Source organism: Mesorhizobium sp. M0189 (assembly GCF_040322135.1).
Lineage (GTDB): Bacteria > Pseudomonadota > Alphaproteobacteria > Rhizobiales > Rhizobiaceae > Mesorhizobium.
Genome location: NZ_JAMYSW010000010.1, coordinates 1 through 57,671 on the forward strand (window position 1 = coordinate 1; position 57,671 = coordinate 57,671).

Genomic DNA, 57,671 nt, shown 5'->3' on the forward strand with positions numbered 1-57,671 from the left:
TCGACGGCCTCAGGATTTCCAAAACCGGCCTCGCCGCACTCGATCTGAAGAGCCATCATTCAATCCGCGTCCGTATCGGCGTCAAGGACGACGCCAAGCGCCCCGGCGGGATCAACATTTTCGGCAAGGGCTTTGGAAATTACGATCAGGACATCCTGCTCCGGATCAAAACTGGTTGATATCATGAAACCGGGTTCTGTAGATAACGCAGCAATTTCAATGAACTGGCTTTCTGCTGAGCCAAAACCTTCGTCTAATTGTCCTACTTTTGGCTATTTTGGCTTGACGAAGAGCTGCCAATTCCTCTTTGATATCGGGCAAGATGATTTAAATCATCGTTTGTGATATCGATGGGAGGAATGCATGAAGGCAGCCGTTACGGCACATCCGCATTATGTTGTCTCGGAAATCGATCCGAGGCTCTACGGATCCTTCATCGAGCATCTCGGGCGGGCAGTTTATACCGGCATCTACGAGCCAGGCCATCCGACGGCGGATGCCAATGGCATGCGTCAGGACGTCATCGATCTCGTCAGAGAACTTAATGTTCCGATCGTCCGCTATCCCGGCGGCAATTTCGTCTCCGCCTACAATTGGGAAGACGGCATCGGCCCCAAGGAAGAGCGCCCGGTGCGGCTCGACCTCGCCTGGCATACGTCGGAAAGCAACGAAGTCGGCCTGCACGAATTTGCCGATTGGTGCACCTCCGCCAACACCGAGATGATGCTTGCCGTCAATCTCGGCTCGCGCGGCCTTGACGAAGCCCGCAACCTTCTGGAGTACGCCAACCATCCCGGCGGCAGTAAATGGAGCGACAAACGCATCGCCAATGGCCGCAAGGAGCCCTTCGACGTCAAGCTCTGGTGCCTCGGCAATGAAATGGACGGCCCCTGGCAGATCGGCCACAAGACCGCGGACGAGTATGGCCGCTTAGCGCATGAGACGGCCAAGGCAATGCGCGCCTTCTCCAAGTCGCTCGAGTTGGTGGTCTGCGGCTCTTCGAATGCCAAGATGCCGACCTACCCTGAATGGGAAGCGACGGTTCTCGACCATACCTACAACGAGGTCGACTACATCTCGCTGCACATGTATTTCGACAACGAAGCCAACGACGCTTCGAACTATCTCGCCATGAGCGAAAAGCTCGACGACTACATTGTCTCGGTCGCCGGCGTCATCGACTATATCAAGGCCAAGAAGCGCTCCAACAAGCAGGTCTACATCTCGTTCGACGAATGGAACGTCTGGTACCATTCCAAGGAGCAGGACAAGAAAATCCTCGGCGGCAGCGACGGCTGGCCATTCGCCCCGCCGTTGCTCGAAGACATCTATAATTTCGAGGATGTGCTGCAGGTCGGCCTGATCCTCAACACCTTCATCCGCCGTTCCGATGTCGTCAAGATCGCCTGCCTGGCACAACTGGTCAACGTCATCGCGCCGATCATGACCGTTCCGAATGGCCCGGCATGGCGGCAGACGATTTTTTATCCCTATCTGTTTGCTTCTAACTACGGCCGCGGCAATGCGCTAGATCTCAAGGTGGAAAGCCCGACCTATAAATCCACCGTTGCGGGCGACGTCGCCTACGTCGACATTGCCGGCGTGCACGACACGAAGACCGGCCACGTCACCTTCTTCGCCGTCAACCGCCATTCGAGCGAGGCAATCGAAACAGTGGTCGACCTCACCGGCTTCGGCGCAGCGGAAATCGTCGATCACCGGGTCGTGGCGCACGCCGATCTGAAAGCCGTCAATTCGGCCGAGAACCCAGGCAATGTCGGCCCAAGGAAGGGTGAGGGCGCCTCACTCGCCGGCGGCAAGCTGAGCCTGTCGCTGCCGGCCTATTCCTACCAGGTCATTCGCCTGAGGCTCTGAGTTCAGGCGGATCATCGAGACAAGCGCAAGCGCTGAGGAGGAGCGTCGACGTGACGGCCGATATCGAGATCAGAAACGTGAGCAAGCAGTTCGGTGCCATGACGGTGCTGGATCATCTGTCGCTCTCCATAAGGGCACGCGAATTCATCGTGTTCCTGGGGCCGTCCGGTTGCGGAAAATCGACGCTTCTTCGAATGATTGCCGGTCTCGAAGCTGTCGATAGCGGCGAGATTGCCATCAACAATGAGCGCATCGATCATCTGCCGCCGGGCAAGCGCGGCATTGCCATGGTGTTCCAGTCCTATGCGCTTTATCCGCATATGACGGTGCGCGACAACATGGCCTTCGGGCTTGCGAATATCGGCGTTCCAGGCAAGGTCATCGAGGCGCGCATCAACGAAGCCGCCCGCATCCTCGAAATGCCGCATTTGCTCGATCGCAAGCCGGGCCAGCTCTCCGGCGGTCAGCGCCAGCGCGTCGCCATCGGCCGTGCGATCGTCAAGGAGCCGAAGGCGTTCCTGTTCGACGAGCCGCTCTCCAATCTCGATGCGGCGTTGCGCACCCGCACCCGCATCGAACTTGCCCAGCTTCATCAGCGCCTGCAGTCGACGATGATCTTCGTCACCCACGACCAGGTCGAGGCAATGACGCTCGCCGACCGCATCGTCGTCATGAACAATCGCAAGATCGATCAGATCGGCACTCCGATGGAGATCTACGAGCGTCCGGCGACCAAATTCGTCGCAGGGTTCGTCGGTGCGCCGGCGATGAACTTCGTTGATGCGACGCTCAACAAATCCGGCGAGAACGCCACGGCCAGGTTTGCGGACGGCATCTCGGTGCAGACCGAGATCGCCTCCAGCCAATTGACCGATGGCAAGTACACTTTCGGCATCCGTTCGGAAGACGTCCGTATCGTTGCCGCCGGACAGGGCAATGCCGATGGCGTGGTCGATGTGCTCGAGCGGCTCGGCGAACGCACCCTGATCTACGCGCGGCTGGGCGATGGCCAGCAGATAGTCGGTTCCGATGCCGGCAACAGTCGCGTCGCCGTCGGCGACAGGATCGGGCTCGCCTTCGACGGCCAGAAATCGCATCTGTTCAATGAGACCGGCCGCGCCTGGCATGCGAGGGAGGCCTGAGATGGTTGACCGGCTGGCGATGTCCCCGACCGCGACGCTTGCTGTCGGCGCCAGAACGCCGACCGCCGACATCTATGCGCCGCAATGGCGAAACTTCATTTTCGTTGCGCCATTCTTGTTCTTCTTCACGACGCTGCTGCTCTTCCCGCTGCTCTGGGGGATGTGGCTGAGTTTCCACAAGGCCGACACGTTCTCGTCCGGAAATTTTGTCGGTTTCGGCAATTACGTCAGGCTGTATCACGACAAGGTCTTCCTGCAATCGATCTGGAACACCTTCTACTTCGTGCTGCTGACGGTGCCGACGCTGGCGCTGATCGGTCTTTTCCTGGCGCTTTGCCTCAATCGCCGGACGCGCACTGCTGCGGTTTTGCGGACGCTGTTCTTTTCCTCGTCGGTGCTGTCGGTCACCATCGTCACGCTGATCTGGCGCATCGTCTTCATTCCGAATGTCGGCCTGTTGTCGACGATCTACGGATGGTTCGGCGCGACCGCGCCGGCTTTCATTTCCGATCCCAACCTGGCGATGGTCGGCATCGCCATTGCCACCATCTGGTGGTGCATCGGCCTGCCGATGATGCTCTTTCTCTCGGCGCTCCAGCAGATTCCGCAGGATATCTACGAGGCGGCGGCGCTGGACAATGCCAATCGCTGGCAGACGCTACGCTCGATCACGCTGCCGTCGATCAAGCGGACCTTCATCCTGGTGATCATTATCCAGATCGTGCTGCAATTCCAGCTGTTCGGCCAGGCTTGGCTGATGACGCGGGGCGGTCCGAACAACCTGACCAAGCCGATCGTGCTCTACATCTACGACACCGCATTCCGCCGCTGGGATCTCGGCCTGGGCGCCGCTGCATCGGAAATCCTGTTCATCCTCATCCTGATCGCGGCCATGGCCCAGTACCTGGTGACACGCAGCAGGGGAGACCAGGCATGAGCGCTCCAGCCGCTTCCATCAAGGGACGGGCATTTGGCGACCATTTGTTATTGGCCCTGGTCCTCCTGCTTTCGATCGTCATGATCGCGCCGGTTCTGTGGGTCATCGGCCTGTCACTCAAGGACAATGCGGAGCTGATGGCAGATCCGAATTCGGTGTTTCACGCGCCCTATACGCTGAAGAACTACATCAACACGGTCGGCACCTCGTCGGTGTTCATCTGGGTGCGCAACAGCATCATCGTCTCGGGCGGATTGACGCTCGGCACCTTGATCCTGTCGTCGCTCGCCGGCTACGGCTTTGCACGGCTGAATTTCCCCGGCCGAGACGTGCTGTTCGTGATCGTGCTGTTCGGCCTGGCGGTCCCGGAGCAGGCCGTGCTCGTCGCCCGTCACCAGATCTTCAGCATGCTGAAGTTCCACAACACCTATCAAGGGCTCATTCTGCCGGGCCTTTCGGCTCCGTTCGGCGTCTTCCTGATGACCCAGTATTTCAAAGCCATCCCGAAGGAGTTGGACGAAGCCGCCATGCTCGATAACGCCAGCCGGCTCAGGATTTTCTGGAAGGTGCTTCTGCCGCTCACGCTGCCTGCGCAGGCAACGCTCGGCATCTTTACCTTTCTCGGCGCGTGGAACGATTATTTCTGGCCGCTGATTTCGGCAACGAGGAAGGACATGTTCACGCTGACGGTCGGCATGGCCTCGACGCAGACCAACTTCGCCCAGTCCGAAGGCATCGGCTTCCTGATGGCGCAGGCGGTGTTTGCCGGTGCACCGATCCTGATCGTCTACCTGTTTTTCCAGAAATACATCGTCACGGCGGTCTCCGGCGCTGCGGTGAGATAACGAAGATTGCCTGACGGCCGGGGGGAATGCGCAGCGATTGAAGCACGAAGGCCAATCCAGGGTGGAGCGGCGGAAACTCAGTAGGAGGAACTGATATGAAACTGAAGAAAATGCTGTTTGCCGCAGTCTCTGCGGGCGCAATGATGCTCGCAAATCCAAGCTTCGCGGCCACGGAACTGAGCGTGCAGCGCTTTTTCGGCGCCTGCGATGCCGATTTCGGCACCAACACCGATCCCACCAAAGCCGTTGGCGAATGCGGAATCATCACCTCGCTGATCAACAAGTTCAACGCCGACAATCCCGATGTCCACGTCAACGTCACCACCGTGGAATGGCCCGGCTACGATCAGCTGACCGCGCAGTTCGCTTCAGGCGACGCTCCGGACATCGTCACGATCCATGAATCCGTACTGTCGGATTATCAGTCGAAGGGCCTGTTGATGCCGCTCGACGATCTCTTGAAGTCAGTCGGCGTGACACCCGACGCCTTCACCGACGCGGCGCGCAATGGCGCCACCAAAGACAGCAAGATCTATGGCCTGCCGATCGACAGCTGGACGATGCTCTATCATGTCAACATGGATCTTTTCAAACAAGCCGGCCTCGTCAGTGCCGACGGCACGCCGATTTTTCCAAAGTCGCCCGAGGAACTGCTCGCCCAGGCCGAACAGTTCAAGCAGAAGACGGGCAAGCCTTATTTCGTCCAGAACCTGACCAATGAGACTGCGCTCTACACACGCAATCTCTACACTTATCTTTTCCAGCAGGATTCCGATTTCTTTGCCGATCCGAAGCATGTGAAGTTGAATACGCCGGAAGCCAAGAAGGTCGTCGAGATGTACAAGGCGATCTTCGAGAAGGGCTACACCACCAAGGACCTCGATTATGGCGGCTCGATCAATGCCTTCCTTGCCGGCGAGGGTGGCGTCCACCTCAACGGCACCTGGGTGGTCGGCGATTACAACGCCCAGTCCGAAACCAAGGGTACGGCGCTCAACAAGGGCGGCTATGCGGTTTATCCGTATCCGCAGCTGTTTGGCGGCACCCACGCGCAATATGCCGACGGCCACACCTGGGCCGTGTCGCAGAAAGACCGCACGCCTGAACAGATCGCGGCCATCGGCAAATTCCTGAAGTTCTTCGCCGACAACGACTTTGAGTGGTCGCGCACCGGTCACCTGCCCGCCTACAAGGCCGTCATCACCTCGGACGCCTTCAAGGCCCTGCCGCATCGCAACACGATCTCTGCGGTCGCCGACCTCGGCAAGCCGCTGCCGTCGGCCGTACAGCGCCAGTTTGCGATCCAGGACATTATCGGCGAAGAGATGAGTGCAGCAATCAGTGGCCAGAAGGACGTCGACACCGCCCTTGCCGACATGGAAAGCCGCGTCAACGAATTGCTCGCCAACATTTGACCACGGGTTTCGAAAGGCCCTCCCAAGGCGCCCCCGCGGCTGGAAACGGCCGCGGGGTTTTGGTGAGGCGGTGGTTGCAGTGGTTATTGCGTGACTTGCCCGTGGCGACCGGGTCGAACACGCCAATCACGGCGCCGCAACCTCGGCAGCAGCCGACGCGAGCCCTGACTGGAGGATTCCGCTAGAACGCCGCGGCCATGGGCATTGCGATCTTGTTGGGGATCTGGATGTCGATCTCCAATCTCGACGTCGTTTCGCCGTGATCCATGCTCACCTGCAGGAAATCCTGGTCGACCTGAACATGCCGGGCGATCACCGCCATGATCTCCTCGCGCAACACGGAGACGAGATCGGGCTGGTTGCGGCTTCGACGCTCGTAAGCCAACAGCAGTTGCAAGCGCTCGCGCGCCACGGGCGCGCTGCCGCGGCGCTTGAAGATATCGAGCAGGTTCATGCTGCCCTCCTTCCCAACAGCCGGTCGAGGAGGCCCCTCCGCTCGAAAGGCAGAACGACCGGCAGGTCCTCGCCCTCGAGTCTTCTTGCCGCGTCGATATAGGCGCGTGCGGCGGGGTTGGTGTTTTCGCTGAGCGTAACCGGCGCGCCCACATTGGATGCGCGCAGCACGTCCTGGCTCTCGGGAATTATTCCCAGCAGAGGCGTGGACAGGATCTCGAGAACGTCATCAATGCTGAGCATCTCGCCGCGGGCAGCGCGGGCAGCGTCATAGCGCGTGACGAGGACGTGTTTGGCAATCGATTCACCTTGCTCGGCTTTCATCGTCCTGGAGTCGAGCAGGCCGATAATGCGATCGGAATCGCGGACCGAGCTCACTTCCGGGTTGGTCACGATTACCGCCTCGTCGGCAAAGCGCATGGCAAGTTGCGCGCCGCGCTCTATGCCGGCGGGGCTGTCGCAGAAGACGTAGTCGAAAACCGATCGCAGCTTGTCGATGACATCGGCGACGCCTTCCTCGGTGAGGGCATCCTTGTCGCGCGTTTGCGAGGCCGGCAGCAGGAACAGCGTGTCGAGTCGCTTGTCACGGATCAGCGCCTGCGAAAGCTTGGCAGTTCCCTGAATGACGTTGACGATATCGAAAACCACGCGCCGCTCGGCGCCCATGATCAGATCGAGATTGCGCAGGCCGACATCGAAGTCGACGAGGGCCACCCGCTTGCCGGTTTTCGCGACCGCCGCGCCGAGAGCGGCCGTCGAGGTCGTCTTGCCGACACCCCCTTTGCCGGATGTGACAACCACTACCTTGCCCATATTTGTGCCTCCAATGTTGTTAGTTGAGCGGTGCGACGCAAAGTGCGCCGTCCTCGAGAAAGGCCTGTACCGGCCTTCCTCGCGAGGAGGCGTCCATCTCCTCGGCGGTGCGGTACCAGCCGTCTACCGCCAGAAGTTCGGCTTCATTTTTCCGGCAAAAGATACGAGCCGCAGAATTTCCCGTGGCGCCGGCGAACGCACGCCCACGCAGCGTGCCGTAGACGTGGATCGACCCCCCGGCGATGATTTCGGAACCGGAACTGACGGAGCCGACAATGACCACATCGCCATCGGGGTGAAAGATCGACTGGCCGGAGCGGATCGGTGCCTTGATCATCAATGAGTTCGGCGCCTCCGGCTCTTCCGTCTTGGCCTCAGCGGCGGCTTTTGGGTCCGGCTGCACGTAAAGCGCGTCAGCGGTGGCCTCCTTGGCGCCAACGAGGAGCGGCGGCAGATCAGCATCGAGACCAACATTGCCGTCCGCCTCGATCGCGTAGATGCGAATCCCGCGCTCCGCGAGCTGTGAGACCAGATCTTCGATCTCGCCCGCCTCGGGCTTGAGCATATTCAGGTCGAGCACGACCGGGCGACCGGCAAAGAAGCCGGGAGAGTTTTCGGTCCAGTGATCCAGGCTTTGCAGCCATTCCCCCAACGGGGCCTCAGGGGTGAGGGTGAAGGCTACAAACGAGCGCGCTCGAAAGCGTATGGACTTGTTTTGGATGGGAGCGACGCAGGTCACAGAGGCGACTCCTTACTGATTGGTTAAGGCTAGCCCGGCATGGTTAACGAACAGTTAATGGCGGCCTTCCGAGGCTTCCATTCTTGCTGTTTCGGAGCGCACCGACGGTCGATCTGATTGGACCCTGGAGACCCTCGCCGTTGCCGAAGATCGGCCGATGGGCGGAAATGAGGCGTTGCGACGGTGCGGAGGTGCCATTCGACCTCCGCACCGCAATCGCCATGGCACTTTTGTCAGTTACCCATCATCTGCTTGGCGTTTTCCGGCGTGATCGCCGTCGTTGCAACTGTGACCGTCGGCTCGACGGATGTGGCGCAATTGAGAAGAACCGACTTTGCCATATCGATCGCCTCCTTGGCGCCCGTCGGATAAGTGAAGGTTGCAGCCCATTCGCCTTCGGCAACGGCCCGGATGCCGCCGGCAGGACCTGGCAATCCGTCGGTGCCGATGATCTTGATCTGCCCTTCCTTGCCGGCGCCCTTGGCGGCAAGGCGCGCTCCGGCGGCCATCATGTCGTTGCTGGCGTAGACCATCTTGATATCGGGATTGGCCTGAAGCATGGCTGCGAACGCCGTCTGTGCCTTGTCCGGCAGCCAGTCCGCCGCCTGCTCGGCGACGACCTTGATCTTGTCGTTCTCCTTGACGCCGTCCTTGAAGCCGTTGAGCCGTTCCACGGCAGGGGTCGAACTGGGCAGCCCTTCCAGAACGGCAACTTCACCGCCGTCAGGAAGCAGTTTCGTGGCGGTATATTTGCCGGCTTCGAAGGCGATCTTGTAATTGTCGCCGCCAATAAAAGCCGTGTAGTCCTTGCCCGGATCGCCAACCGTCTTGCGGTCGAGCTCGATGACGGGGATGCCGGCCTCCATGGCCCGCTTCACCGCCGGCGTCAGCGGCGATGCTTCGAAGGGCGATATCAGCAGCAGGTCGACCTTCTGGGTGATGAAATTGTCGACCTGTGAGGTCTGGGTGTTCACGCTGCCGGCGCCATCGGCGATCTGCAAGGTGAACTGGGACACTGCCTTGGCGGCGGCGGTGAGTTCGTCATTGACGTGCTGGCGATACGGCTCGGCATTGTTGGCCTGAGAAAAGCCGATTACGAATTCGCCGGTCTTGGAGCAAGCCTTGACCAATGGTTCCGCAGCTTGAGCCCCTCCGGCGGCTGCGAGAAAGGTCCCGGCAAGCAGACACGTTTGCCAGGCCCTTTGTCTGCTATTGCGTGTGCTCCTGATAACCATGGTTGTTTCCTTCCTGTCGATGCCCTTGGCTCGACTGTTGGTTTGCTGAGCTTCACTCTCCCGACGCCGGGTAAGCTGGCGTTCAGGGGTCTTCCAATGTCGCCCACTTAACGGACCAGACCTTCGCGGCGACGGACGAGGGACTGAAGAACCGCCGCCAGGATGATGATCGCGGCTGACGCGAGCAATTGCAGGGCGGGTGTGATGTTGTTGAGTTGCAGGACGTTGGCGAGCGCGCCGAGCATGATCGTGCCGGCGACCGTGCCGACCATCGATCCGGCTCCACCGAACAGGCTGGTACCGCCGATGACGACCGCGGCGATGGCGGTAAGTTCGTAACCGGCGCCGTCATTGGCACTGCCGAAGTTGAACTGCCCTGCATGGACGATGCCGGCGAGAGCGGCCGCGAAGCCGGTGATCGCATAGACGGTGATCTTGACGGCGGACACCGGAACGCCCGAGAGGCGCGCCGCCCGCTCATTGCCGCCGACGGCAAAGACATAGCGGCCAAAGCGGGTCGTGTTGAGAACCACTGTGGCGATCGCCGCAAAAGCGATGAAGACGATGGTTGCCACCGGCACCACATTGTTGAACAAGCGCTCGCCCAGAATGGCAAATACCGGAGGGGCAAGCCCGGGTCCGTCGCCATAGGAGATGTTGATGTACTCGTTGCCCGAGACGACCAGGGCCAGACCGCGCGCGGCCTGAAGGCCCGCGAGGGTGACGATGAAGGGCTCAAGGCGGAAGCGCGTCGAGATCGAGCCCTGAACGGCACCGAAGACCACGCCGGCAAGAAGCACGGCAAGGATCGTCGGCACGAGGCCAACGCCACCATTGATCATCATCGTGGCCGTGACGACACTGGCCAGGCCAAGCAAAGCGCCAACCGAGAGGTCGATCCCCGCAGTGATGATGACGAAGGTCATGCCGATCGCGATGATGCCGGTCTCGGACACGGCGCGTACGATGTTGGCGATGTTGTCCGGGGCGATGAACAGTATCTGTCCGTGCCGGCGCGGCGAGAAGATGATGCCGCCGATCACGACGACCACCAAGCCGATCAGGCTCTGGAAGCGGACGATGAGTGCAAGCGGATCGCGCCGCTTCTGAGCTGTCTTGCCGCTCGGCAGTTCGGTATCCGCCGTGCTGGTGTCGGACATCAGGAGGCCTTTCCGGTTGCGGCGGCAAGCACCGTGTGTTCATCGACGCCGCGCTCGAATTCCGCCACGTTGCGGCCCTCCCGAAGAACCACGATGCGATCGCATAGGCCAATCAGCTCAGGCATTTCGCTCGAGGCGACGAGTATGCCGAGGCCTTGCGATGCCAGATCGCGAAGCCTGGCATAGATTTCCGCCTTCGCGCCGACGTCGACGCCACGCGTCGGTTCATCCAGCAACAGCAGCCGCGGATTGCCGAGGATCTCCTTGGCGAGCACCACCTTCTGCTGGTTGCCGCCCGACAGCGCGCCGACCGGGATGGCCGCATTGCGCGGTCGTATGTCGAATTGGCCGAACGAGCGCGCCACAGCGGCTGCTTCGCGTGCAATCGACATGAAGCCGCGCGGCGAGATTCGTCGCAGCACCGACATGACCAGGTTGCGGCCGACCGCTGTACGCAGCATCAGCCCGCTTCCTCGCCTGTCGTCGGTGACGAGGGCGACGCCGGCCCTGCGCGCAGCTCTGATGGACTCGAGGCGCACCGGGCGATCGTCGACCTCGACGGTGCCGGCCCAACGGCCGGCCAGGCCGGTGCCATAGAGCGCGCTGAGCAACTCGGTACGGCCGGCACCCATGACGCCCGCCAGGCCGACAATTTCGCCCTCATGCACGTCGAGCGAAACGTTTTGGGGAACCTGCCAGCCGGCGCTGGCTCGAGCGGGATGGAAACGGGCGTCCTTGAGATGAAGGAGCCGGCGACCTGCGGTGCGTGTGCGTTTCGGGTAAAGGTCCTCCAGAGGCCGGCCGACGAGAAGGCTGACCAGTTCGGCCTGTGGTGCGTCCGGGGCTGTCGTCCCGGCCACGCGGCCATCGCGCATCACCGTTACCCGGTCCGCAACTTGGGGAACCTCCTCAAGCCGATGCGAGATGTAGATGATGCCCACGCCGGTGGCACTGAGCTTGCGCATGATGGTGAAGAGCCTGTCCACCTCGCTGACCGTCAGGGCCGCCGTCGGCTCGTCCATGATCAGGACACGCGATGCATAGGACAGTGCCTTGACGATCGCCACGACCTGACGATGCCCGATCGACAGTTCGCCGACGGGCCGTTCGACATCGATGTCCAACTCGATGGCGGTCAGCCGGGTGCGGGCTTCTTCGCGCATCCTTGCGACATCGAGAAAACCGCCGGGCTTCACCAACTCGCGACCGAGGAAAAGATTGGCCGCGACATCGAGGCCAGGCACGAGATCGAGTTCCTGGAAGATCGTGGCGATGCCGGCGGCCTGCGCTTCGCGCGGATTGGCAAAATGCACCGGTGCGCCATCGATCGTGATCGTTCCTTCGTCAGGGGCGTGCACACCGGACAGGATGTTCATCAATGTCGACTTGCCAGCGCCGTTCTCGCCCAGCAGGGCATGGATCTCGCCCACGCGCAGTTCGAAATCGACGCCGCGCAAAGCGTGAACGCCACCGAAACGTTTAACGACGCCATTCATGGTCAGAAGCGGCGAAGTCATGCCGGTCTTCCGCAGGATGCGCGCAGGCGCAGCGTTGGCTCAAGGCGAACCGTGCGTCGTTGGCCATCTGGAAGTCCAATCCGCTCAATCAGCAACGCGGCTGCCTGCCGGCCCAAATCCTCGCAGGGCTGTTCGACCAGCGTCAGTCGCGGCTCGAAGTAATCGGCCCATTCGAAATCGTCGAAGCCGACCACCGATATGTCCCTGGGGACAGCGAGCCCTCGCTCACGGACCGCGCGCATCACGCCTATCGTCGACAGATTGTTGCCGGTCACCAGGGCAGTCGGAGGCACCAGCAGCGACAACAGCGCATGGGCGGCGGTGCTCGCACTGGCGGTGGTCGCGTTTCCCGTCACGACGTAGTCCGGCACAAACTCCAGGCCGTTGGCCTCCAGTGCCGCGCGAAATCCGTTCATGCGCTCCAGCGTGGTGGCAAATCCCCGCTGTCCGGCAACAAAACCGATGCGGCGATGTCCGAAGGACACGACGTGGTCGATCAGCGCGCGGATGGCCTCGAAATTCTCGACACCGACCTGATCAAAGCGATCGTCAGGTAGTCGGTCGATCAAGACGCAGGGCAGGGACCGTTCCGAGAGATATCGCAATGCAGCTTGCGGCGCGGCAGAGGGCGCCAGGATGATCCCGTCGACGCGTCGCTGGTGCAGTGCCTGGACGACAGCCAGTTCCTTGTCGGAATCGTCCTGCGTATCCGACAGGAACACCATGAGGCCAAGGCGCGCGCACTCGGTCTCGACGGCGCAGATGATGTCGCTGAAATAGGGGTTTGAGATCGCCGAAATCGCCAGGCCGACACTGCTCGTCGAGGCCAGCTTTAGCGAGCGTGCGACACTGTTGGGCATATAGCCGAGAGCAGCGATCGCCTCGCTCACCGATCTGGCAGTGGCCGGGGAGACATAGCGGGTTTGATTGACGACGTGTGAAACGGTCGACACCGACACGCCTGCCCTGCGAGCGACCTCGACGATCGTCGTCATCGCGGAGCTGTCGCGCTCGACGTGGTGACGGGCAAGCGCACGCACGCTCCTCCTCGAATCTTGCGTTTCCCAGTCTCACAATCTTTGAATCCGCCTGGGCGGCCGTTGTGACTTTCCGAAAGCTAGCGCCATCGAAACGTTTGCGCAACCGGTTTTCTGGCTTGATGTGACTTGCTTGCGCCGAAATCAGCCAGGACTTCCGTGCCGGCCATCAGCTGCGGCTGGATGCCACCGCGATCTGTTGGCCGGGCGCGACAACTAGAGCAAGGCTTCGTACCGATCGCCAATCTTGTCGACTGCGAAATCCGCCGCCCGGCTTTTCAGGACGGCAGCAGGGGTGGGGTGGTCCAGCATCTCGGCCATCGCCTTCGCCAGGGCTGCGGCGTCACCGACCGGCACCAAGGTGCCGAAACGGCCGTCACCGAGTATCTCGCGCGGGCCATACGGAGCATCGGTGGAGATTACCGGGACACCGGCAGCCATGGCCTCGACCAACACGTTGCCAAAGCCTTCGCTGGTGGATGTAAGGACGAACAGATCGGCTGCGGCATAACAGGCTGCCGGATCGTTGACGTAGCCGGCAAAGAGCACTTCCCCGCCTATGCCGGTTTCTTCGGCATAGGCGTGCAATTCGGCAGCCAGCGGACCTTCGCCGAAGATGACAAGCCGGGCAGGGCGGCCGGCGCGCAGGGCAGCGAAGGCCCGCAGCAAAGTCCGGTGGTCCTTGACCGGCACCAGGCGCCCGGCCGTGGCGATGACCGGGCCATATCCCATCGCTGCCAATTTTGCCTGCCAGGCATAGGAAGTCCCCTGCGGTGCTTCAGCCGGCGGCAGCGGGTTGCTGATGACCACGACCTTGGATTCGGGGAAGCCGCGGGCGATGATGTCACGGCCGACACCCGCCGAAACGGCGATGGCTTTGGTCGCGCGCGCTGCAACCAGCGCGGAAAGCCAGATCGCCAGCCTCGCGCCGAGGCCGCTCGCAGGCAGCGAGGCGGCGGCGTGGAAGCTTGGAAAGAATTTTGCGCGGCTTCTGGCCAACATGAGTGACAGCGCCATGACCAGATTGGCGAATTCCGGGGCACTATAGACCGCATCAGGATCAAGGCGGCGGAACAAATTTGCGCTTCGCACGATGCCTTTTAGCGTCGCCGACTTGGCGTAACCCTCGCCGCGCAAGAGAAGGCCGAAGTCGACCAGATGCACGGCGGCGGAGCGCAGCGCCGCGTTAGGCCCTTGCGCGTTCCAGGTAAAAAGCGTGACCTCGTGGCCACGCGACGCCATTTCATTTGCCATCAGGACGAAGACACGCTCGGCGCCGCCGCCTCGCAGGCTGGCGATGTGGAAAACGATGCGCTTCGCCATGCCTTGCTTCAGGCTCGGCTGGCAGCAAGGTCTGATCTGTTCGGCGGCCGGCGCATGTCGCGGATAATGCCCATGCCAATGGCCAGCAGCATGCCCAGGGCAAAGCCTGCGAACGCTCCTGCGCCTGCCACCAGGGCAGTGCGCGGGGGCCATGAGCGCCCTGGCGGGGGCACCGCGGTCGAAATCACCTGTACGTTTGTGGTGTCGATCTGCTCGCGCTCGCTGATTTGGCGCGCACGTGACAGAAAGCTCTCATAGACCGCTCTCTTCGAGGCCGCATCGCGTTCAAGCTCACGCAGGGCGACTTCGGATTCGCTGTCGGTGAAAACGTTGCTCTTCAGATCGTTCATCCTGGCGTTGAGAGAGGCCAACGAGGCCCTGGCCTTGTCCAGGCTGGACTTTGCCGTTCCGACGGTGCGGGAGAACTCGGCTCGGAGTTGCGAGTTGACGGTCTCGAGCTCCGTCCTCAGCCTGACAATCGTCGGGTGGCGCGGACCGAAGGTCATCGACTGTGAGTCGATCTGCTGTCGCAGGCTGTTTGACCTCTCGCGCAGCGCCGCGAGCGCTTCCGAAACCGTGGGGTCGGGATTGGCCCCATTTATACCGGAGGCAACCAGGGCGTCGTAGCTTGCCTGCGCGGCGATCACGCGCGATTGCGCATCGACGATTTCGCCGTTGAGCTGCGTCATCGTCTGCGAACTGACGAGCTGGCCATTGCTGGAGGACAGGTTGTGGCTGCGCCTGTAGCTCTCGACCTTCTCTTCGGCTGCCTGGACGTCGCTCTTGAGTTGGCCAAGCCGGCTGTCGAGGGCAGCCGCGGCACGGCCGGCACCGGCAGCTTCGGCCTTGGCCAGTTCTTCCTGGAAGTTTTTGACTATGGCCTGCGAGATCAGGATCGCTTTGGCAGTGGTTTCCGCGGATACCGAGAGGGTTGTGACAAACGAGGTTGGGTCCGCAGCGGCGTTTACCCGGTCCGCCAGGTTCTTCAAGGCGATAAGCTTCGGGTCGGGCTTCGCCACCGCGCCAGACGTAGACGTGCTCCGGTCTGGATCGAAAAACTCTGGATCGTGAGTCAGATTCAGTTCGTCCACCACACGGGAAAGCACGTTGCCCGAGGTCAAGATGCGCTGCTTGCTGCGTGTGTTGAGCAGCTGGCTATCGACCTGGCCCGGTTGTGAGTAGAGGTCGTTTTCCACAACCTGCAAATTGGAGGGGTTGATGAGTACCTCTGTCGTGACGGTGTAACGCTGCTTGCTCAGCAATGCATAGGCGCCGCCGACAATGCCGCCGATTACCGCCAGCATGAACGCCAGGGCGAGACCGGCCCGCAGCCAGATGAACAGGCGTCGAAAATCGAGCTCGAGGAAATCGCCGATCTTGTCCAGGGTCACCGTCGCGACAGGCTCGGATGGTTGCGGCGTCACCGGTGCGGAGCTGCGCGCCGCGACTGGGTCATGCTGTTGCAGCATCGCCCTGCGCCGCGCATTGGCGATACGCGCGAACGCACTGTTATTGGAAGCCGTCGCGGAGATGGGGGGTGTGCCGGAACCGGCAGACATGGTGACAACCCTTGTTAAATCGTTACGCTTGGCCTGCTCTACAGAAACATCGTTAATATCTTATTTTCCAAGCTGGCCCATTTTGCCGTTCATCCCCCCTTCCGTCCGGCGGACGTTGAAGGGATTCGTTGCCCAGAATTTGGCGCGCATTCTTGCCGTCGCCCGATTTGCGTCCGCAACCGGTGAGTGATTTTCATGAAATCGGTAACGCGCACTTAACGGCGCGGTTGTATTGAAAAGATGGCAATGCCTTTTGAATGACATCTGAAGCACTGACCGCGACCTGCAGGATGGCGTCAGTCGCCTGCAATTGCAGGAGAGGAACGTGACGAAATTCTATTCGGTCCAGTATCTTCGCGCCTGCGCCGCTTTGTTGGTTCTGTTCGCGCACGCTTTTTCCTACCAGATCGGCATAGATAATCCGATTATCGTGACTGCGGGCCGCCTTGGTGTCATTCTGTTCTTCGTCATTAGCGGATTCATAATGGTCTATATTACGGGGAGCGGTCCCTTCTCTGCTCCAACCTTCCTGAAACGCCGAGCGATCCGGATCATCCCCCTCTACTGGCTTTTCACAAGCGTCGCCGCACTTCTGGCAGCTCTTGCACCAAGTCTCTTCCAGAAGACCGTCTTTACGTGGCCCCATTATCTCCAGTCGCTGTTCTTCGTTGTCCACCAAGCGCCGGAACGAGATGGCGTCAGCCCAATTTTGTCACTCGGCTGGACGCTCAATTATGAGGCCTATTTCTATATCGCATTCGCGGTGCTCGCATTCCTATCGGTGACCGCGCGCGCATTTGTGTTGACGGTCTTTTTCATTGCGATGTGGCTGGCCGGGCTGTTGATAGCTCCCACCAACCCTGTTCTCCAGTTCTATCTGAACGCTTCGCCGGTGGCCTTCGTCGTCGGCATGTGGATAGGCCGGCGCTATCTGGACGGCGGCTTTGCTTCCGACACACGCCATGTCTGGCTACTCGGCCCTATGGCCGCTGCAGGCGTGTTGCTTGCATTCGTCGATGACGGCACGCCGCTGATGAGCCAGATCAGCTTCGCGGGGCAGGTAATGTGGGCCGCCAGCCTGCTTCACCTTGGCCTCATTCTGGAACCGAAACTGAAGCACTGGAGCCTGCTCGAAGAGCTCGGCAACGCCTCCTACGCGCTTTACCTGTCGCATATCTTCGTGATCGGCGCCGTAGCCTACCTGGCCAGGCGCACCATCGGCTACGACCATCCGGCAACAGTGTTGCTGGTCTCGGTGGTCAGCATCGTGACTGCCTGCATAGCCAGCCTGGTGATCCACCAGATGATCGAGAAGCCGATTCTTCTCATTCTGAACGGCAGAAGGAAGGTTAGAGCCACATCGCTTCCTTACGCTGCCACGGGGAACAAATAAGGAGACCGTGCAAACGTCCGGGCATCGAACTTAACGGTTGTGGCAAACGCATGGCCCGGCATATTTTGACAACACACACGCCGCATCCGTTCGGCAGTCTCTTGAATGGATCTCGTGGCCGGAATGCCGTTTGAATACCTTCACTTGGAGGGGCCATGAGCTATCCTGCTGCCGCATCGGAACGATTGTTGTCCAGCCAGGCGCGCCGTCAAAACGCGTTGTCGCTGCTGTTTTTCCTATGCGCCGCATTCGCGTTCCTGCTGCGCTTTACGGTGTCGCCGCAGGTGATGAACATGGTCGTCGACTATACGGCCCAGGGAGGCTCGTTCTACGAGAAGCTGCATTTCGGCACTTACGCGATCTTCCTGCTGCTTGCTGTCGTTCTTTTCAGCCGACCGTTTCTGCTGCAGGGCGACGAAATTGGAATATTCAAGGCGTTGATGCGCTATTCGGTGCTGATGTTCGCGCTGGTGCCTTATCTGTTCATTACCGGCCGTGCGGGCTCCTCCGGGTTCATCATCGATACCTATCTGGTGGCCGGCGCCACAGGCCTGTTGATGCTGGCATTAAACGCGGAGTCGCGGCGGGCGCTGGGCGACGTAGTGCTTGGAATGGCCATCCTGAGCGCCGTGATCGGCACTATCGAAGCGGTGACTCAACATCGATTCCTGCCTTACGGCATCAACGAACTGCAGTTCAGGCCGATCGGCCTAGCGGCCCATCCGCTGTCACTAGGCGCGCTCTGCGCCACAGTCATCGGATTCGTACCGCTGACGCGCTGGCGCATATGGGTGCGGGTGGTGGCGATTTTCGTATTGGTCGTCGGTTGTGCTGCATCGGGCGCTCGCGCCGCGCTTCTGCTCGCTGCCGGAGAAATCCTCATTCTGCTGCTGTTCGTGCCTTGGCCGGGCCTGTCGCTCAAGTATGAGCGGCAGGCCAAATTTGTCGTGCTGATGTTCACTATGACAGGCGGCGCGGTGCTTGTTGCGATGCTGTTTGCTGGCGGTCTGCTGAACCGGTTCAGCAACACCATTTTCGACCAAAATTTTATGGCGCGGGTGACGATCTACCAGGTGTTCGGACTTGTCAGCTGGAAAGACATCCTGTTTGGCATGAACGGCGACGAACTCCTGGCGATCGTCAACGAGAAGCTGCATCTGCCGTTCATCGAGAGCGCGCCGGTGGTCATCGTCATGCTCTTCGGCCTGCCCATAGCCGTGCTCTTTACGGTGCTGATATTCTGGTTCGTTTTTCGGCTGCTGCGCGGGGCGCCGCTGCCCGCATGGATAGGCATCATCACCTTCCTGCTTGCTGCGCTGTCGAACAACGCGCTCTCATCAAAATCGCCTGAAATCGCGATTATTGTGGTGTTGCTGCTTGCCTATAGGAAGCAGCCCGATAGAGGCCAGCTCGAGAGCATGCCTTCGGCCGCTGCATCCCACCCAAACCCGGCCGGGTCTCGTTAAGCACGGACCTCGGATCCGGTCAGCCGGCGCTATCCACGACCTCGACATCGCCGGCGCGATTGAGCGTGTGGATACCCGCCCGCGCCCATGCCGGCCCCGGATCGATTGGGCGGGGCAGTTCAAAACGGACGTCGAAATCATTAAGCCGATCCAGCCGCATCAACCCCAGGCCACCGCCATAGGCTCTCGAGCCGTTTTGCACCGGCAGCAGCAAGGCGTCGCCCTGACGGATGAAAGCGCCGCCCGGCCGAGTGGCCGAGTGATCGACGGCGACGGGATTGAGCGCATGCGCTACCCAAGGCCCACGCAGCGCCGTGGCGGAATAGACGGTCATCGTGTCCGACGCGCTGCCGTGACCGAACCGCTCCGTCCCCAGCAACCAGAAGCGGCCGTCGGATTCTAGCAGCGTGGCGTCGTTGAAATCCCTGTCCGCGATCAGCACCGTATCGCGTACCCAGCGATCCGGAAACTGCACGGCACGGTAGAGCACCAGTTCGCGTGCCGTAGCGCTTTCAGGAATCATGAAAATTTCGCCGGAGTGGGCGAACACCTGCGGATATGACAGGTGATGCGCTTCCTCCAGCACCAACCTCGGCACGCCGAAAACGCCGTCCTCGCCAAGTTCAGCGACGGAAATCACGCCGCGGCCGGTGGCGTAGGGGAACTCCTCGACAAAAAGATAGTGGCGGCCGTCGCGTTCGAGAACGAACGGATCGGCGTAGAATCGCTGCCCGTCATCGGCAAGCACGGTGAACGGCTTGCCATCCAGCTGTCCGGTTTCGGCGACGCCTGGACCGTCGATCAGCCGGTAAGCAACCTGCCAATAGAAGGGGCGCCGGCCACGTCGCAGTTTTTGCACGGCACGGTCGACCAATCCCCTGCCGAAAAAGGGCAGATAGTGCCGGATAAATCCGCCTTTCTGCAGGGGTGGCGCCGGGCTCTCGGCAATCGGCGCAAGTTTGCCCGTGGAAAAGCGGGCGACACATTGGGCAATCAGGGAGATGGCGCCGGCGAGTAGCTCGTTGCTGCTGCGGGACAGCCAGAGCCGATCGCTGATCATCGGCCGCGCCCTGGCGATGGCAACGCCGTCGAGGCGGGCGGTGAGTTCGGGTAGCCGCCCGCTCGCCAGTATCTCGGTCATGCCTGCGGCAAAGCTGCTGCGGCCACAAAATTCGAGCGTCAGGACAGGCGTGCCCCGTCGTGCGGCGGTAGCGGTGAGATCGACTATAAGGTCGGCGGGGCCGGTATCGCCGGACGGCAACGGCTCGGAACGGCTTGCCAGTGAGGGGCCGAAGCGCCGGCCCTCGAGCGCCAGCACATTATCCATCCCGCGCGCGTTGGCTTCAGGCGTCGGCGCGCGGCAACTCGAGACAACGTGTCCAGCCGCGCTCAACCGCACCAGAAGCTCATTTTCCCAGCGCCGGGATGCGTCGGCGTGGCCGATGATTAAAATATTAGTCAATCCAATATATTCTTTTTCAAGACTACTACCATAGACTATTTGTCAGCCCGACCTTTCACAAGAGTTAACCCGGGAGAACGCGGCCTTGGTTGTTAATCATATATTAAGAATTGAGATCACGAAGGCGTTTTCCGGCGCTATTATGGCTGTTGCGGACAATAGTCGGCATGTTTCGAGTGCTGCAGGCGGCCAGGATCAGCAATGAACGTCCTTTCACGTCCAAAACTGCCGTCCAGGCGGAAACTGCTGATCGTGTTCGGCACGAGGCCGGAGGCGCTCAAATGCTTTCCGGTGGCGCGCGCCGCCCTTGCTCATCCAGGCTTCATCACCGAAATATGCATCACCGCCCAGCATCGTGAGATGGTCGACCAGGTTGTCGAACTGACCGGCCTGCCGGTGCATCACGATCTCAACATCATGCAACCCGGCCAGTCGCTGTTCGACGTGACCTCGCGCGTGCTCTTGGGCATGGCCGAGGTGCTGGACAAGGCGAAGCCCGATATCGTCATGGTACAGGGCGACACCACCACGGCGATGGCCGCGGCTCTGGCTGCCTTCTACAAGCGCATCCCGGTCGCTCATGTCGAAGCAGGATTGCGCAGCCACAACATCAACTCGCCGTTTCCTGAAGAACTGAATCGCAAGATTGCCGGCGACATCGCCACCTGGCATTTTGCGCCGACCGTTCAGGCGCGCGACAACCTCATCGCCGAAGGAAAAGCCGAAAGCACTATCTTCGTGACCGGTAACACCGTGATCGACACGCTGTTGCATTTTTCAAGCGCGATCGATGCCGACAGGTTGATGAACGCGAAGCTCGCCGCCCGTTTCCCCTTCCTCGACTCTACGAAGAAAATGATCCTCGTCACCGGCCATCGCCGCGAGAATTTCGACGGCGGCATCCAGCGCATCTGTACGGCGTTGAAAGGATTGGCGGCGCGCGGAGACGTGCAGATCGTCTACGCTGTCCATCCAAACCCCAATGTGCGCTCGGTGGTCAACGCAGAGCTGGAAGGCGTGCCGAACATCCATCTGGTCGAGCCGCAGGACTATCTGCCGTTCCTGTATCTGCAGAAGCAGAGCTATCTGGTGCTTACCGATAGCGGCGGCGTGCAGGAAGAAGCGCCTTCGCTCGGCAAGCCGGTGCTGGTGATGCGCGAGAATACCGAGCGACCCGAGGGGATCGTGGCCGGCACCGCCCGCCTCGTCGGCACCGATGTCGAGAAAATCCTGTTCAACGCCAATCGCCTGCTCGACGATCAGGCTGCCTATCGCGGCATGGCGGAACGACACAACCCATATGGCGATGGCCGGGCCAGTAACCGGATTGTTGAGGAACTGCTGCATCATGGCTGAAATCAAAACCGTTTCCGTAATCGGCATGGGCTATATCGGCCTGCCGACCTGCGCCATTTTCGCCAGCCGAGGGCTCGACGTCATTGGCGTCGATGTGAACGGAGCGGTAGTCGAGAAAGTCAATCGCGGCGAAATCCACATCGTCGAGCCGGACCTTGACGGCCTGATCCAGAAGGTCGTGGCGAACGGCAAGCTCAAGGCCTACAGCACGCCGCAGCCGGCGGATGCGTATATCATCGCCGTGCCGACCCCGATGACCCACGACCATAGGCCGGACGTGACCTACGTGCTGGCGGCGGCACGAAGCATCGCCCCGGTGCTGAAGCGGGGAGACCTTGTTGTGTTGGAATCGACATCGCCGGTCGGCACGACACGCATCATGAACGGGCTGCTTGCCGAGTTGCGGCCTGACCTCAAATTTCCTGTCCTGCATGGCGAAGACGCCGATGTGCTGGTCGCCTATTCGCCCGAGCGCGTGCTGCCGGGAAAGGTGCTGACCGAGTTGATCAATAACGATCGCTCGATCGGCGGATTGTCCCGCAAATCGTCGGAACGGACCGCGGCACTCTATTCAACCTTCGTCACCGGCGACCTGTTCATGACGACGGCCGAAAGCGCTGAGCTGGTGAAACTTACCGAGAACGCGTTCCGCGACGTCAACATCGCCTTCGCCAATGAGCTTGCCGCAGTGTGTCAGGACCTGTCGCTCAATGTCTGGGAAGTGATCGATCTCGCCAATCGGCACCCTCGCGTGAACATCCTCCAGCCGAGCCCGGGCGTTGGCGGTCACTGCATTGCGGTCGATCCATATTTTATCATCGACGCCGCACCCAACAGCACGCGGCTGATGGCTTCCGCACGCCGGATCAATTCCGAGCGGCCCATGTCGGTGGTCAGGGATATCGAGGCCTTGCTCGACCCCTCCCGCAAACAAACGATCGCCTGTCTTGGCCTCAGCTTCAAAGCCAATATCGACGATTTGCGCGAGAGCCCGGCCGTCGAGGTGGTGAAGCTTCTGTCCGATAACCCCAATGTGAAGATCATTGCGGCTGAACCCAACACAAATGCGCTGCCGCATGAACTCGAGGGCAGGGGCATCGTGTTCACCGACGCACTTTCGGCCATCGACAAGTCCGATATCGTCGTCCTCCTGGTCGACCATCGGCAGTTCAATCTGGTAGACCCCGAAGCGCTCAAGGACAAGAAGCTCGTCGATACAAGGGGCCTATGGACCTGGCGCAAGGCACGCAAGCCCGACGCCCGTATCGAAGGCAAGAAACCAGAAGTCGCACAAGTGACGCTCGCAAGGGAGCAGGCTGCATGAACGCGCACGACCCGGCTTGGGCGCAGCATTCCCTGTTGGCATCACGGCGCCGGGAGTTCCTTGGCGCACCGATCCATGCGCTGACCATGGCCGAGACGCTGGCCATCGCCGACGAGGCGATGACCGTGCGGCGGCCGCTGCATCATGTGGTCGTGAATGTCGCCAAGCTGGTGACCATGCGCCAGAATGCCGAACTGCGCGAGGATGTTGCAGGGGCGGACGTGGTCAATGTCGACGGGATCGGCGTGCTTTGGGGCGCACGTCTGTGTGGCGTCGCGCTGCCCGAGCGGGTGGCGGGCGTCGACATCATGATCAATCTGCTGAGCCTCTGCGCGAAGCGTGGGTTCAGGCCCTATCTGCTGGGGGCCGAACAGCACGTTCTCGACGCGGTTGTAGCGAGACTTGCCAAGGACCATCCGAGCCTGGTCATAGCGGGGATGCGCAACGGCTATTTCAAGCCGGAGGATGAGGCCGGGATCGTCGCGGCGATCAACGCGTCGGGCGCCGACTGCCTGCTGGTGGCCATGCCGACACCGCGTAAGGAGCGATTTCTCAAGCGCTACCGCGACGAACTCGCCGCAAGCTTCGTGATGGGCGTGGGCGGCAGTTTCGATGTCTATGGCGGCAAGGTTGCCCGTGCGCCGAGGCTGATACAAGCAGCCGGCCTGGAGTGGCTGTTCCGCGTGGTCCAGGAGCCGCGACGCTTGTGGCGCCGCTACTACGACACCAACACTGCCTATGCCGGGCTGCTGTGCCGGGAGTTCTGGGAGCGTCGCTGGCGCCGAAACGCCGGTTTATAGGTTCGCGTTCACCCATAAAACAGGCGTGGCCGTGGGAGCGACGTTCGAACTCCCGAGACTAAGGCCGTGACTTGGAAAACGGCGCTTAACATTGGGTTATCTGAGTGTCACGATCGTAGATGCCGGTCTCCGAATCATGGCCTCTCAAATATCAAGGTAAGCGCCCGCCTTGCGGCATGTTGCAGCCGGGGGCGCGTCACCCTTTCGGACTTAGATTACGGGTTAGGATCGCGAAGGCTGTTCCAGGCCGGAGCGCTTTCCAACGCCGCATAGTTCCCCATTGCGATCTCCTGGACTATTTTCATTAGTGCTCCGCCAGCCGCGCGCAAGTGACCCGCCCACGCTTATCCGCCGTACGCCCGCCCCGGCAATCTGCTCAAACGTGAGACCGGAAACACCTTGGCCGAGGACATGATTGACCGGCACGCTGACAGAGCTGCAAATCTGCTCGAGAGACGCCAGATCCGGGACACCCGGCGCATACAGCACCTCAGCGCCAAGAGCTTCGAAGGCCTTTAGGCGGCGAATCGCCTCGTCGAGACCATACACGCCTTTACCCACCCCATCGGCGCGGGCGGTGAGCACGATGTCGTATTTTCGAGCAGCTGCAACCGCCGCCGCTACACGTGCCACCGCAGCATCAAAAATCGCGTATTGGCTGGCCAGGCTTTGGTTGTCGATCTTCGATCGAAAGTCCAGCCAATCCCGCTTCGGCGGCAAGCCGGACGGTTTCAGCCACGCCTTCTGGTGTGTCTTCATAACAATCTTCCAAATCGGCAGTGACCGGCACGGTCGTCGAGGCGGCGATCTCGGCGGCATATGCCAAGCTTTCGTCGCGGCCGACTTCCTTTGCTCCGTCCTTCTTTCCCTTCAAGAAGGCGTAACCCGAAGATGTTGTCGCAAGCGCCCTAAAACCCGGACCAGCCATCATTCGCGCGCCGGCTACGTCCCATGGGTTTGGGATCAGGAAGCAGCCGGATTTATGAAGAACGCGAAATTGTTCAACCTTCTTGGATCGGGAAATCACGCTGCCCCCTCAGACTTGGAAAAAAAGCCGGGTTCGACTAAATGCCGATGATTGCAGCTTTTCAATCGTCCGTTTTTCCGCCGAGCGCGACGTGCGGACCACTATGGCGCCTCCTCTCATGACCCGAACACCCGGAGATTGAATGTCCGGTATGCAAGAGCCCGTCTCCGGCAAGGTACACCATGTGTTGTAAGCCTCGGAAATACCCGCTTACAGATCGCTTGCGAAATTACGCGATCCGTAGCCGCGCCCGCAGCTGGGCGAGGAATTGCGTCGCTGCCACAGGGTGGAATAGCGAGGTCAGCCCGAAGAAAACCGCAGCTCCGGCGGTGCCGCCGGCGATAAGCGAGAAGATTGCCGGCACATCGCCGGCCACCATGCTGGCAAGCTTGGCGGCCACCCCTGTGCTGAGCGAGATGATTGCCGAAACGCCAATGTCGCGCCACGGCACCGGCACCGGCGTGAGCCGTTCGCTGATGATGATGCAGGTTATGGAGCCCACCACCGAGCCGCCCGCCAGCGCCAAAGCGGCGCCGATCTCCGCCATCGAAGGGATCAATAGCAGAGACAATGCGATTGTTGCCGCCGAGCCGAAGAGATTGGCGATGATCAGCAGCCACGGCCGTTTGTGCGCGTGCACCACGACGCCATAGACGAAGCTGGTGAGGTTGGCACACAGCACGCTGAAGGCGATGATCGGAAACAGCAGGCCGAAGCGGCCGTGATATTGCGAGGGCAGCATGAGCTCAGTGATATCGCTGCTGAGCGCGACCAGCATAGCTGCAATCGGCAGGCAAAGCCGCATCATCAAGGCCATCAACTGCGATAGCAACCGACCCGATGCGGCGGGCCCGTCCTCGTCGAACCGGCTGACCACCTCGGGAAAGGCGCCCATGTTGATGGCGTTAGCGATCATGTCGATCGGTTGGCGGGCCAGCGCATAGGCTGCGGCGAAGATCGCCACAGCGCTGGCATCGTAATAGAACTTGAGGAACAGACGCTCCGCGCTGTTGAGCCCGAAGCCAACCAGCGCCATGATGATCAGCGGCACACCGAGCGCAAAGAAGTCTCTGTGGGTGAAGCGCGGCGGACCGGTAACGACGCGTCGGGATGCCATGATGCCCGCCACGATGCCGGCAATCAAGGCGCCGAGGCTCGAGCCGAGCGATACCGTCAGAAAGCTATCCTGGAAGATAAGGATGGCGCCGATCGGCAGCGCGAGTTGCAGCAGGGCACGCAGGGCTTCGAGCATCGAATAGACCGAGTGGCGCTGCTGCATCTGCAGCACCGTCAACGCGAAGCGGCTGATGGATCCGGCGACGAGATAGCCGCAGACCGCGATCGCGAACTCGACCCAGCGTTCCGGCACGACCACCGCCGACGCGCCTACCGATATGACCAGCGCCAGTGCCGTGGTGGCAAGCAACACCTGCCCGGCCAGCATCAGGCTGCCGCGGCTGACTTCGCCCTTGCCGCCAAGCCTGAGCAACGCGATGCGCAGCCAGTTGGTGACGGCAATGTCGGTCATTTCGCCGACGGTCACCACCAGAGTGAGCAGGCCATACTCGGTCTGGTCGATCAAACGCGTCACGACGACCAGCAGGAGCAACGCCGAGATTCGCGTCAGCAGGATCGCCGGAGCATAAATGAGCGTGGAACGGAGCAGCAAAGGCGTGTCCCTGGAAAATTCACCTTCGACTAGCCGCCGATTGGCGGAAAATCCAGCGCGATGACGGCGAAGGGTGAACAGATTCAGTTTGAACTAAAAGATTTGCCGTAAACCTTATCGGGAACGTTTGCTTTGCAGTTACCCGGTCTGTGTTATTTAGAGTACCATCATGTTGCAGCGCCTCATATCCGATCGAAAAATACATGTCTTGGTCGCGACGCCGTCGGGCGTTTCGGGCCAGGGCGGCATCGACCGCATCATGGGGGCGCTGAAGCAGGAGTTCGAACGGCAAGAAGTCACCGACATCGATGTGCGCTTCCTTGCCAGTCGTGGCTCGGGGCATGTCGGACTTTCGATCTTCTATATGCTCGGCTTTTGCTTGCGGATGCTTAAAGCGCGTCTGGCTGGACGCGCCGATGTCGTTCATATCAACATCTCAGTCTCCGGCAGCACCTATCGCAAGATGGTGATCGCCGCCTGCGCACGGCTGCTGTCGATACCCTATGTCCTGCATTTGCACGGGGCGCAGTATCAGACATTCTGGAAAGACGATCACGGGTTCATAAGCCGCCGTATCAAAGCTCTGTTCGAGCATGCCGATCGGGTGATCGTTTTGGGCAGGCTTTGGCGCGATTTCGTCGCCAGCCGGGCGCCAGGCGCTGCCGGCAATATCGTGATCGTGCCCAATGCGACCGAAGTCCCGTCGCTGGCGCACGTCGGTGGCGGCGGCCACGTGCATATCCTGTTCCTGGGTCGTATCGGCGACCGCAAGGGCGTACCGCAATTGTTGGACGCGCTGCACCGCATGAACCCCGTCAAGAACTGGCGCGCCACGATTGCCGGCGATGGCGAAATCGATGCGGCACGGGCAAAATCGGCCGGGCTAGGGATCGCAGACCGGATCGCCTTTCCGGGTTGGGTGGGACCCGACGATGTCGCGTCGCTGATCTCTTTCGCGGATATTCTGGTTCTTCCCTCCTTCGCCGAAAACCTGCCTATGTCGGTGATCGAAGGCATGGCAGCCGGTTTGGCGGTGGTGGCAACCCCGGTTGGCGCGGTCGAAGACATAATTACCGACGGGCAATCCGGGCTGCTGGTGCCGCCAGGCGATGTTACTGCGTTGACCGACGCGCTGGGCCGCCTCGTGGAGAGCCCAGCACTGAGGGCGAGGCTTGGTGCCGGTGCCATGGCCGTGCATCGGGAACGGCTTGAACTCGCCCCGTTTGTCGGCGCAATCTGCGATGTCTGGCGGTCGGCGGCGTCAAGCCGTCAACCGGTCAAGCGCTGAGGCTGATGATCGCGGCGGCGCCTCAAGCCCGAATTCGCGGTGGAATATCTCCAAATTCAACAGCGCCCATATCAGCTTTTCGTGGTCTGCGGCACCCGTGGTGTGTTCCGAGACGATTTGATCAAGCTGTTTCGGGCTCAAATAGCTGCGAATGACGGAGTTAGGCGAGCAAAGGTGGTCGTGCACGTAGTTCCTCATCGACCCCCGAAACCAATCGGCGACGGGCACCTTGAATCCGATCTTGCGGCGGTTGAGAATTTCCTCCGGAAGTATGTTGGCCATGCTGCTGCGCAAGATCAGCTTACCCTTCCGCCAACCCACCTTGTAGCGATCGGGCAATTTGCTGACGAACGCAACCAGATCGCGATCGAGGAACGGCATTCTTCCTTCGATTGAACCGGCCATCATCATCCGGTCGCCTCGTTCCAGGAGATTGTCGGGCAACCACGATGTCTGATCGAAAAATAGCGCGCGGCGAAGATGGGATGCTGTCGCGCTTGAGGAAAACGGTAAGTTGTTGCGTCCATTGCGGCAATTGGCCGGCGCACCGATGAGGCGACTGTGTTCCTGCTCTGTCATGGCTCCAAACCAGGAGATCATCCGGGTGGCAAAGTCCCTTTCACCCGCGCTTCGGGCAAATGTATCGAACTTGGCCGATGCGCCAGGCATGGCACGTATCAAAGGGGCGAGGAGGTTGTTGTGGAGCAAGGCTGGAACGAGCGACCGGTAGATTCCAGCCAGTGACTCTGCGCGATGTTTGGGATACCCGCCGAGAACCTCGTCTGCCCCTTCACCTGTGAGCACCATCTTGACGTCCTGTGAGGCTCGCTCCGACATCAGGTAAATCGGAATGTCCGAACTTTGTGAAACGGGCGCCCCCAGATGGCGAATCAACTTCGGCAGGTGGTCAATCAGGTCGTCCGCTTCTATGACCAGTTCGCAATGATCGGTCTTGAAATGATCGGCGACGCGTCGGGCGAATGGAAGTTCACTATAGGCCGGTTCGCTGAAACCGACCGAAAATGTGCGAATGGGCTTGTCGCTGTGCTTGGTCATCAGGGCGACGATTGCTGACGAGTCGAGGCCTCCGGAGAGAAAGGCGCCGAAAGGTGCATCGCTGCGCATTCTGATCTCGACGGAATGGTCGAGCAGTTCCAGAAATCGTCGCTTGGCGGTTTCGTGGTCGATGTCCTCGGTCAGGTCCGTTTGATCTGGAGGCGTATAATAGCGCGTTTCCGTCACAGTCCCTTGCGACCAAACGGCATAGCTTCCGGGGTTGAGCTTGCGGATTTGTTTAAAAAGCGTGCGCGGTCCAGGCACGTAACGCCAGCGCAGGTACTCGTGCACAGCGTCCAAATCGAGTTGCTGCGCATTTGGCTGCGATGACAACAACGCGTTGATCTCTGAGGCAAAGGACAGCAGTTTTTCGCTCTGCATGAGGTAAAGGGGCTTTTTGCCGAACGGATCACGGGCGAGGATCAATTCGTGCCTCTGAGCATCCCAGAGCGCAAAAGCGAACATGCCGCTCAACCGTTCGAACATGGACAAGTGCCACTGATCATAAGCTCTGAGCAGCACCTCGGTATCGGAGCGCGTTCGAAAATGATGACCGAGGCCGATCAGTTCCTGGCGCAGCTCGATATAGTTGTATATTTCGCCGTTGAAAATTATTCTGAGATAGCCGTCCTCGATATGCATCGGCTGATTTGACTCTGGCGCTAAGTCAATAATCGCCAGGCGGCGATGGACCAATGCCAATTGTTCCTCGCCAGTATTCAAGTCCAAGAACTCGATGCCTTCGGCATCGGGACCGCGATGCCGCAATGCATTTGACATTCTGGCGGCCCGCTCTTGTGGGTTCTCGGCCCTTCGGCCGATCCACCCGGCAATTCCACACATTGTTTCCCCCTAGGCGCGCGTATTCCTCACTCCAGTACAACAAATGTATTAAACACTTCGTGGCTAACAGATCGAGCCGCGAGGGAAAAACTGCCACAGGCCGTTCTCGATCCAACCTGGCGTTGAGAGGATCGAAGTTGACGGCTGCTCATCCGCGACGAGAACTGACGGCAATTAGGGCAGGCCCAGTGCCTGCAGCATCTCCGGGTCGGGCACCGGGGGGCCATCGGGCCGGATGAGGCTCATCCCATAGCGATTGGAGAACTCCCAGACAGACCATGGGATCGCGAAGCGTTCGGCCTCTCGGCGCACCGCCTTGAGATAGCGCGAACGGTCGGCCTCGAAGGCGCCCATGCGGCCGTCCGCTGGCATGAGAATAGCGCCGAATTCGCCCATGAAGAGCCGCCGGCTTGGAATGCCATGGCCTTCAGCCCAGTCGACGGCCTGACGAAAGCTCGTCTCGAGTTGGCTCTGCCCCCAGTTCTGCTCGAAATATTTCGCTACTGCTTCGCGCGCGGTGGCCATGTTCATCATCTGCTCGACCCTGCTCAAGCCGGCAGCTTCCATCCGCGCCCTAAGGGTTTCGGTCACCACTTCGGGTGTACTGCTGTCGGCAGGCCAGGGAAGTCCCGAAACAAAGCTGTTTGTGTCGTCGGGCCGCTGGTGGGTGAAGCTGTGCGGCTCATACATATGGAAGCTGTAATAGAGGTTTGGGTCATCAAAGCCGGGGCTGAGGTTGACCAGTCCGGCAATGCTGCCGCCGCAGGCGCCGGTCGCAACGATGGTGAGTTCGCTGCTGACCGCTCGAATGTCGTGGACGGTCCCCGCCATGATCCGCTGCCAGTCATCGCTGCCGCTTGGATCGCAAGGGTAATATGCTGGCTCGTTGTAAGGTTCGAGGGCGACTTTGTCGGTGCCTATCTTGACCAGCATGGCGGCGACCGCCACAACCATCTGGCGGTAGCCGGCAACGCCCTCGCTGTCGGCGCCGCCGTAGATCATCTCCATGCTGTAGTCCGGAACCTGAGTGACGCCATGCAGGTCGAAAACCACCTTGAGGCCGGTCGACGTGATCCGCTCGACGGCGGCGGCAAGTATGTCCAGCGCCTGCTGCCGCCTGGCGCCCTCGCTGGCAAGCAGAGGGCCGGGATCGACGCTCAGCCGGACGAAGTCGAAGCCCATCGATCGGATGTGGGCAAACACCTCCCCGGCCGGCCAATCGGTGAACGGCCTGCTTCCCGCAAGCCACTCCTTTTCGCTGCGATAGGGCGGCCAAACGTAGGTTCCGTCTTTCTCCACCGGCGACCAGTTGAGCCACTCATGCACGCCAACGCCGCGCTTGAGAGGGATGGGCGCTGCCTCGGCCGCCATAACCAAGGCGAGCACCCAGGCAACAACACACACCGCTTTTCTCATCGCTCTCTCCGCATGGTGCCGGAGATATTAACCGCAACGAACGGGAAAGAAGATTGCCGGCGCGCAGCTTTTCGACGGCATGGTATACAAGGACCGAAACGTTGACGGAGCGTGCATGAGAATCGGCTGGTACATCAACCGATTGCGCAGCATGGGACCGGCCGAGGTGTTGCACCGGCTGAGCGAGCAACGTCGAAGGATCGCGTCGCGCCGCCGCGATGATGGGTGGGAGCGCTATCCATCGCCGCAGTTGCACCCGGTGCTGCCGGGATTTCGCCACGCTGTGCTGGCAGCGACCGACGCTCAACGGCAAGCCATAGCGGCGGCCGCGCAAGAGACGCTTCAGGGCCGGTTTTCGGCACTCGGGCGGACATGGCCAAAGCGCGAGCCCGATGTTTTGTTTCCTGCTGAGCTTTGGCGTCTTGATCCGGTGACCGGCAGGCTTTGGCCTGGCTCCGAGGCTCATACTTTCGACATCGATTTTCGCCATGGCGGCGACCTTGGCGATATAAAATATGTCTGGGAAATCAACCGGCTGCAGCAATTGCCGCCACTGGCTGCACACCTGCTCCTCAGCGAGGACAATCGGTCCCGGAGGGCCATCGAGGTGGCAATCGGCAGTTGGCATTCCGCCAATCCGCCGTTCCGAGGCATTGGCTGGGCGTCCGGCATCGAGGTAGCGCTGCGAGCCATCAACCTGATCGTCACCCTGGACCTCGTTGGCGACCGGCTTGACCCGGCGACCCTGCGGAAAGCCGGTGAGATACTCGCGGCAAGCGCCTATTGGCTGCCGCGGTTTCCATCGCGATATTCCTCCGCCAACAACCATCTCGTCGCAGAATTGGCTGGCGAATATCTGGTCGGCCTGGCGCTCGGGGCCGAATCCGAAATCGCCCGCGGCGCCCTCCTGAATGAGACGCACAAGCAGATACTCGCCGACGGCGCCGGTGCCGAGCAAACGCCGACCTACGCAGCCTTCAGCGCCGAACTCATCTTGCTGTGCGCCGCCGCGGCACGCCAGGCGGGAACGCCGTTTCCCCCCGCTGTCGAAGCGCGTCTGGGTGCCTTCGCCAATTTCGTCGGCTGGCTGCCACTGAAAGCCGCCCGCTTCGGCGACGACGATGAGGGCCGCGTGCTGAAGCTGGGGGACGAGCCGAACTATATCCGATCCGTCGCGGCCGCCATCCAAAGCTTACTGGGGACGCCGGGCAACGCGCCGGGGCCCGACGACTTTCGTTCGCTTTTCTTTGGTGCGCCGTCGGGCCCGGCACCGGCGGTGCATGGCTTGCAGACATTCGCGCGAGGTGGGCTCTCCGTCTGGCGCGGAGCAATGAATGGCCGCGATGTCGAACTGACGTTCGACCATGGGCCGCTCGGCTATCTCTCGATAGCGGCGCACGGCCATGCCGACGCGCTGTCGCTCACCCTGTGCATCGACGGGGAGCCGGTGCTGGTCGATCCGGGCACCTGGCTCTACGGTTCGGGAGGCGCATGGCGCGACTGGTTCCGCTCCACGCCGGCGCACAACACGCTGAACATCGAGGGTAAAAACCAAAGCACCATCGCTGGGAATTTCAACTGGTCGCACAAGGCAGTTGCGACGCTGGTGGACAGCGAGCCTGGAACGCACTGGAGGCTGTGTGGCCGGCACGACGGGTATAGAAGCCGCTTCGGCGTCATGCATCAGCGCACTTTGGCGCGCCAGGCCGATGGCATCCTCATCACCGACCAACTGCTCAGCGGCAAGCATCAGTCCGAGATCGTCTTCCAACTGGCCGCCGGCCTCCATACCGACCGGCATGAAAACACGGTCACGGTGTTGCGCGGCGACGAGGCGCTATTGGCCATCCGCTTTCCTGATGCCGCGCTCGATATCCGCGCCGGCGGTGACATGCCGGGGCAAGGCGGTTGGGTTTCACTGCGTTTTGGCACCAGGCAGCAAGCCGAACGCCTCGCCTGGCACGGTGAAGTGGGCGAAGCTGGAATCCATATCCATCTTGCCCCAATTCACCCGCCGCAACGGCAAAAACCGGCGCCAACGTAGAGTTGCCGGGCGAGTTCCAGCCGTATTCGACATTAATTACGTTTGGACATTTAGCGGTTTCGTTACCGTTGATCTGCTAGTCTCGCATCATCCAGCCTGCTTTGCCCGCTGCGCCCGCAACAGCCACTGGTTGCAGGCGGCGTAGCAGGTGTGGCGGGGATTTCGTGCTTTGCAATTCGCCCCAGGAGCCGCTGCAACGATGTTTTCCGAATTTGCCAGAGCGATTGTGGAAAAGCTTTCGAACGTCAATCTGACCACGCTCGGCCTGCTTCTCCTCACCGCACTGGGCAGCGCGGTGATCGCCTACTGGCGAACTGCCGAACATAAGTCCCTCAGGGACTTTTTCGACTTCGCCTTCCCGGCGGAAGTCATCCTGCACCCGTCGGCGCGAGCCGACGCCCTGTTCTGGATCACGAAACGGGCGATGATGCCTTTCCTGCTCATTCCTGCCGGCGTCACCTTCGTCGTCGCGGTGGGCTACGGCACACGCGAGGCAATCGGCTGGCTCCTTAACATCCACGCGCCGCTTCTCGGCGGCCCGGCGGGACCGATGACGATCGTCATCTTCACCGCAACCATGCTGGTCGCCTATGATATTTCCTACTACCTCTACCACGTCGCCCAGCACCGCTTTCCGTTCCTGTGGGAATTGCACAAGGTGCATCATTCGGCCGAGGTGATGGTGGGAATCACCAAGGACCGGGTTCATCCGCTGGACGATCTGATGAACCGTATGTGGGATGGCGTCATCCCGGGCATCTGCTTCGGCATCTGGAGCCTCATTGCACTCGATCCGGTAGAGGTCGCTATCTTCGGCATCAACGTCTACGTCATCCGCAACATCCTGATGATGGATTTTGTTCGCCATACGCATCTCAAGATCTCGTTCGGCCCGTTGAACAACATCATCCTGTGTCCGCACTGGCACCAGGTGCATCACAGCATCGACCCACGTCATTATGACAAGAATTTCGGCCTGCTTTTTTCGTTCTGGGATCGGCTGTTCGGAACGCAATTTGTCCCGGAGCCTGATGAAGACCTGAAATTTGGCCTGATCGATCGCGATGTGCGCGATTATCAGTCGCTCTTTGGGCTCTACGTCCTGCCGCTCAAGAAGATGACAAGGCATGTCATGCGACTGTTTCACAGGCGGCCCAATGTGGTCGCGCAGCCACAGGACAGTTCTCCTTCATGAACACCGTTGTTTCCATCGACGTCCTAGGCGCGGAGCGTCTGGAAATCGTCCGTTCGGCGGATCGCCTGGCGGCGGTCGAAGCCGCTTGGATGGACCTTTGGCATCGTACCGACGGGCTGATCTTTCAAAGCCATGCCTGGATTTCGGCATGGTGGAGTACCGTACAACGCCGTGACCAGCGCGCGTTGCGGATCGGCCTGGTGTGGAAGGGCGAGAAACTCGTTGCCGTCGTTCCGCTGGCGATCGGCAGGCGCAGGGGGCTGCGGTTTCTCGAATGGGCGGCCGGCAGCTATACCGACTATGGAGATATTCTCGTTGCCCCGGACTGCTCGTTGTCGGCGCTGCAGGAGCTATGGAGCCAACTCTGCGATGCCGGTGGCTTCGATCTTGCCCTGATCAATCGTCTCTCACCGGATGCGGCGGCCCGCAAAATTTTCACGCCGGGAGCTTCCAGCGGCATCAGGCTTCGTCCGTTTCACCGAACGGAAGTCAGCTATCGCGTTGCCGGACAATGGGAAAGCGGAGCGGCATGGTTCGCGGATCAGTCGAAAAAGACGCGCCAGAACTATCGGCGCGGCATCAAAGCGCTGGAAGAAACCGGAGAGGTGAGATTTCGCCTGCTTGCCCCCGACGAGCCGCTGCAACCGGTACTGGAGCGCCTCGCGGCCTTGAAGCGGAAATGGCTGACCGAGCGCATGCGTGAGTCCGACCTGTTCGAAGAGGGCGTGCCGGTACTCGCCGCGCTCGTCGACGCGCTGGCGCACGCCGGCGTGCTGCATATCTTCGTCCTGGAATGCAATGGCATAATGGTCGCGGTGTCGATCAACTTCGTCCAGCACGACGTGATGATGGCCTTCGTAACGACCTTCGATCCGGATTTCGGCCGGGCGTCGCCGGGTGTGATCCTGTTGATGGATTACGTACAGTGGTCGATCGATCACGGCTTGAGCGTGGTCGATTTCCTCTGTGGTGCAGAGTCGTTCAAACACAAATTCTCAACGCAGGCGGTTACGCTGGAATCCGTCATCGGAACGCGCACGGCACAGGGCGCGCTTGCATCCCTTGCCGATCGTGTCCTTCAGACCGTCAGGCACATGCGCGAGCGTTCATTGGCACCACCAGAGGGGCGCGATATCCCCGCCCAAGCCGAAGCAGCCTTGGACTAGCGGGACGCTGGCAAAAAAGCTCAAATGAAGCGCGGTATTAGACCGTTTTGCGGCGTGGTGCGGTCGCCGAGGTCGAGGAAGATTTCGTCGATGTAGCACCATCCCCAGCTTTCCGGCGGATCGTAGCCTTCGATGACGGGATGGCCGGTTGCCCGAAAATGCTTGGTGGCATGACGGTTGGGCGAGTCGTCGCAGCAGCCGACATGGCCGCATGTGCGGCAGAGCCGCAGATGCACCCACTGCGAACCGCTCTTCAGGCATTCCTCGCAGCCGAGCGCGCTCGGCGTCACGTCGCGAATGTCCCCGGCATGCCTGCATTCGTCCGCCATCATGCGCTCCTGGCCAGTTGAGGCGCCATGGCGAGACTGCCGCCTTGCGCGAGATATGCATGCAGCGCCGCAACCACCTGGGCACCTTCACCGACGGCAGCGGCGACGCGCTTGATCGAGCCAGCGCGCACGTCGCCGATGGCGAACACGCCGCTGCGGTTCGTCTCCAGCGCACCCGCTTGGCCAATGTCCGGCCCAGTGCGCACGAAGCCCTTCGCGTCCAACGCCAAGCCGCATTGCGCCAGCCAATCGGTGTTCGGATCGGCGCCGATGAACAGGAAGAGATGGTGGATCGGACGTGCTGTCTCCGTGTCGCGGTTGCGCCAGCGTACATTGCCAAGATTGCCGTCGTCGCCTTCCAGCGCCGTGATCTGGGTCTCAGCCAGCACCTCGATGTTCGGCTGTGCCCTGACGCGCTCCACCAGATAGCGCGACATGCTCGCATCCAGGCTGCTGCCGCGCGCCAGCAGCCATACCTTCTTCACATGCGCCGCCAGATAAACAGCAGCCTGGCCAGCCGAATTGCCGGCGCCGACCAGGGCCACCTCTTGCCCGGCGCAAAGCCGGGCTTCGATCGGCGAAGCCCAATAGTGCACGGAGGTTCCCTCGAATTGCGCCAGGTTTGCCATATCAAGGCGGCGATAGCGCGCTCCGCTGGCGATCACCACCGACCGTGCCCGCACGGTCTCCCCGCCGCCGACGGCGAGCGTGTAATGGGCGCCCGGCGTGTCGCTTGCACTGCCCAGCCGCTTCGCCTCGTCCGGTATCACCATTTCGACGCCGAATTTCTGCGCCTGATTGTAAGCGCGCGCCATCAGCGCCATTCCCGAAATGCCGGTCGGGAAGCCGAGATAGTTCTCGATGCGCGAGGAGGCGCCCGCCTGTCCACCAAAGGCACGGCAATCGAGCACGATCGTCGACAGCCCTTCGGAAGCCGCATAGACGGCCGCCGCGAGGCCGGCTGGTCCGGCGCCGACAATGGCCACGTCGTACAGCTTGTCGGCGTCGATCGGCCTCACCAGGCCGATGCAGCGGGCGAGCTCGTTCTCTCCGGGATTGAGCAGCAGCTTGCCGTTCGGGCAGAGCACGATCGGCAAATGGTGGATATCGACATGGAAGCGTTCGATCAGCGTCTTGGCGCAGGGATCGGTAGCGGAATCGAGAACCCGATGCGGCTGACCGCTGCGGGCTAGGAAACCTTGCAGCCGCAATACGTCACCGCTGTCGACCGGTCCGACAATGATCGGTCCGGCTGTGCCGCTCTCGAGCAGGCCGACACGGCGCAGGATCAGCGCCCGCATGATGCGCTCGCCGAGGTTTGCTTCCTGTACCATCAGGTCCCGCAGCCTTTGCGAGGCGATGACGAGCGCCTCGACCGGCTCGACCGCCTCCACATCCACCAGTGAGGGCCGGGCTGAAAGCTGCGCCAGCTCGCCGACGAAATTGCCCGCACCGTGCGTGACGATCGTTTCGCGCCGGCCGAAGCTGCCGCCCTGGATTATATCCACTTTGCCGGACAGGACCACGATCAGACCGGGCGCCAGCTCACCGGCTTTGACGATCTGTTCGCCTGCAGCATAGGACACGGCTTCGCCGAAACGGCCCATGCGGTCCAGGTCAGGTTCAGCCAGCGCGGGAAACATCTGATCGCGACGGGCAATGGAGATCGGATTGGCAGATTGAGACATGGTTCGAGCCTATCGCCGCTGTCCGACAGATTGAAGCGGTTTTTTGCGGCTTGCGGGCCGTAGGAACCTAACCCGCCTGTCGGTAAACGCTGCGCCCCTTCGCTTCGCATTTCACTGACAGCGGGCCGTGCGCCGGTGCCGTCGCGAGGTGCCTCACATTCCGTTGCATCTCCCTGATTTGTTTGATTTGCGTATTCCGGCAAACCCGACGCATGCTGCTTCGGCCGGCGCCTGTCTAAGCCGGCCAGGCCCGGCGCGCCGTCCTGTGTCAAACTCTCGGCCGCCGGGCTTCTGAACAGGAGAAACGGCCTGCGTCCGCTAGGCGGCTACCTGAAGCACGATCTTGCCGCGCGTATGCTGCTTCTCGAGCCGTTCCTCGGCTTTGGCGACGTCCTCGAGAGGATAGATTGCCTGCACGAACGGCCTGACCTTCCCGGCGTCGATGAGGCGGCTGATTTCGGCAAGCTGTGCTGCGTTCGGCTTGGTCAGATAGGAGACGCCGCGAGCCCGATGCTGGCGGGCCTTTTCCGCCGACGGTTCGGAAAGCGTTGAGACGAGCGTGCCGCCGGGTTTGAGCACGTCCCACGAGCGGTCCTGTGTTTCACCTGCTACTAGGTCGAAGACAAGGTTGACGTCCTCGACAACCTCCTCGAAGCGCTGGTTCTTGTAGTCGACCGCCTGGTCGGCGCCAAGCGCGCGGACGAAATTGAAATCCTGCGCGGAAACGGTCGTCGCGACGAAGGCGCCCGCAACCTTTGCAAACTGCACCGCCAGATGACCGACGCCGCCGGCGCCACCATGGATGAGGACCCGCTGCCCGGATTTGAGGCCGCCGTGATCGAAAAGGCCTTGCCACGCGGTAAGGCCCGCAAGCGGCACGGCGGCGGCTTCGGCGTGGTTTAAGCGTTGCGGCTTCGCCGCCGCCTCCGTTGCCTTGACGACGACATATTCGGCGTTGCCGCCGCGGTCGTTGCCGAGCATGGCATATAGCGGATCGCCCTTCTTCAGCGTATGGGCCCGCGTGCCGCACAGTTCCACCACGCCGGATACGTCACGGCCGAGCGTGACGGGCAGATCCGCGCCCGAAGAGCCCTCGCGAACCTTGTAGTCGACGGGATTGACGCTTGCCGCGTAGACCTTGAGCGTGACCTCGTCGTCATGCGGCTGAGGCAACGGAACCGCGTCCACCGAAAGAGCCTCCGGTCCACCAAAATCGTGGATACGGACGGCCTTCATGGTAATCATGGCTTGCTCCTCGTCGGTTTGCGGTCCAGTTCGCCTCTGAACAGTTTCACCGGCAGGCTGGCGTCTATCCGGCCGGCGGTTCGGTCGTGGCAAGGCCGGTCGACGGTGCGCCGTCAGTGTATCGTTTGCGAATGCTCGCCGCCGGGTTGCGAGATGCCGCTTAGCGCTTCACCGGCTCTCGCCGTCTCGCTGTTGGTGGCGAGGTCGCCCAGCGAAACGATGCCGACCAGGCGCTTGTCGCGATTAAGCACCGGCAACCGGCGCACTTTCAGATCAGCCATGTTGCGCAGAACATCCTCCGCGTCTTCGTCGTCGAAGCAATACCTGACCTCGGTGCTCATCACTTCCCGTACCTTGGCGTCAGGTGTCTTGCCTTGGGCGACGCCGCGGATTGCGATGTCGCGATCGGTTATCATGCCGACGAGCCGGTCGTTCTCGCCCACCGGCATCGCGCCGGCGTCGAGGCGACCCATCATTTCTGCCGCATCACGTAGGGTTTGCTGCGGACTGGCGATCTCGACGTCCTTTGTCATGCAGTTGCCAACTTTCATTTTAACCTCCGTTGGTTGCAGGCCCTGCCGCCGAATTCCGTGATGGAAGGGTGAATGAGCGCCAGCGCAAAACGTTCCATGGCAAGACCCGTTTCGAGCGCTCCGCCAAATCACCCTTGCCATCCTCCACTCCGACCGCCCTTCAGGCGGTCGGCCCGGGAAAAGTCGGTTCCGAAGGAATTTCGGAAGGGGTGCCAGGAGGAATCCCGATTGGCTCCTGGTCCGGCATTGGAATTGGATCCGGCGAGGGTGGGGGTACGCCTGGAGGTTCTCCCGGCGGAGTCTCCGGCGGGGCAGGCGGCCGGGCCGGCTCGGGATTGGGATTGTCCGGCAGTGGATTCGGGTTGTTCGGATCGGGATTGTCCATCGATCACTCCCCTGACATCTGTGGCCTGATCTCCGCTCAGAGTGGGTTGTCGCAGCGGCGATCAGGCTCTCTTGTCCTAAACCAAGGGGAAGCAAAAGCGTTCCCGATTCCGAGGCCAAGCGCGGTGCGAACCTATCGGGCGGTTCCCAGGCTGGCATACATTCCGTTGGTGCGGAATTGCGTCGGGTTGATGCCGTAGAGGCGGCGGAAGACCTTCGAAAAATAATTGGCATCCTCGAAGCCGCACATGATGGCGACTTCCTTGACCGGCAGGAAATCGGCCTTCGTCAGCAACTTCGCCGCGCGCTGCAGTCGCTGCTGCAGCACGAATTCGGCGGGCGGAAGACCTTCACTCTCGGCGAAGCAGCGCGAGAAATGCGCGCGGCTCAGGCCGCTGATCTCGGCGAGATCGGCAACGCGGAGCGGCCTGTCGAGATTGGCCTTGATGTGATCGATGACCGGTTGCATGGCGCTCTTGTCGTCGGTGACGGCATGCGAGCCGAAGACATCGTCGTAGAGCGCCATGGCGGCTTCATAGGCGACAGCCGAGGCGGCTCCGGGCGAGACCGCGCCTGTGATCAGGCGTACGCTGCAATCCGCGAGATGATCGATCGTCGAGGGCTTCAGCCGAAGCACCGGACCGACGGCGGCAAGGATCGACTTGTGAATGCGCAGTGCCTCCTCGCCGTTCATCGATATCCAGAAGAATTCCCAGCGTTCGCCCCTGGCCAGCCAGTAACGGTGGTTGTGCGGCACGAGAACCAGCAACGTATCGCCCCTTTGCAGACGGTAGTTCCGGTTCTCGTAGCGCAATCGGCCGATGCCGCTGATCGTGTGCTGGAGCACGGTAAACGGCGTCTGGCCGCGCCTGCGCCCATCCCAGTCGTAGACCTCGTTCTCGCGCACTTCATAGCCCGTGCTTGTCGGCATGGTGTGCAGGCGCTGGCGGCCGCGCGGCAGCGATACCGTCCTGCCCGCCGGCCCGGCGTCGATCAAGTTCCGCAGCACAAAATTACCCCTAAAAGCATAATCCTTCTCTGGTCGCGTGCTGAATTAGGCGCATAATCCCTCGAGGAAAGCAAAAGAAACCGCGGTCAAAGAGCGGACGGGAGGAAGCGCCGGAGTCCAGCCTGCACGCCATGGCAGGCGGGCCAGGCCTGTTTTCGCCGCCTTTGCCCTAACATTCGATCAGGTCGAGGTGAGACTGATGAGTTTCAAGATCGCTATCATCGGTGCGGGAAGCGTCGGCTTCACCAAGAAGCTCTTCACCGACATTTTGTGCGTTCCTGAATTCAGGGATGTCGAATTCGCGCTGACCGATCTCAGCGAGCGCAATCTCCAGATGATCAAGTCGATCCTCGACAGGGTCGTCGAATTCAACAGGCTGCCGACCAAGGTTACAGCAACGACCGACCGCCGTGCTGCCCTCGAGGGTGCCCGCTACGTCATCAGCTGCGTTCGCGTCGGCGGTCTCGAAGCCTATGCCGACGACATCCGCATTCCGCTGAAGTATGGCATCGACCAATGCGTCGGCGACACGATTTGCGCCGGCGGCATCCTCTACGGCCAGCGCAACATTCCGGTGATCCTCGATTTCTGCAAGGATATCCTCGAAGTCGCCGAGCCTGGGGCGAAATTCCTGAACTACGCCAACCCGATGGCCATGAACACCTGGGCGGCGATCGAATATGGCAAGGTCGATACCGTCGGCCTCTGCCACGGCGTCCAGCACGGCGCCGACCAGATCGCCGAAGTGCTCGGCGCCAAGTCGCGCACCGAACTCGATTACATCTGCTCCGGCATCAATCACCAGACCTGGTTCATCGACCTGCGTCTCAACGGCCGCAAGATCGGTAAGGACGAGCTGGTTGCCGCCTTCGAGGCGCATCCGGTCTATTCGCAACAGGAAAAGCTGCGCATCGACGTCCTGAAGCGGTTCGGCGTCTATTCGACCGAAAGCAACGGCCATCTTTCCGAATACCTGCCCTGGTACCGCAAGCGGCCGGACGAAATCACCCGCTGGATCGACATGTCCGACTGGATCCACGGCGAGACCGGCGGCTACCTTCGTTATTCGACCGAAACGCGCAACTGGTTCGAAACCGAATTCCCGCAATTTCTGGAATCCGCCGCGAGGCCGATCGATCCTGCCAAGCGCTCCAACGAGCATGCCAGCCATATTCTCGAGGCGCTGGAGACGAACCGCGTTTATCGCGGTCATTTCAACGTCAAGAACAATGGCATCATCGCCAACCTGCCGCAGGATGCGATCGTCGAGTCGCCCGGCTTCGTCGATCGCTTCGGTATCAACATGGTGGCCGGCATCACGCTGCCGGAGGGCTGCGCCGCCACTTGCATTTCCTCGATCAACGTCCAGCGCATGTCGGTTCATGCGGCAATCTCCGGCGATATCGACCTGCTGAAGCTCGCGGTCCTGCACGACCCACTGGTCGGCGCGGTTTCGACCCCGGAAGAGGTTTGGCAAATGGTGGACGAGATGGTCGTCGCCCAGGCCCGCTGGCTGCCGCAATATGCCGATGCGGTGCCGGCCGCGAAGGAACGGCTTTCGAAATCCAGGGTCAAGACCCGAGAATGGGCCGGTGCGGCACGGCGCGACGTCCGTTCGATCGAGGAATTGCGTGCGGAAAAAACGGCTCTCAAGCAGGCCGTCTGAATTTCATCGGGACGGATTGCGGTAAAGTTTCGGAGGGATTTTCGGCGCCGCACCGTCTGCATAGGTTCGAGGAGAAATGGAGCGGCGTCAACGCGCTCCTGAACAACAGGGAGGAGAGACGATGAGGAATTTTCGAAACATTGGCATTCTCGCAGGGCTGGCGCTTGGCGTCTCGGCCTCGGCGCTGAGCGCATATGCATCCGAGCCGACCGTGCCGCCGGTGCCCGCGCAATTTCCCGCCGAGGGAAAGATCAAATATGTCGCGCGCGACTCCATCCTGGAGTTCAAGGCACTTCCAGAATACCACGAACCCGATTGGGTCACCGACAAATACGTCAAGCCAGGCAAGCTGCCGCCGGTCAAGGACCGGCTCCCGAAGGAGCCGCTGGTCTTCAAGACCGGCAACATGCCGGACGGCGTCGGCGTCTACGGTGACACGATGCGCCATGTCATCGGCGGCCGGCCGGAGGGCTGGAACTACGGCGCGGGGCAGACGCAAGGCTGGGGCGGCATCGACATCGGCCTCTCCGAATGCCTTACGCGAACGGCCCCGCTTTTCCAGGTCGAAGCCAAGGACACCGAGCCGCTGCCGAACCTCGCCAGGGGCTGGGACTGGTCGAAGGACGGCCACACGCTGACGATGCATCTGGTCGAGGGCGCGAAATGGTCGGACGGCGTTCCGTTCAACGCCGACGATGTGATGTTCTACTGGGACGACGAGGTGATCGACCCCAATGTCTCGCCGCTGAACGGCGCCACGCAGGAGACCTTCGGCGTCGGCACGACGCTGAAGAAAATCGACGACTACACCGTCGAGTGGACCTTCAAGGACGCCTTTCCGAAGCAACACCTCTACGCCATGGCTTACGGCAAGTTCTGCCCCGGACCGTCGCACATCCTCAAGCCGCAGCATCCGAAATACTCGAAGAACACTTACGAGCAGTTCAAGAACGCGTTCCCGCCGGAATATATGAACATGCCCGTGATGGGTGCCTGGGTGCCGGTGGCATACCGCCCCGACGACATCATCGTCATGCGCCGTAATCCGTACTATTGGAAGGTCGACGAGAAGGGCAACCAACTGCCGTATCTCAATGAACTGCACTACAAATTATCGACCTGGGCCGACCGCGACGTTCAGGCGGTGTCGGGGGCGGCCGACATCTCCAATCTGGAGCAGCCGGAGAATTTCGTCGCCTCGCTGAAGCGGGCGGCGCAAAAGGACGCGCCGGCCCGGCTTGCCTTCGGTCCGCGGCTGATCGGCTATAATCTGCGGATGAACTTCTCCGCCAACGGCTGGGGCAATCCCGACGAGCGTGGGCAGGCGGTTCGCGAGCTGAACCGCAACGAGGATTTCCGCAAGGGCGTTACCATGGCGCTCGACCGCAAGGCGCTCGGCGACTCGCTGGTCAAGGGTCCGTTCACCGCCATCTATCCGGGCGGCTTCTCCTCGGGTACGAGCTTCTACGACCGGAAGTCGACGGTCTACTACCCCTTCGATCTCGAAGGCGCCAAGGCGGAACTCGCCAAGGCAGGCCTGAAGGACAGCGACGGCGACGGCTTCGTCAATTTTCCTGCCGGCACCGCCGGCGGAAAGAATGTCGAGATCGTGATGCTCGTCAACAATGACTACACCACCGACAAGAGCCTCGCGGAGGGCGTCGTCGGCCAGATGGAGAGGCTAGGTCTTCGCGTTGTCCTGAACGGGTTGAACGGCGTCCAGCGCGACGCGTCCATGTATTCTGGCCGTTTCGATTGGATGGTCAGGCGCAATGATGAGGAGCTCACCTCGGTCGTACAGAACACCGAGCAACTGGCGCCGATCGGCCCACGCACAAGCTGGAACCATCGCGCTCCGGAAAACGGCCAGGTCGATCTGATGCCGTTCGAGAAGGACCTCGTCGACATCGTCAACAAGTTCGTCTCGGCGCAGGACAACGACGAGCGCGCCAGCCTGATGAAGCAGTTCCAGAAGATCTCGACGCAACACGTCTATACCGTCGGGCTGACCGAATATCCCGGCGCGCTGATCATCAACAACCGCTTCTCCAATATCCCGCAGGGAACGCCGATCTTCATGTTCAACTGGGCCGAAGATTCGATCATTCGTGAAAGGGTCTGGGTCGCTGTCGACAAGCAGCAGAAATATGAACTGTTCCCCGAACAGCTTCCCGGAAAGCCCGGCGACAAGGGTCCGACGAACTGAGTTTCCTCCCCTGACTTGAAAATTCCCGGCCGCGCTGCTGGCGCGGCCGGGACAAAGCCAGCGGCAAGGGGATAACTGAAACCGAGCGAGGAGAGAAACGGCCGATGCTGCGATTTCTGCTTATGCGCATAGCATCCGCATTACCGGTTCTCGCCATTTTGAGCGTGGTTACCTTCGCGATCATCCAGGCCCCGCCGGGCAACTATGCCGACTACATCCGCTTGCAGCTCATCAACCAGGGTGGAGCCTCCTTTGCCGAGGCCGATGCGCAGGCGAAGGCTTATAGCGTGGAGCATGGCCTCGATAAGCCGGTTCCGCTCCAATACCTGAACTGGATCGCCGGCATCGTCACCCGCGGCGACTTCGGCTACAGCCTGTATTACAACAAGCCCGTCGCCGACGTGGTGGGCGAGCGGCTGCCGCGCACGCTGCTGCTTGCGCTTGTCTGCCATCTCTTGGCTTCGGTGCTGGGCATCGGCTTTGGCATCTGGGCGGCGACCAGACAGTACAGCTGGATCGACAGTACGCTGTCAGCGATTTCCTTCCTCGGCATGACGGTGCCGCGCTTCCTGATGGCCCTGATCATCGTCTACCTGCTGGTCTTCCAGTTCAATGTGTCCGAGATCGGCAGCTTCTTTTCGCCGCAATTTGGCGGGGCCCCGTGGTCCTGGGCGAAGTTCGTCGATCTCGTCCGGCATGTCTGGCCGGTTGTCGCCATCGCCACCTTTGGCGGGCTCGCCTACAACATGCGGGTGATGCGCGGCAATTTGCTCGACACGCTGAACGCGCAATATGTCGAAACCGCTCGCGCCAAGGGTCTCAGCGGTGGTGCGGTCGTGATGCGCCATGCGGTGCCCAATGCGCTGCATCCGCTGGTCATGTATCAGGGCGTGGTGCTGCCCTATATGCTGACCGGCGAGATCGAGACTGCGATCATCTTTGCCCTGCCGACCGTCGGCCCGGCGATCGTCGGTTCGATGGCGGTTGGCGACGTCTATGTCACGGCGACCTTCATGATGGTGCTGTCGGCGACGCTGATCGTCGGCAACATCATCGCCGACATGCTGCTCGTCATGCTCGATCCGCGTGTGCGCCAATATGCAGGGTCCTGAGATGCTTGTGTTCGAGCCCTCGCTGCCGCCACTTGCCGAGGAGCCGGCCAAGATCAAGCCGCGCGGCAATGAGAGCTACATCGCACTCGTCTGGCGCCGCCTGAAACGGTCCTGGACCGGCATGGCCGGGCTCATCCTGGTCGCGTTTCTGGTGCTGCTGGCGGTGTTTGCCGACTTCTTCGCACCGATGGATCCCAAGGTGACCGATGTCGGCTTCGCCCCGCCGCAGATGATGAGCTTCCATGACAAGGACGGCAACTTCGTCTTCCAGCCACGCGTCTATGCCCTGGCGGATTCGGAAGACCTCGACCCGGTTACCTTCCAACCCGTCGTCGGGCCGGACTACGACCATCCGCGGCTGCTCGGCTTCTTCGTCAAGGGAGCGGAGTACAGACTGCTCGGCCTGCTTCCCGCGAACCGGCACTTCTTCGGCTCGACCGACGGCCAGCCGGTGCACTTCCTTGGCACCGACAAATTCGGCCGCGATGTGCTGGCTCGTGCGATTTACGGTTCGCGCATCTCGTTGATGATCGCATTGACCGTGGTTTTCATCGTCACCGTGATCGGCACGACGGTCGGCATGGTGTCGGGTTATTTCGGCGGCACATTCGATGTCTGGGTCCAGCGCTTCGTCGAACTGGTGCTCGCATTTCCGCAATTGCCGCTTTATCTGGCGCTAACGTCGCTGGTTCCGGTGACGGCGCCGACAAATGTCTTCCTGGCCTTCGTGATCGTCGTCATGTCGGCGCTTGGCTGGGCGCAGATGTCGCGCGAGGTGCGCGGCAAGACCCTGGCGCTGGCGCGAATCGACTACGTCCGTGCGGCGATGGCGGTCGGCGCCACGGATGGCCGCATCATCATGCAGCACATTTTCCCAAACGTGATGAGCCACGTGATCGTTGCCGTCACATTGGCGATCCCCAGTGTCGTCCTGCTCGAATCCTTCCTCGGTTTTCTCGGCTTCGCGGTGAAGCCGCCACTGATCTCCTGGGGGCTGATGCTGCAAGACACCGCCACCTATTCGGTCATTGGCACCTATCCCTGGATCCTCTCGCCGGTCGGCTTCGTGCTTGTCACCGTCTTCGCGTTCAACGCGCTTGGCGACGGACTGCGCGATGCAGTCGATCCTTATTGACGTGACATGATGCAACACGCGCTCGTCAAATCTTTCGCACCGCCTGTCCGGCTCGACCATGATGGACGTTCGGAAAACCCGGTCATCGATGCCCGCAACATCGCCGTCGATTTCAAGGTCGAGCACGGCATGGTGGAAGCGGTCAAGGACATCTCCTTCCAGCTCTATCGCGGCGAGACGATCGCCATTGTCGGCGAGTCCGGATCGGGCAAGTCGGTGACGGCGCGCACCGTCATGGGACTGTTGTCGAAGCGTGCGGTCGTGTCGCCGAAATCGACCGTCGAATACAATGGGGCGAACATCCTGAAATTTTCCGAGCGTGCCCGGCGCAAACTGCGCGGCGACCGCATCTCGATGATCTTCCAGGAGCCGATGAGTTCGCTCAACCCGATCTACACGATCGGCAGCCAGATCGTCGAGGCGATACGGGTGCATCGCAAGATGAGCCGCAGGCAGGCCGAGGCAAGGGCGCTCGAGCTGCTGCAGCAGGTGCAAATTCCTGAGCCCCAGGCGCGGCTGAAGCAGTATCCGCACCAGCTTTCCGGCGGTCAGCGCCAGCGTGTGATGATCGCCATGGCGCTGGCCAACGATCCGGACGTGCTGATCGCCGATGAGCCGACGACGGCGCTCGACGTGACGGTTCAGGCGCAAATCCTCAATCTCATCCGCAACCTGCAGAAGAAACTGCGCATGGCGGTGATCCTGATCACGCACGACCTGACCGTGGTGCGGCAGTTCTCCGACTATGTCTACGTCATGCAGCATGGGGAGATGCGCGAGCACAATGTGACGGAGAAGCTGTTCGCCAATCCGCAGCATCCCTACACAGGCCACCTGCTTGCCTCCGAGCCGCGCGGCCAGGCAAATCCGTTGCCGGAAGGCGCCGACGTCATTCTTGAGGCCAAGGGTGTGCGCGTCTCCTTCATGCTGCGGCACGGCACGTTCATGAAGCCGGATCTGCGCGAACTTGTCGCCGTCGACAGCCTCAGCCTGACCCTCCGGCGGCACGAGACGCTGGGCCTCGTCGGCGAATCCGGATCGGGCAAGACCACGTTCGGCGAGGCGTTGCTCAGGCTCAACACCACGGACAGCGGCGAGATCTATTTCGATGGCCAGCCGATCCATGGCTGTTCGCGGGCGCAGATGCGGCCGCTGCGGTCGCGCATGCAGGTCGTCTTCCAGGACCCGTTCTCGTCGCTCAACCCGCGCATGACGATCGGCCAGATCATCGAGGAAGGGCTTGTCGTCAACCGCATCGGCGCCACGAGGAACGATCGGATCGAGCGGGTGCGCGAGGCACTGATCAGCGCCGGCATGCCGGGCGATATCCTGTCGCGCTTCCCGCACGAGTTTTCCGGCGGCCAGCGCCAGCGTATTGCGATTGCCCGCGCCGTCGCGCTCGAACCGGAATTCATCGTACTCGACGAGCCGACATCGGCGCTGGATCTCTCGGTCCAGGCGCAGATCATCGAACTGCTGCGCAAGCTGCAGCGCGAACGGGGCCTGAGCTACATCTTCATCTCGCACGATCTCAAAGTCGTGCGGGCGCTGTGCCATCGCGTCATCGTCATGCAGCACGGCCGGATCGTCGAAGAGGGGCCTGTCGACGAAGTCCTGTCCCATCCCAAAACCGCTTATACCGAACGGCTGGTCAAAGCCGCTTTCGAGGTAGCCTGATTGTTATGCCGGAGGTTATTGTGGCAAGAAATCCCAAGGTCGCTTTCATCGGAGCTGGCTCGACGGTGTTCATGAGGAACATCGTTGGTGACATATTGCAGCGTCCGGCTTTATCCGGCGCGACGATCGCACTGATGGACATCAATCCGCAAAGACTTGAAGAAAGTGCAATCGTCGTTGGCAAGTTGATCTCGACGCTTGGCGTAAAGGCCAAAGCCGAAACCTATTCGGACCAGCGCAAGGCGCTGGCGGGCGCCGATTTCGTCGTCGTCGCCTTCCAGATCGGCGGCTACGAGCCCTGCACGGTCACCGACTTCGAAGTTCCGAAGAAATACGGGCTGCGCCAGACCATCGCCGATACGCTCGGCGTCGGCGGCATCATGCGAGGCTTGAGAACCGTGCCGCATCTGTGGAAGATCTGCGAAGACATGCTCGCGGTCTGCCCGCAGGCTATCATGCTGCAATATGTCAACCCGATGGCGATCAACACCTGGGCGATCGCGGAGAAATACCCCGACATCAAGCAGGTCGGCCTCTGCCATTCGGTGCAAGGCACGGCAATGGAGCTGGCGCATGATCTCGACATTCCCTACGAGGAGATTCGCTATCGCTCGGCCGGCATCAATCACATGGCCTTCTACCTGAAGTTCGAGCATCGCCAGCCGGACGGCACCTATCGCAACCTCTATCCGGATCTGCTGCGCGCCTATAGCGAAGGGCGGGCGCCGAAGCCGGGGTGGAACCCGCGCTGCCCGAACAAGGTGCGCTACGAGATGCTGAAGCGCCTCGGTTACTTCGTCACTGAAAGCTCCGAACATTTCGCGGAATACACGCCCTATTTCATCAAGGACGGGCGCGAAGATCTGATCGAGAAATTCGGTATCCCGCTCGACGAGTATCCGAAGCGCTGCATCGAGCAGATCGAACGCTGGAAGGGGCAAGCGGAAGCCTATCGCTCGGCTGACAAGATCGAAGTGGAGCAGTCGAAGGAATATGCGTCCTCGATCATGAATTCGGTCTGGACCGGCGAGCCGTCGGTGATCTACGGCAATGTCCGCAACAATGGCTGCATCACGTCATTGCCATATAATTGCGCGGCCGAGGTGCCGTGCCTCGTCGACGCCTCCGGCATTCAACCCACCTTCATCGGCGACCTGCCGGTGCAGCTTACTGCGCTAATCCGCACCAATATCAACGTCCAGGAGCTGACGGTCCAGGCGCTGATGACCGAGAACCGCGAGCACATCTATCACGCGGCGATGATGGACCCGCACACGGCGGCTGAGCTCGACCTCGACCAGATATGGTCGCTGGTCGATGATTTGCTGGTTGCGCATGGCGATTGGCTGCCGGCCTGGACGCGCGGAGCGCGCAGCGTTCGGGCGGCCTGAGGCGCAGGGCTGTCTATTTCACTCGCCTATGCCGACCATAAAGCCCGCTTTGAAAGCGGCGCGGCGTTGCCGGCCGATGTCTCGAAATCGAAGAGCTTCTGCGTCACCAGTGCAGCCGCCCCTCTTGCCCAGGAATTGTCCTCCCAGTCCAGCAGCATTGGCGGTGCTTGTCGAAAGGTGTTTTGCCCGAGCATCACCCGCATCGGGCCAAACAGCGCGTCGCCAAACGATACCGCTTCACCGCCGACAACAATGACCTCCGGGTCGGTGATGTTGACAAGATTGGCGAGATGCCGGCCGATGCCACGTCCGGCTTCTTCGAGAATGGCGACGGCTCGCGGTTCGCGGTCTGCCAAGGCTTCCATAAGGGTCGCTTTGCAATCCGCTTCGTCGTGCCCGGTGGCTTCGCGCCATGTGCGCAGGATCGCCGGCTCGGCGTAATAGGCCATCAGGCAGCCGCGTTTTCCGCACTCGCAAAGGCGGCCGTTCTCCTCATAGGAGGTGTGACCGAATTTGCCGGCAGCACCGTTCGCACCGCGATAGAGTTTGCCTTCGAAGACGAGCGCACAGCCGATCCCGACGCCGATCGCCAGCACCGCCATATTGCGGTGCTGGCGTCCGAGGCCGAAGAGTTGCTGGGCAATGGCGTAGGCATTGGTGTCGTCCTCAAGCCACACGGGGACGTCCACCCGTTCGGCCAGCATCGGGCCAAGGGGAACGTTGTCCCAGTTATAGCGATTGCTGCGGATACACACGGCCTTCTGGTTGTCTATAACGCCAGGCATTGAAACGCCGATCCCGGCAAGCTTGGCGCCGGGCCGATCGACAATCGCAATCAGCTCCGGCACCGCCTTGGCCAACGCCTTTGTAATACGGTCGGGATCGCTGTCCGAGAGCTTGACGCGCATGGAACCCAGCGGATTGGTCGCAAGATCGGTGACCACGCATTCGACCGACCCGACCATCAGCTTGAAACCTATGGCGAGGCCGTTTGCGTAGTTGATATCCACCGGGATAGGGCGGCGCCCGGCCGAGCCCACGACTGTCTTGCCCTCGATCAGCAGGCCATCCTCGATGAGGTCCGCCACGACGAAGGTGACGGCCGCCGGACTGAGGCCGGTAACGGACGCTATGTCGGCCCGGCTGCGCGGACCCTCCTGCCGCAAGAGATTGAGGATCAGTCTCCGGTTCATCGCCCGGGTCGTGCTCGGGTCACCCTTGAGCTTCACGGATTTATTCCTTAATTTTGTAAATTAATTATTGCCTCTCGATCAAACATATGCGTAAGTTTGCCCAACTGTTCAACACCCGAACCGGGGTTAACGAAAATAATCCGGTTCATACCGGCAGCCACCGCGCTCTGAAGGAGCGGGCAAGCATGTTGTCTTGCCCGGGAGATGCGTTGTCGGGTTCGCACAGCGCCGGGTGAGGGGGACGACCGCGTCGGCCGCGATGCCGGGCAGAATTAACAACAAGGGAGGAGTGACAATGACGTTCAAGTGGATCGAAAAGCCGTCGACGCGGCGCAATTTCCTTAAGGGAGCCGGTGGCGTTTCCGCCGCGGTGCTCACGGGCTTTCCAATGCCGGCACTCAGCCAGTCGAGCGAAGTCACCATCATTTCAGATGAAAACAATGCCGATGCCCTGCAGATTTTGCGGCGCATCGCGGCCGATTTCGAGAAGCAGTCAGGCACCAAAGTTGTGATCAACAACATGGATCACGAGGCCCACAAGACCGCGATCCGCAACTACCTTGTGGCCGGCGCGCCGGATGTCTGCTTCTGGTTCTCCGGAAACCGCATGCGTGCCTTCGTCAACCGGGGCCTGTTCGACGACATTTCGGATCTGTTCGAGAAGGAAAAATACAAGGACGTGCTGGGTGCTACGACCGGTGCCGTCACGGTCGACGGCAAGCAGTATGGACTGCCGACCGGCGGCACGATGTGGGGCATGTTCTATCGCAAGGACGTCTTTGCCGAGCACGGACTTACGGTACCGGCGACCTGGGACGAATTCCTCGCTTACGGCCAGAAATCCAAGGCCGCCGGCCTAATCCCCGTCAGCATCGGCACCAAGGAACTCTGGCCGGCGGCCGGATGGTTCGATCAGATGAACCTGCGCATCAATGGTCTCGACAAGCACTTCGCCTTGATGAACGGCAAGATGGCCTATACCGACCCGGCGCTGAAGCCTGTTTTCGACCACTGGGAGGAGCTGATCAGGCAGGGTTTCTTCACGCCGGATCAAACCTCGTTCGGCTGGCAGGAGGCCGGCGCCTTCCTCGCCCAGAAGAAGGCCGGCATGATGAACCTCGGTGCCTTCGTGAAGGCTACTTTCCCTGAGCAGGATCTCGAGCAGCTGACATTCGCGCCTTTCCCGAAGATTGACGCCGCCCTCGACCGCTACGAAGAATTCTCGGTCAATTCGGTCCACATCCCGGCCAACGCCAAGAACAAGGCGGGTGCCCGCGAGTTCCTCGCCTTCTTTTACCAGCCGGAAAATTTCGGCCCCTATCTGGAACCTGGCGGCAACGTTCCGCCGCGCAACGACCTTCCAGCCAGCAAGGACCCGCTGGTCAACGCGGCTGTGGAAAGCCTCAAGACGGTGGCCGGCACGTCGCAATATTACGACCGCGACACCGATCCCGACATGGCCCAGGCGGGTCTGGTCGGTTTCCAGGAATTCATGGCCAAGCCGGAGCGCCGGGATGCCATTCTTCAGCGACTCGAGGGAACCCGTCGCCGGATCTTCAAGATCTAGCGCCTCCCAGCCGAGGGGAGCGGGGTCTTGCCCGCTCCCCGATGCGTTCCGGTGAATGAGGTCTCCCAAAATGACGAAGCTTTGGCGCCGCCATCGCTGGTGGCTGACACCGACACTTCTGATCCTGCCCGCTGCTGTGCTGTTTTCCGTCGTCATTCTGGCCTCTGCGGTCGAGAGCCTATGGATCAGCCTGCACGAATGGGACGGCTTCAGCCCGATGGTCTGGATCGGCCTTGGCAACTACCGCGAATTGTTCGCCGACCCGCAGTTCTATGTTTCGCTGAAGAACAATCTGATCTGGCTGGTGATGTTCATGCTGGCGCCGCCGCTCGGCCTCGCCATCGCGCTGCTCGTCAGCCAGAAAATCCGCGGCATGCGCCTGCTCAAGTCGCTGTTCTTCATTCCGCTGGTGCTGGCTTCGGTTGCCGTCGGCGTTGTCTTCACCTGGGTCTATACGCCGGAATTCGGACTTCTCGCCCTGATCTTCCGCACCTTCGGCGCGACCGCCCCGGCAGTGCTGTCGGATGAAAACTTCGTCACCTTCGCCGTCGTGATCGCAGCGTTGTGGCCGCAGATCGCCTTCTGCATGGTGCTCTATCTCGCCGGCCTCAACAATCTCAGCGAGGACCTGATCGGCGCCGGGCGGGTCGACGGCGCCAGGGGCTGGAACATGCTGCGCCACATCGTGTTGCCGCAGCTGACACAGGTCACCTTTATCGCCATCGCTGTCACCGTCGTCGGCGCACTGCGTTCCTTCGACATGGTCTCGGTGATGACCAGCGGCGGCCCCTTCGGTTCGTCCGAGGTGCTTGCCTATCAGATGTTCGAGCAGTCCATCTTTTCCTACCGCTTCGGCTATGGCGCGGCCATTGCCTCGGTGCTGTTCGTGATCATGGCGGTCTTCATCGCCTGGTACCTGACGCGGATGATCCGCGCCGATGAAAGGGGCGGCTGATGTTTCCCCGCCCGATTCCCGAAACTGCTATTTGGCAGCGTCGCCTCTATGTCGTGCTGGTGGTCGGCATCCTGATTGTCTGGCTGGCGCCGCTCTTTGCCATCATTCTTACCTCGTTCCGCTCTACGCAGGATGTCATGGGCGGCAATCTGTGGGGCTGGCCGACCCAATTCGGCCTGGTCGACAACTACACGGCAGTCTTCACCCAGACGCCGATGGCCCGCTACTTCCTCAACAGCCTGACGATCACCATCCCCTCGGTGATCGGCGTTCTCATCTTGAGCACGCTCGCCGGGTTCGTGCTCGCCCGTTACCGATTTCGCGGCAACATGCTCGTCTTCGCCCTGTTCGTCGGCGGAAACTTCCTGCCGCACCAGATCATGATGATCCCGGTCCGCGATCTCATGGTGCGGCTCAACCTCTACGACACGATGTCGGCCCTGATCATCTTCCACATCGCCTTCCAGACCGGGTTTGCAACACTGTTCATGCGCAACTTCATCGCCGCCTTGCCGGGAGAGCTGTTTCAGGCAGCCAGGGCCGAGGGCGCGACACCGTTTCAGACATTGGTACACGTCGTCGTCCCACTGGTACGGCCGGCTCTCGCGGCGCTTGCCATCCTGCTCTTCACCTTCATCTGGAACGATTATTTCTGGGCGGTCGTGCTCACCATCAGCGATACCGTAAAACCGGTCACCGCCGGCCTTGCCAATCTGCGCGGCGAATGGATCTCGGCCTGGAACTTGATCTCGGCTGGAACCATCGTCGTGGCTTTGCCACCAGTCGCCATGTTCTTCCTTATGCAGAAGCACTTCATCACCGGCCTCACAATGGGAGCGGTCAAGGGATGAACGACCATGGCTTCAAGGCGTCGCCCATCCGATTCGAAACCGATTTTGCAAGCAGGGCTCCATGACCAGTCTTGAACTCCGGCAGATACAAAAGAATTATGGCACCTATCATGCACTGCGCGGCATTGATCTCAGCGTCGAACAGGGCGAGTTCATTGTCACCGTCGGGCCGTCCGGTTGTGGCAAGTCAACGCTGTTGAAGATCATTGCCGGGCTTGAAACCGTTTCGACCGGTGAAATTCTCATCAACAACCGTGATGTCACCACCACCGAGCCGGGTGAGCGCGGCATTGCCATGGTTTTTCAGTCTTATGCGCTTTACCCGCATATGACCGTCGCCGAGAACATGGGTTTCGGCCTGCGCATGGCGCATCGCCCCAAGGCCGAGATCGATGCCGCCGTGCTGCGAGCCGCCAAGATCCTTCGCATTACCGACCAGCTCGACAAGCGGCCGAAACAGCTTTCCGGCGGCCAGCGTCAGCGTGTGGCGATTGGCCGTGCCATAACCCGCTCGCCCGACGTGTTCCTGTTCGACGAACCGCTATCCAACCTTGACGCAGCGCTGCGCACGCAGATGCGCGTCGAGCTTTCCGATCTGCACGCCAGGCTCGGCGCCACCATGGTCTATGTCACGCACGACCAGACCGAGGCGATGACAATGGCGAGCCGTATCGTCGTGCTCAATCGCGGCTCGGTCGAGCAGGTGGGCGCTCCGCTCGAACTCTACCGCAATCCGGCCAATCTCTTCGTCGCGGGCTTCCTCGGCGCACCCCGAATGAATTTTTTCGAAGTGACCGTCGCCGCTGTCTCCGGCGGCGCCGCCACGCTGTCGACCGCCGGTCTTTCTCCTTTGGCTGTCGAACTGACGGAAGCGGCATCCGTACAGGTCGGCGATAGGGTGACAATGGGGATTCGGCCGGAGAGCATCAGCCTGGCCGCGGAAGGGACAGCGAGTTTTGCAGGACGGGTGCGGCTGGTCGAGCATCTCGGCCGCGAGACCATCCTCTATGCCGACGCCGGCCCGCTGCAATGCGTCAGTTCTGAAAGCGGCAGCGGCAACGTCACCGTCCAGATCGGCCATGCGAGCGCTGTCTCTGCCGACGCGACCGTCGGCTTAAAGGTCGAGCCGCGTGACGTCTATCTCTTTTCCTCTGTCGATGAGCGGACCATCAGTGCCCGTAAACCCACCATCACCGACTGACCTGCAGGAGTATCCTTCGTGAACAAGACTTCAAACGGCCGCGCCCTGTCGGTCTGGCGGACGATCCAGACCGACCGCTTTCTGGTCGGCGCGCCGCATTACCCCGAGCATGTGGACGAGAGTTACTGGGACAATGACGCCAGGCGCATGGCCGAGGCCGGCTTCAACGTCGCCCGCCTCGGCGAATTCGCCTGGCACATTTTCGAACCGCGTGAAGGCACCTTCGATTTCGACCTGTTCGACCGGGCAATCGAGGGCCTCGCGCGTCGCGGCGTCAACACGATCCTGTGCACGCCGACCGCCACCCCGCCGCGCTGGCTGACCGCAAAGCATCCGGAAATCCTGCGGCTTGATGGAAATGGCCGGTCGATGGGCCACGGCTCGCGCCAGTATGCCGACACCAGCAGCCCGGTGTTTCGCGACTATAGCCGCAAGATTACCAGGGCGATGGCGGACCACTACCGCGACAATGCAAATGTCATAGGCTGGCAGACCGACAACGAACTCAACACCAGCATGCCGGAATCCTATTCGCCGTCGGCATTGAAGGAATTCCAGGCTTATCTCCAGGAAACCTACAAGACGATAGACAGGCTGAACTTCGCCTGGGGTGGCGATTTCTGGGCGACGGCTTACGGCGATTTCAGGGAAATTGTCTTCCCGCTGGATTTTTCCCCGTCCTTTCCCGGTCCCGGTCACCTCCAGGACTACCACCGTTTTCTCGCGTTTTCGACAGCACGGTTCCAGCACGACCAGGTCGAGATCCTGAGAGCCACGAATGCCGGTTGGTTCATCTTCCACAATCTCGGCGGATTGCGCGATATCGATTTTCGAGGCCAGTTCTCCACCGATCTCGACTTTGTCGGCTACGATATCTACCCGTTCCTCTATGACGAGTTCTTTCGCCTCGGCAACCACGCCAAGATCCAGGCACTGCATCTCGACATCTGCAGGGGATTTTCCGGCAACTACATAGTGCCGGAACAACAGTCGGGTTTTGGCGCCCAGCCGGGCTTCTGCACGCTGACGCCGGAGCCGGGCGAAATGCGACGCATGGCGATGTCGTCGGTTGCGCGTGGCGCCGATGGCATCATGTTCTTCCGCTGGCGTCCCGCGCATTTCGGCGCCGAGATATACTGGATGGGCATCATCGATCACGATGATGTCGCTCGCCGCCGCTATGACGAAGCGAGGCAGTTCGCCACCGAGATGATGGCGCTTAAAGACAAGATCCTAGGCACCCATGTGCGGATGGATGTCGGCATCGCCGGCTCGGACTTCGACAATCAGGAAGCCCACAAAACCTTCCCGATCGGCTTGCCAAGCCCGCAGGACGACGCAACCTTGCTGCATCAGTATTGCTATGACCGCGGCATCGCCTGCGGCTTCATCCACCCGGAAGACGATCTGTCGAAGCTCAAGGTGTTCTACGTGCCGCATTGGGTGATCTGGAAGGACAGCTGGACCGAGCGGCTGCAAGTCTTTGCCGAAAATGGCGGTACCGTCATCGTTGGCGCGCGCACGGGAACCCGCGACGAAAACAACCACGTCATCCGCGAGACAGCGCCGGGCCGGTCGCTGTCGAAGCTGACCGGTGTTCGCGTCGAGGATTTCGGGCGGCTGGCGGCACCTGGGGCCAATGGCCTGTTCAACACCATGTCGCGCTCCGGCGGGCTCGTCATTCCCCCTGACAGACCGGCCGAATCCAGCCGCCGCATCCGTCGTTATACCTTCGGCAACCACGAGTTCGATGCCGGTTATTTCTATGAGAACCTCGCAGTCGAACCGGAAGTCGAAATTATCGGGGTTTGGTCGAACCGCTACGCGGTGGGAGCGCCTGCAATCACTTCCCGCGCCGTCGGCAAGGGCCGTGTGCTCTATGTCGGCACCTACCTGACTCCGGAACTGACGGCTCAGCTCGCAACCCGCACTTTCGCCGACGCGAACGTGGAGCCTCTGGTTCCGGATCTGCCG

Annotated in this window: 46 protein-coding genes and 1 pseudogene (1 of these 47 running past the window's edge); 26 read left to right on the forward strand and 21 right to left on the reverse strand. The window is 61.1% G+C overall.

Annotated features, from left to right (window positions below; all coding sequences use genetic code 11):
* From NKJ09_RS18750 to NKJ09_RS18775, 6 genes and pseudogenes are all read left to right on the forward strand, one after another.
* Positions 1-179 (forward strand): annotated as a pseudogene (locus NKJ09_RS18750) (transcriptional regulator); the annotation flags it as partial.
* A gap of 184 nt (positions 180-363) precedes the next feature.
* Positions 364-1,875: an arabinosylfuranosidase ArfA gene (gene arfA, locus NKJ09_RS18755; protein WP_023720714.1), complete on the forward strand. Its 1,512-nt coding sequence runs from the start codon at positions 364-366 to the stop codon at positions 1,873-1,875.
* A gap of 50 nt (positions 1,876-1,925) precedes the next feature.
* Positions 1,926-3,017 (forward strand): ABC transporter ATP-binding protein, encoded by a 1,092-nt coding sequence (locus NKJ09_RS18760; RefSeq protein WP_023720713.1) that lies wholly within the window; start codon positions 1,926-1,928, stop codon positions 3,015-3,017.
* Between the two features lie 19 nt (positions 3,018-3,036).
* Complete coding sequence (locus tag NKJ09_RS18765) at positions 3,037-3,954, forward strand: carbohydrate ABC transporter permease (protein ID WP_051409714.1); 918 nt, start codon at positions 3,037-3,039, stop codon at positions 3,952-3,954.
* Positions 3,951-4,799: a carbohydrate ABC transporter permease gene (locus NKJ09_RS18770; protein WP_352484059.1), complete on the forward strand. Its 849-nt coding sequence runs from the start codon at positions 3,951-3,953 to the stop codon at positions 4,797-4,799. Before NKJ09_RS18765 ends, NKJ09_RS18770 begins: the two co-directional genes overlap by 4 nt.
* Before the next feature lie 95 nt (positions 4,800-4,894).
* The gene (locus tag NKJ09_RS18775; RefSeq protein ID WP_023720710.1) at positions 4,895-6,214 is read left to right on the forward strand and encodes an ABC transporter substrate-binding protein; all 1,320 of its coding nucleotides are present in this window, start codon (positions 4,895-4,897) and stop codon (positions 6,212-6,214) included.
* A gap of 181 nt (positions 6,215-6,395) precedes the next feature.
* Here NKJ09_RS18775 and minE read toward each other — a convergent pair whose 3' ends face one another.
* The 9 genes from minE to NKJ09_RS18820 all read right to left on the reverse strand — a co-directional run bounded on the left by minE (position 6,396) and on the right by NKJ09_RS18820 (position 16,050).
* Positions 6,396-6,668 (reverse strand): cell division topological specificity factor MinE, encoded by a 273-nt coding sequence (minE, locus tag NKJ09_RS18780; protein WP_023720709.1) that lies wholly within the window; start codon positions 6,666-6,668, stop codon positions 6,396-6,398.
* Positions 6,665-7,480 (reverse strand): septum site-determining protein MinD, encoded by an 816-nt coding sequence (minD, locus tag NKJ09_RS18785; protein WP_023720708.1) that lies wholly within the window; start codon positions 7,478-7,480, stop codon positions 6,665-6,667. Before minD ends, minE begins: the two co-directional genes overlap by 4 nt.
* A gap of 19 nt (positions 7,481-7,499) precedes the next feature.
* Complete coding sequence (minC, locus tag NKJ09_RS18790; RefSeq protein WP_031194495.1) at positions 7,500-8,219, reverse strand: septum site-determining protein MinC; 720 nt, start codon at positions 8,217-8,219, stop codon at positions 7,500-7,502.
* A gap of 233 nt (positions 8,220-8,452) precedes the next feature.
* Positions 8,453-9,454: a substrate-binding domain-containing protein gene (locus NKJ09_RS18795; protein WP_352494490.1), complete on the reverse strand. Its 1,002-nt coding sequence runs from the start codon at positions 9,452-9,454 to the stop codon at positions 8,453-8,455.
* A 107-nt stretch (positions 9,455-9,561) separates the two neighbouring features.
* On the reverse strand, positions 9,562-10,614 hold the full coding sequence (locus tag NKJ09_RS18800) for an ABC transporter permease (RefSeq protein WP_352763288.1): 1,053 nt from the start codon (positions 10,612-10,614) through the stop codon (positions 9,562-9,564).
* Complete coding sequence (locus NKJ09_RS18805) at positions 10,614-12,131, reverse strand: sugar ABC transporter ATP-binding protein (RefSeq protein WP_352494489.1); 1,518 nt, start codon at positions 12,129-12,131, stop codon at positions 10,614-10,616. Before NKJ09_RS18805 ends, NKJ09_RS18800 begins: the two co-directional genes overlap by 1 nt.
* On the reverse strand, positions 12,128-13,126 hold the full coding sequence (locus NKJ09_RS18810) for a LacI family DNA-binding transcriptional regulator (protein ID WP_352494544.1): 999 nt from the start codon (positions 13,124-13,126) through the stop codon (positions 12,128-12,130). Before NKJ09_RS18810 ends, NKJ09_RS18805 begins: the two co-directional genes overlap by 4 nt.
* 258 nt (positions 13,127-13,384) lie before the next feature.
* A complete protein-coding gene (locus NKJ09_RS18815; protein WP_352763290.1) occupies positions 13,385-14,491 on the reverse strand; it encodes a glycosyltransferase in 1,107 nt (368 codons plus the stop codon).
* A gap of 8 nt (positions 14,492-14,499) precedes the next feature.
* Complete coding sequence (locus NKJ09_RS18820) at positions 14,500-16,050, reverse strand: GumC family protein (RefSeq protein WP_352494487.1); 1,551 nt, start codon at positions 16,048-16,050, stop codon at positions 14,500-14,502.
* A gap of 325 nt (positions 16,051-16,375) precedes the next feature.
* Between NKJ09_RS18820 and NKJ09_RS18825 the strand changes: the two genes are divergently transcribed.
* Both NKJ09_RS18825 and NKJ09_RS18830 read left to right on the forward strand, forming a co-directional pair.
* A complete protein-coding gene (locus NKJ09_RS18825; protein ID WP_023720700.1) occupies positions 16,376-17,443 on the forward strand; it encodes an acyltransferase family protein in 1,068 nt (355 codons plus the stop codon).
* 188 nt (positions 17,444-17,631) lie between these two features.
* Positions 17,632-18,909 (forward strand): VpsF family polysaccharide biosynthesis protein, encoded by a 1,278-nt coding sequence (locus NKJ09_RS18830; protein WP_352548898.1) that lies wholly within the window; start codon positions 17,632-17,634, stop codon positions 18,907-18,909.
* A gap of 19 nt (positions 18,910-18,928) precedes the next feature.
* Here NKJ09_RS18830 and NKJ09_RS18835 read toward each other — a convergent pair whose 3' ends face one another.
* Entirely contained in the window at positions 18,929-20,236 is a 1,308-nt protein-coding gene (locus tag NKJ09_RS18835) for a glucosamine inositolphosphorylceramide transferase family protein (RefSeq protein WP_352763292.1), read from the reverse strand.
* A 336-nt stretch (positions 20,237-20,572) separates the two neighbouring features.
* Between NKJ09_RS18835 and wecB the strand changes: the two genes are divergently transcribed.
* The 3 genes from wecB to NKJ09_RS18850 are packed head-to-tail and all read left to right on the forward strand — an operon-like array spanning position 20,573 to position 23,851.
* On the forward strand, positions 20,573-21,727 hold the full coding sequence (gene wecB, locus NKJ09_RS18840) for a non-hydrolyzing UDP-N-acetylglucosamine 2-epimerase (protein WP_352763295.1): 1,155 nt from the start codon (positions 20,573-20,575) through the stop codon (positions 21,725-21,727).
* Positions 21,720-23,051 (forward strand): UDP-N-acetyl-D-mannosamine dehydrogenase, encoded by a 1,332-nt coding sequence (gene wecC / locus NKJ09_RS18845; protein WP_023720695.1) that lies wholly within the window; start codon positions 21,720-21,722, stop codon positions 23,049-23,051. Before wecB ends, wecC begins: the two co-directional genes overlap by 8 nt.
* On the forward strand, positions 23,048-23,851 hold the full coding sequence (locus tag NKJ09_RS18850; RefSeq protein WP_023720694.1) for a WecB/TagA/CpsF family glycosyltransferase: 804 nt from the start codon (positions 23,048-23,050) through the stop codon (positions 23,849-23,851). Before wecC ends, NKJ09_RS18850 begins: the two co-directional genes overlap by 4 nt.
* 222 nt (positions 23,852-24,073) lie before the next feature.
* Here the strand turns inward: NKJ09_RS18850 and NKJ09_RS18855 are convergent, their stop codons facing one another.
* The 3 genes from NKJ09_RS18855 to NKJ09_RS18865 all read right to left on the reverse strand — a co-directional run bounded on the left by NKJ09_RS18855 (position 24,074) and on the right by NKJ09_RS18865 (position 26,547).
* Entirely contained in the window at positions 24,074-24,610 is a 537-nt protein-coding gene (locus tag NKJ09_RS18855; RefSeq protein ID WP_352494485.1) for an isocitrate lyase/phosphoenolpyruvate mutase family protein, read from the reverse strand.
* Positions 24,492-24,878: an isocitrate lyase/phosphoenolpyruvate mutase family protein gene (locus NKJ09_RS18860; protein WP_352494484.1), complete on the reverse strand. Its 387-nt coding sequence runs from the start codon at positions 24,876-24,878 to the stop codon at positions 24,492-24,494. The genes NKJ09_RS18855 and NKJ09_RS18860 overlap by 119 nt, the downstream gene beginning before the upstream one ends.
* A gap of 229 nt (positions 24,879-25,107) precedes the next feature.
* Positions 25,108-26,547, reverse strand: coding sequence for a lipopolysaccharide biosynthesis protein (locus tag NKJ09_RS18865; RefSeq protein WP_352494483.1), 1,440 nt, complete (start codon positions 26,545-26,547; stop codon positions 25,108-25,110).
* Between the two features lie 169 nt (positions 26,548-26,716).
* On the opposite strand from NKJ09_RS18865, the gene NKJ09_RS18870 reads away from it, so the two are divergent.
* Entirely contained in the window at positions 26,717-27,835 is a 1,119-nt protein-coding gene (locus NKJ09_RS18870; protein ID WP_023720691.1) for a glycosyltransferase family 4 protein, read from the forward strand.
* On the opposite strand, the gene asnB is transcribed toward NKJ09_RS18870, so the two are convergent.
* Complete coding sequence (gene asnB / locus NKJ09_RS18875) at positions 27,809-29,734, reverse strand: asparagine synthase (glutamine-hydrolyzing) (RefSeq protein WP_352494482.1); 1,926 nt, start codon at positions 29,732-29,734, stop codon at positions 27,809-27,811. The genes NKJ09_RS18870 and asnB overlap by 27 nt on opposite strands.
* A gap of 174 nt (positions 29,735-29,908) precedes the next feature.
* Entirely contained in the window at positions 29,909-31,150 is a 1,242-nt protein-coding gene (locus NKJ09_RS18880; protein ID WP_352494481.1) for a glycoside hydrolase family 5 protein, read from the reverse strand.
* Positions 31,151-31,265: 115 nt separating this feature from the next.
* Here NKJ09_RS18880 and NKJ09_RS18885 point away from each other — a divergent pair, with 115 nt between their 5' ends.
* The 3 genes from NKJ09_RS18885 (at position 31,266) to NKJ09_RS18895 (ending at position 35,555) form a co-directional block, all read left to right on the forward strand.
* Positions 31,266-33,194 carry a heparinase II/III family protein gene (locus NKJ09_RS18885; protein ID WP_352494480.1) on the forward strand — a complete coding sequence of 643 codons (1,929 nt, stop codon included), beginning with the start codon at positions 31,266-31,268 and terminating at the stop codon, positions 33,192-33,194.
* 199 nt (positions 33,195-33,393) lie between these two features.
* Positions 33,394-34,389 carry a sterol desaturase family protein gene (locus NKJ09_RS18890; protein WP_352494479.1) on the forward strand — a complete coding sequence of 332 codons (996 nt, stop codon included), beginning with the start codon at positions 33,394-33,396 and terminating at the stop codon, positions 34,387-34,389.
* Positions 34,386-35,555, forward strand: coding sequence for a GNAT family N-acetyltransferase (locus NKJ09_RS18895; RefSeq protein WP_352494478.1), 1,170 nt, complete (start codon positions 34,386-34,388; stop codon positions 35,553-35,555). Before NKJ09_RS18890 ends, NKJ09_RS18895 begins: the two co-directional genes overlap by 4 nt.
* Positions 35,556-35,575: 20 nt before the next feature.
* Here NKJ09_RS18895 and NKJ09_RS18900 read toward each other — a convergent pair whose 3' ends face one another.
* The 5 genes from NKJ09_RS18900 to NKJ09_RS18920 form a co-directional block, all read right to left on the reverse strand.
* Entirely contained in the window at positions 35,576-35,887 is a 312-nt protein-coding gene (locus NKJ09_RS18900) for a UBP-type zinc finger domain-containing protein (RefSeq protein WP_352494477.1), read from the reverse strand.
* Complete coding sequence (locus NKJ09_RS18905; protein WP_352494476.1) at positions 35,884-37,572, reverse strand: FAD-dependent oxidoreductase; 1,689 nt, start codon at positions 37,570-37,572, stop codon at positions 35,884-35,886. The genes NKJ09_RS18900 and NKJ09_RS18905 overlap by 4 nt, the downstream gene beginning before the upstream one ends.
* 318 nt (positions 37,573-37,890) lie before the next feature.
* On the reverse strand, positions 37,891-38,817 hold the full coding sequence (locus NKJ09_RS18910; RefSeq protein WP_352494475.1) for an NADP-dependent oxidoreductase: 927 nt from the start codon (positions 38,815-38,817) through the stop codon (positions 37,891-37,893).
* A 113-nt stretch (positions 38,818-38,930) separates the two neighbouring features.
* A complete protein-coding gene (locus tag NKJ09_RS18915; RefSeq protein WP_352494474.1) occupies positions 38,931-39,368 on the reverse strand; it encodes a CBS domain-containing protein in 438 nt (145 codons plus the stop codon).
* Positions 39,369-39,867: 499 nt separating this feature from the next.
* Positions 39,868-40,665 (reverse strand): helix-turn-helix domain-containing protein, encoded by a 798-nt coding sequence (locus NKJ09_RS18920; RefSeq protein ID WP_084642854.1) that lies wholly within the window; start codon positions 40,663-40,665, stop codon positions 39,868-39,870.
* 277 nt (positions 40,666-40,942) lie between these two features.
* Here NKJ09_RS18920 and NKJ09_RS18925 point away from each other — a divergent pair, with 277 nt between their 5' ends.
* The 6 genes from NKJ09_RS18925 (at position 40,943) to NKJ09_RS18950 (ending at position 49,930) form a co-directional block, all read left to right on the forward strand.
* A complete protein-coding gene (locus NKJ09_RS18925) occupies positions 40,943-42,409 on the forward strand; it encodes an alpha-glucosidase/alpha-galactosidase (protein WP_352494473.1) in 1,467 nt (488 codons plus the stop codon).
* A gap of 121 nt (positions 42,410-42,530) precedes the next feature.
* A complete protein-coding gene (locus NKJ09_RS18930) occupies positions 42,531-44,615 on the forward strand; it encodes an ABC transporter substrate-binding protein (RefSeq protein WP_023720678.1) in 2,085 nt (694 codons plus the stop codon).
* 104 nt (positions 44,616-44,719) lie between these two features.
* The gene (locus tag NKJ09_RS18935) at positions 44,720-45,727 is read left to right on the forward strand and encodes an ABC transporter permease (RefSeq protein WP_031194486.1); all 1,008 of its coding nucleotides are present in this window, start codon (positions 44,720-44,722) and stop codon (positions 45,725-45,727) included.
* Position 45,728: 1 nt separating this feature from the next.
* Positions 45,729-46,862 carry an ABC transporter permease gene (locus tag NKJ09_RS18940; protein WP_031194485.1) on the forward strand — a complete coding sequence of 378 codons (1,134 nt, stop codon included), beginning with the start codon at positions 45,729-45,731 and terminating at the stop codon, positions 46,860-46,862.
* Between the two features lie 9 nt (positions 46,863-46,871).
* Positions 46,872-48,539 carry an ABC transporter ATP-binding protein gene (locus tag NKJ09_RS18945; RefSeq protein WP_031194484.1) on the forward strand — a complete coding sequence of 556 codons (1,668 nt, stop codon included), beginning with the start codon at positions 46,872-46,874 and terminating at the stop codon, positions 48,537-48,539.
* A 20-nt stretch (positions 48,540-48,559) separates the two neighbouring features.
* On the forward strand, positions 48,560-49,930 hold the full coding sequence (locus NKJ09_RS18950; protein ID WP_031194483.1) for an alpha-glucosidase/alpha-galactosidase: 1,371 nt from the start codon (positions 48,560-48,562) through the stop codon (positions 49,928-49,930).
* Positions 49,931-49,956: 26 nt separating this feature from the next.
* On the opposite strand, the gene NKJ09_RS18955 is transcribed toward NKJ09_RS18950, so the two are convergent.
* Positions 49,957-51,159, reverse strand: a complete 1,203-nt coding sequence (locus NKJ09_RS18955) for an ROK family transcriptional regulator (RefSeq protein ID WP_023720673.1) — start codon at positions 51,157-51,159, stop codon at positions 49,957-49,959.
* Positions 51,160-51,418: 259 nt separating this feature from the next.
* Between NKJ09_RS18955 and NKJ09_RS18960 the strand changes: the two genes are divergently transcribed.
* The 5 genes from NKJ09_RS18960 to NKJ09_RS18980 all read left to right on the forward strand — a co-directional run.
* Positions 51,419-52,690 (forward strand): ABC transporter substrate-binding protein, encoded by a 1,272-nt coding sequence (locus NKJ09_RS18960; protein WP_023720672.1) that lies wholly within the window; start codon positions 51,419-51,421, stop codon positions 52,688-52,690.
* 70 nt (positions 52,691-52,760) lie between these two features.
* A complete protein-coding gene (locus tag NKJ09_RS18965) occupies positions 52,761-53,645 on the forward strand; it encodes a carbohydrate ABC transporter permease (RefSeq protein WP_023720671.1) in 885 nt (294 codons plus the stop codon).
* The gene (locus NKJ09_RS18970) at positions 53,645-54,496 is read left to right on the forward strand and encodes a carbohydrate ABC transporter permease (protein WP_023720670.1); all 852 of its coding nucleotides are present in this window, start codon (positions 53,645-53,647) and stop codon (positions 54,494-54,496) included. Before NKJ09_RS18965 ends, NKJ09_RS18970 begins: the two co-directional genes overlap by 1 nt.
* A 61-nt stretch (positions 54,497-54,557) precedes the next feature.
* Positions 54,558-55,697 (forward strand): ABC transporter ATP-binding protein, encoded by a 1,140-nt coding sequence (locus tag NKJ09_RS18975; protein WP_023720669.1) that lies wholly within the window; start codon positions 54,558-54,560, stop codon positions 55,695-55,697.
* 18 nt (positions 55,698-55,715) lie between these two features.
* A protein-coding gene (locus NKJ09_RS18980; protein ID WP_352484035.1) for a beta-galactosidase crosses the window boundary here: on the forward strand, positions 55,716-57,671 show its 5' portion. Its footprint extends 186 nt past the window's final position; only the first 1,956 of its 2,142 coding nucleotides appear in the window; it begins with the start codon at positions 55,716-55,718; its stop codon lies beyond the right edge, outside the window.

Bases quoted from the DNA above. Each gene is read 5' to 3' on its own strand.
- NKJ09_RS18850 (WP_023720694.1), top strand. From the start codon at position 23,048: ATGAACGCGCACGACCCGGCTTGGGCGCAGCATTCCCTGTTGGCATCA.
- NKJ09_RS18975 (WP_023720669.1), top strand. From the start codon at position 54,558: ATGACCAGTCTTGAACTCCGGCAGATACAAAAGAATTATGGCACCTAT.
- NKJ09_RS18815 (WP_352763290.1), bottom strand. From the start codon at position 14,491: ATGGCGAAGCGCATCGTTTTCCACATCGCCAGCCTGCGAGGCGGCGGC.
- NKJ09_RS18910 (WP_352494475.1), bottom strand. From the start codon at position 38,817: ATGATTACCATGAAGGCCGTCCGTATCCACGATTTTGGTGGACCGGAG.
- arfA (WP_023720714.1), top strand. From the start codon at position 364: ATGAAGGCAGCCGTTACGGCACATCCGCATTATGTTGTCTCGGAAATC.
- minE (WP_023720709.1), bottom strand. From the start codon at position 6,668: ATGAACCTGCTCGATATCTTCAAGCGCCGCGGCAGCGCGCCCGTGGCG.
- NKJ09_RS18905 (WP_352494476.1), bottom strand. From the start codon at position 37,572: ATGTCTCAATCTGCCAATCCGATCTCCATTGCCCGTCGCGATCAGATG.
- wecC (WP_023720695.1), top strand. From the start codon at position 21,720: ATGGCTGAAATCAAAACCGTTTCCGTAATCGGCATGGGCTATATCGGC.
- NKJ09_RS18775 (WP_023720710.1), top strand. From the start codon at position 4,895: ATGAAACTGAAGAAAATGCTGTTTGCCGCAGTCTCTGCGGGCGCAATG.
- wecB (WP_352763295.1), top strand. From the start codon at position 20,573: ATGAACGTCCTTTCACGTCCAAAACTGCCGTCCAGGCGGAAACTGCTG.
- NKJ09_RS18880 (WP_352494481.1), bottom strand. From the start codon at position 31,150: ATGAGAAAAGCGGTGTGTGTTGTTGCCTGGGTGCTCGCCTTGGTTATG.
- NKJ09_RS18915 (WP_352494474.1), bottom strand. From the start codon at position 39,368: ATGAAAGTTGGCAACTGCATGACAAAGGACGTCGAGATCGCCAGTCCG.
- NKJ09_RS18960 (WP_023720672.1), top strand. From the start codon at position 51,419: ATGACGTTCAAGTGGATCGAAAAGCCGTCGACGCGGCGCAATTTCCTT.
- asnB (WP_352494482.1), bottom strand. From the start codon at position 29,734: ATGTGTGGAATTGCCGGGTGGATCGGCCGAAGGGCCGAGAACCCACAA.
- NKJ09_RS18835 (WP_352763292.1), bottom strand. From the start codon at position 20,236: ATGGATAATGTGCTGGCGCTCGAGGGCCGGCGCTTCGGCCCCTCACTG.
- NKJ09_RS18770 (WP_352484059.1), top strand. From the start codon at position 3,951: ATGAGCGCTCCAGCCGCTTCCATCAAGGGACGGGCATTTGGCGACCAT.
- NKJ09_RS18945 (WP_031194484.1), top strand. From the start codon at position 46,872: ATGCAACACGCGCTCGTCAAATCTTTCGCACCGCCTGTCCGGCTCGAC.
- NKJ09_RS18920 (WP_084642854.1), bottom strand. From the start codon at position 40,665: ATGCCGACAAGCACGGGCTATGAAGTGCGCGAGAACGAGGTCTACGAC.
- NKJ09_RS18900 (WP_352494477.1), bottom strand. From the start codon at position 35,887: ATGATGGCGGACGAATGCAGGCATGCCGGGGACATTCGCGACGTGACG.
- NKJ09_RS18870 (WP_023720691.1), top strand. From the start codon at position 26,717: ATGTTGCAGCGCCTCATATCCGATCGAAAAATACATGTCTTGGTCGCG.
- NKJ09_RS18795 (WP_352494490.1), bottom strand. From the start codon at position 9,454: ATGGTTATCAGGAGCACACGCAATAGCAGACAAAGGGCCTGGCAAACG.
- NKJ09_RS18935 (WP_031194486.1), top strand. From the start codon at position 44,720: ATGCTGCGATTTCTGCTTATGCGCATAGCATCCGCATTACCGGTTCTC.
- NKJ09_RS18765 (WP_051409714.1), top strand. From the start codon at position 3,037: ATGTCCCCGACCGCGACGCTTGCTGTCGGCGCCAGAACGCCGACCGCC.
- NKJ09_RS18885 (WP_352494480.1), top strand. From the start codon at position 31,266: ATGAGAATCGGCTGGTACATCAACCGATTGCGCAGCATGGGACCGGCC.
- NKJ09_RS18855 (WP_352494485.1), bottom strand. From the start codon at position 24,610: ATGAAGACACACCAGAAGGCGTGGCTGAAACCGTCCGGCTTGCCGCCG.
- NKJ09_RS18970 (WP_023720670.1), top strand. From the start codon at position 53,645: ATGTTTCCCCGCCCGATTCCCGAAACTGCTATTTGGCAGCGTCGCCTC.
- minD (WP_023720708.1), bottom strand. From the start codon at position 7,480: ATGGGCAAGGTAGTGGTTGTCACATCCGGCAAAGGGGGTGTCGGCAAG.
- NKJ09_RS18965 (WP_023720671.1), top strand. From the start codon at position 52,761: ATGACGAAGCTTTGGCGCCGCCATCGCTGGTGGCTGACACCGACACTT.
- NKJ09_RS18805 (WP_352494489.1), bottom strand. From the start codon at position 12,131: ATGACTTCGCCGCTTCTGACCATGAATGGCGTCGTTAAACGTTTCGGT.
- NKJ09_RS18800 (WP_352763288.1), bottom strand. From the start codon at position 10,614: ATGTCCGACACCAGCACGGCGGATACCGAACTGCCGAGCGGCAAGACA.
- NKJ09_RS18890 (WP_352494479.1), top strand. From the start codon at position 33,394: ATGTTTTCCGAATTTGCCAGAGCGATTGTGGAAAAGCTTTCGAACGTC.
- NKJ09_RS18895 (WP_352494478.1), top strand. From the start codon at position 34,386: ATGAACACCGTTGTTTCCATCGACGTCCTAGGCGCGGAGCGTCTGGAA.
- NKJ09_RS18925 (WP_352494473.1), top strand. From the start codon at position 40,943: ATGAGTTTCAAGATCGCTATCATCGGTGCGGGAAGCGTCGGCTTCACC.
- NKJ09_RS18810 (WP_352494544.1), bottom strand. From the start codon at position 13,126: ATGACGACGATCGTCGAGGTCGCTCGCAGGGCAGGCGTGTCGGTGTCG.
- NKJ09_RS18820 (WP_352494487.1), bottom strand. From the start codon at position 16,050: ATGTCTGCCGGTTCCGGCACACCCCCCATCTCCGCGACGGCTTCCAAT.
- NKJ09_RS18930 (WP_023720678.1), top strand. From the start codon at position 42,531: ATGAGGAATTTTCGAAACATTGGCATTCTCGCAGGGCTGGCGCTTGGC.
- NKJ09_RS18940 (WP_031194485.1), top strand. From the start codon at position 45,729: ATGCTTGTGTTCGAGCCCTCGCTGCCGCCACTTGCCGAGGAGCCGGCC.